This window comes from Pseudomonas sp. IT-P100 (genome assembly GCF_949767185.1).
Classification (GTDB): Bacteria; Pseudomonadota; Gammaproteobacteria; order Pseudomonadales; family Pseudomonadaceae; genus Aquipseudomonas; species Aquipseudomonas fluorescens_B.
In genome coordinates, this window is record NZ_CATKQK010000004.1 from 1 (window position 1) to 55,079 (window position 55,079).

58 protein-coding genes (1 of these 58 running past the window's edge) are annotated in these 55,079 nt (G+C 60.3%); 47 read left to right on the plus strand and 11 right to left on the minus strand.

Translation table 11 applies throughout. The features are described from left to right. Positions 1 to 9: 9 nt before the first annotated feature. The 3 genes from ACM6IQ_RS02995 to ACM6IQ_RS03005 all read right to left on the minus strand — a co-directional run bounded on the left by ACM6IQ_RS02995 (position 10) and on the right by ACM6IQ_RS03005 (position 2,141). On the minus strand, positions 10 to 651 hold the full coding sequence (locus tag ACM6IQ_RS02995; RefSeq protein ID WP_017340140.1) for a LysE family translocator: 642 nt from the start codon (positions 649 to 651) through the stop codon (positions 10 to 12). Between the two features lies 1 nt (position 652). Then, positions 653 to 1,423 carry a 2OG-Fe(II) oxygenase gene (locus ACM6IQ_RS03000; protein WP_017340139.1) on the minus strand — a complete coding sequence of 257 codons (771 nt, stop codon included), beginning with the start codon at positions 1,421 to 1,423 and terminating at the stop codon, positions 653 to 655. A gap of 91 nt (positions 1,424 to 1,514) precedes the next feature. Continuing rightward, positions 1,515 to 2,141: an alanyl-tRNA editing protein gene (locus ACM6IQ_RS03005; protein WP_414878044.1), complete on the minus strand. Its 627-nt coding sequence runs from the start codon at positions 2,139 to 2,141 to the stop codon at positions 1,515 to 1,517. Between the two features lie 91 nt (positions 2,142 to 2,232). On the opposite strand from ACM6IQ_RS03005, the gene ACM6IQ_RS03010 reads away from it, so the two are divergent. After that, positions 2,233 to 3,231, plus strand: a complete 999-nt coding sequence (locus ACM6IQ_RS03010) for a LysR family transcriptional regulator (protein ID WP_017340137.1) — start codon at positions 2,233 to 2,235, stop codon at positions 3,229 to 3,231. Positions 3,232 to 3,312: 81 nt separating this feature from the next. Here ACM6IQ_RS03010 and ACM6IQ_RS03015 read toward each other — a convergent pair whose 3' ends face one another. Then, positions 3,313 to 3,720 carry a PA2817 family protein gene (locus ACM6IQ_RS03015; protein WP_017340136.1) on the minus strand — a complete coding sequence of 136 codons (408 nt, stop codon included), beginning with the start codon at positions 3,718 to 3,720 and terminating at the stop codon, positions 3,313 to 3,315. 74 nt (positions 3,721 to 3,794) lie between these two features. Continuing rightward, positions 3,795 to 6,242, minus strand: coding sequence for an acyl-CoA dehydrogenase (locus ACM6IQ_RS03020; protein WP_414878045.1), 2,448 nt, complete (start codon positions 6,240 to 6,242; stop codon positions 3,795 to 3,797). 244 nt (positions 6,243 to 6,486) lie between these two features. Between ACM6IQ_RS03020 and ACM6IQ_RS03025 the strand changes: the two genes are divergently transcribed. The 4 genes from ACM6IQ_RS03025 (at position 6,487) to ACM6IQ_RS03040 (ending at position 9,655) form a co-directional block, all read left to right on the plus strand. Beyond that, the gene (locus ACM6IQ_RS03025) at positions 6,487 to 7,146 is read left to right on the plus strand and encodes a transglutaminase-like domain-containing protein (protein ID WP_017340134.1); all 660 of its coding nucleotides are present in this window, start codon (positions 6,487 to 6,489) and stop codon (positions 7,144 to 7,146) included. A 43-nt stretch (positions 7,147 to 7,189) separates the two neighbouring features. Beyond that, positions 7,190 to 7,813 carry a glutathione S-transferase family protein gene (locus tag ACM6IQ_RS03030; RefSeq protein ID WP_414878046.1) on the plus strand — a complete coding sequence of 208 codons (624 nt, stop codon included), beginning with the start codon at positions 7,190 to 7,192 and terminating at the stop codon, positions 7,811 to 7,813. 133 nt (positions 7,814 to 7,946) lie between these two features. After that, positions 7,947 to 8,879, plus strand: a complete 933-nt coding sequence (locus ACM6IQ_RS03035; RefSeq protein WP_017340132.1) for an ABC transporter ATP-binding protein — start codon at positions 7,947 to 7,949, stop codon at positions 8,877 to 8,879. Continuing rightward, entirely contained in the window at positions 8,876 to 9,655 is a 780-nt protein-coding gene (locus ACM6IQ_RS03040) for an ABC transporter permease (protein WP_008152390.1), read from the plus strand. Before ACM6IQ_RS03035 ends, ACM6IQ_RS03040 begins: the two co-directional genes overlap by 4 nt. A gap of 184 nt (positions 9,656 to 9,839) precedes the next feature. Here ACM6IQ_RS03040 and ACM6IQ_RS03045 read toward each other — a convergent pair whose 3' ends face one another. Next, positions 9,840 to 10,358 (minus strand): DUF2062 domain-containing protein, encoded by a 519-nt coding sequence (locus tag ACM6IQ_RS03045; RefSeq protein WP_017340131.1) that lies wholly within the window; start codon positions 10,356 to 10,358, stop codon positions 9,840 to 9,842. Between the two features lie 136 nt (positions 10,359 to 10,494). Here ACM6IQ_RS03045 and ACM6IQ_RS03050 point away from each other — a divergent pair, with 136 nt between their 5' ends. The 12 genes from ACM6IQ_RS03050 to ACM6IQ_RS03105 all read left to right on the plus strand — a co-directional run bounded on the left by ACM6IQ_RS03050 (position 10,495) and on the right by ACM6IQ_RS03105 (position 21,953). Beyond that, positions 10,495 to 12,717, plus strand: coding sequence for a DNA internalization-related competence protein ComEC/Rec2 (locus ACM6IQ_RS03050; protein ID WP_414878047.1), 2,223 nt, complete (start codon positions 10,495 to 10,497; stop codon positions 12,715 to 12,717). A 98-nt stretch (positions 12,718 to 12,815) separates the two neighbouring features. Then, positions 12,816 to 13,454, plus strand: a complete 639-nt coding sequence (locus ACM6IQ_RS03055) for a MotA/TolQ/ExbB proton channel family protein (RefSeq protein ID WP_017340129.1) — start codon at positions 12,816 to 12,818, stop codon at positions 13,452 to 13,454. After that, positions 13,451 to 13,882, plus strand: coding sequence for an ExbD/TolR family protein (locus tag ACM6IQ_RS03060; protein ID WP_414878048.1), 432 nt, complete (start codon positions 13,451 to 13,453; stop codon positions 13,880 to 13,882). The genes ACM6IQ_RS03055 and ACM6IQ_RS03060 overlap by 4 nt, the downstream gene beginning before the upstream one ends. Next, positions 13,882 to 14,892, plus strand: a complete 1,011-nt coding sequence (gene lpxK / locus ACM6IQ_RS03065) for a tetraacyldisaccharide 4'-kinase (protein WP_414878049.1) — start codon at positions 13,882 to 13,884, stop codon at positions 14,890 to 14,892. The genes ACM6IQ_RS03060 and lpxK overlap by 1 nt, the downstream gene beginning before the upstream one ends. A gap of 24 nt (positions 14,893 to 14,916) precedes the next feature. Next, the gene (locus tag ACM6IQ_RS03070) at positions 14,917 to 15,102 is read left to right on the plus strand and encodes a Trm112 family protein (RefSeq protein ID WP_007945752.1); all 186 of its coding nucleotides are present in this window, start codon (positions 14,917 to 14,919) and stop codon (positions 15,100 to 15,102) included. Beyond that, a complete protein-coding gene (gene kdsB, locus ACM6IQ_RS03075; protein ID WP_017340126.1) occupies positions 15,099 to 15,863 on the plus strand; it encodes a 3-deoxy-manno-octulosonate cytidylyltransferase in 765 nt (254 codons plus the stop codon). Before ACM6IQ_RS03070 ends, kdsB begins: the two co-directional genes overlap by 4 nt. Further along, positions 15,863 to 16,327, plus strand: a complete 465-nt coding sequence (locus ACM6IQ_RS03080; protein WP_017340125.1) for a low molecular weight protein-tyrosine-phosphatase — start codon at positions 15,863 to 15,865, stop codon at positions 16,325 to 16,327. Before kdsB ends, ACM6IQ_RS03080 begins: the two co-directional genes overlap by 1 nt. Further along, positions 16,324 to 17,343 carry a UDP-N-acetylmuramate dehydrogenase gene (murB, locus tag ACM6IQ_RS03085; RefSeq protein WP_017340124.1) on the plus strand — a complete coding sequence of 340 codons (1,020 nt, stop codon included), beginning with the start codon at positions 16,324 to 16,326 and terminating at the stop codon, positions 17,341 to 17,343. Before ACM6IQ_RS03080 ends, murB begins: the two co-directional genes overlap by 4 nt. Before the next feature lie 245 nt (positions 17,344 to 17,588). Next, positions 17,589 to 18,059: a (2Fe-2S)-binding protein gene (locus ACM6IQ_RS03090; protein ID WP_414878050.1), complete on the plus strand. Its 471-nt coding sequence runs from the start codon at positions 17,589 to 17,591 to the stop codon at positions 18,057 to 18,059. After that, the gene (locus ACM6IQ_RS03095; RefSeq protein ID WP_414878051.1) at positions 18,056 to 20,377 is read left to right on the plus strand and encodes a molybdopterin cofactor-binding domain-containing protein; all 2,322 of its coding nucleotides are present in this window, start codon (positions 18,056 to 18,058) and stop codon (positions 20,375 to 20,377) included. Before ACM6IQ_RS03090 ends, ACM6IQ_RS03095 begins: the two co-directional genes overlap by 4 nt. Further along, positions 20,377 to 21,360 (plus strand): XdhC family protein, encoded by a 984-nt coding sequence (locus ACM6IQ_RS03100; protein ID WP_017340121.1) that lies wholly within the window; start codon positions 20,377 to 20,379, stop codon positions 21,358 to 21,360. The genes ACM6IQ_RS03095 and ACM6IQ_RS03100 overlap by 1 nt, the downstream gene beginning before the upstream one ends. Then, positions 21,357 to 21,953, plus strand: a complete 597-nt coding sequence (locus ACM6IQ_RS03105) for a nucleotidyltransferase family protein (protein WP_414878052.1) — start codon at positions 21,357 to 21,359, stop codon at positions 21,951 to 21,953. Before ACM6IQ_RS03100 ends, ACM6IQ_RS03105 begins: the two co-directional genes overlap by 4 nt. Before the next feature lie 170 nt (positions 21,954 to 22,123). On the opposite strand, the gene rne is transcribed toward ACM6IQ_RS03105, so the two are convergent. Continuing rightward, a complete protein-coding gene (gene rne, locus ACM6IQ_RS03110; protein ID WP_414878053.1) occupies positions 22,124 to 25,378 on the minus strand; it encodes a ribonuclease E in 3,255 nt (1,084 codons plus the stop codon). Between the two features lie 701 nt (positions 25,379 to 26,079). On the opposite strand from rne, the gene rluC reads away from it, so the two are divergent. The 3 genes from rluC to sppA are packed head-to-tail and all read left to right on the plus strand — an operon-like array spanning position 26,080 to position 28,705. Continuing rightward, a complete protein-coding gene (gene rluC / locus ACM6IQ_RS03115) occupies positions 26,080 to 27,042 on the plus strand; it encodes a 23S rRNA pseudouridine(955/2504/2580) synthase RluC (RefSeq protein ID WP_017340118.1) in 963 nt (320 codons plus the stop codon). Next, entirely contained in the window at positions 27,029 to 27,691 is a 663-nt protein-coding gene (locus ACM6IQ_RS03120) for an HAD-IA family hydrolase (protein ID WP_017340117.1), read from the plus strand. The genes rluC and ACM6IQ_RS03120 overlap by 14 nt, the downstream gene beginning before the upstream one ends. 24 nt (positions 27,692 to 27,715) lie before the next feature. Beyond that, the gene (gene sppA, locus ACM6IQ_RS03125; protein WP_017340116.1) at positions 27,716 to 28,705 is read left to right on the plus strand and encodes a signal peptide peptidase SppA; all 990 of its coding nucleotides are present in this window, start codon (positions 27,716 to 27,718) and stop codon (positions 28,703 to 28,705) included. 95 nt (positions 28,706 to 28,800) lie between these two features. Here the strand turns inward: sppA and ACM6IQ_RS03130 are convergent, their stop codons facing one another. Further along, complete coding sequence (locus tag ACM6IQ_RS03130; RefSeq protein ID WP_017340115.1) at positions 28,801 to 29,379, minus strand: Maf family protein; 579 nt, start codon at positions 29,377 to 29,379, stop codon at positions 28,801 to 28,803. Positions 29,380 to 29,484: 105 nt separating this feature from the next. Between ACM6IQ_RS03130 and ACM6IQ_RS03135 the strand changes: the two genes are divergently transcribed. The 27 genes from ACM6IQ_RS03135 (at position 29,485) to ACM6IQ_RS03265 (ending at position 54,142) form a co-directional block, all read left to right on the plus strand. Next, complete coding sequence (locus tag ACM6IQ_RS03135) at positions 29,485 to 30,012, plus strand: YceD family protein (protein ID WP_017340114.1); 528 nt, start codon at positions 29,485 to 29,487, stop codon at positions 30,010 to 30,012. A 13-nt stretch (positions 30,013 to 30,025) separates the two neighbouring features. Beyond that, positions 30,026 to 30,208 (plus strand): 50S ribosomal protein L32, encoded by a 183-nt coding sequence (gene rpmF / locus ACM6IQ_RS03140; RefSeq protein ID WP_003179396.1) that lies wholly within the window; start codon positions 30,026 to 30,028, stop codon positions 30,206 to 30,208. 4 nt (positions 30,209 to 30,212) lie between these two features. After that, complete coding sequence (plsX, locus tag ACM6IQ_RS03145; protein WP_414878054.1) at positions 30,213 to 31,223, plus strand: phosphate acyltransferase PlsX; 1,011 nt, start codon at positions 30,213 to 30,215, stop codon at positions 31,221 to 31,223. Between the two features lie 126 nt (positions 31,224 to 31,349). Further along, complete coding sequence (gene fabD / locus ACM6IQ_RS03150) at positions 31,350 to 32,288, plus strand: ACP S-malonyltransferase (RefSeq protein ID WP_414878055.1); 939 nt, start codon at positions 31,350 to 31,352, stop codon at positions 32,286 to 32,288. 16 nt (positions 32,289 to 32,304) lie between these two features. Further along, positions 32,305 to 33,048: a 3-oxoacyl-ACP reductase FabG gene (gene fabG, locus ACM6IQ_RS03155; protein ID WP_007942004.1), complete on the plus strand. Its 744-nt coding sequence runs from the start codon at positions 32,305 to 32,307 to the stop codon at positions 33,046 to 33,048. Positions 33,049 to 33,239: 191 nt separating this feature from the next. After that, positions 33,240 to 33,476: an acyl carrier protein gene (gene acpP, locus ACM6IQ_RS03160; RefSeq protein WP_003175607.1), complete on the plus strand. Its 237-nt coding sequence runs from the start codon at positions 33,240 to 33,242 to the stop codon at positions 33,474 to 33,476. A 108-nt stretch (positions 33,477 to 33,584) separates the two neighbouring features. Then, complete coding sequence (gene fabF / locus ACM6IQ_RS03165) at positions 33,585 to 34,829, plus strand: beta-ketoacyl-ACP synthase II (RefSeq protein WP_017340111.1); 1,245 nt, start codon at positions 33,585 to 33,587, stop codon at positions 34,827 to 34,829. Next, complete coding sequence (gene pabC / locus ACM6IQ_RS03170; RefSeq protein ID WP_414878056.1) at positions 34,829 to 35,644, plus strand: aminodeoxychorismate lyase; 816 nt, start codon at positions 34,829 to 34,831, stop codon at positions 35,642 to 35,644. Before fabF ends, pabC begins: the two co-directional genes overlap by 1 nt. Positions 35,645 to 35,647: 3 nt before the next feature. After that, positions 35,648 to 36,880, plus strand: a complete 1,233-nt coding sequence (gene mltG, locus ACM6IQ_RS03175) for an endolytic transglycosylase MltG (protein ID WP_414878057.1) — start codon at positions 35,648 to 35,650, stop codon at positions 36,878 to 36,880. A gap of 19 nt (positions 36,881 to 36,899) precedes the next feature. After that, entirely contained in the window at positions 36,900 to 37,532 is a 633-nt protein-coding gene (gene tmk, locus ACM6IQ_RS03180) for a dTMP kinase (protein ID WP_017340108.1), read from the plus strand. Continuing rightward, positions 37,525 to 38,511: a DNA polymerase III subunit delta' gene (locus tag ACM6IQ_RS03185; RefSeq protein WP_414878058.1), complete on the plus strand. Its 987-nt coding sequence runs from the start codon at positions 37,525 to 37,527 to the stop codon at positions 38,509 to 38,511. The genes tmk and ACM6IQ_RS03185 overlap by 8 nt, the downstream gene beginning before the upstream one ends. Positions 38,512 to 38,553: 42 nt before the next feature. Next, complete coding sequence (locus ACM6IQ_RS03190) at positions 38,554 to 38,910, plus strand: PilZ domain-containing protein (RefSeq protein ID WP_017340106.1); 357 nt, start codon at positions 38,554 to 38,556, stop codon at positions 38,908 to 38,910. 15 nt (positions 38,911 to 38,925) lie between these two features. Beyond that, a complete protein-coding gene (locus ACM6IQ_RS03195; protein ID WP_414878059.1) occupies positions 38,926 to 39,717 on the plus strand; it encodes a TatD family hydrolase in 792 nt (263 codons plus the stop codon). A 395-nt stretch (positions 39,718 to 40,112) separates the two neighbouring features. Further along, a complete protein-coding gene (locus tag ACM6IQ_RS03200) occupies positions 40,113 to 40,751 on the plus strand; it encodes a TetR/AcrR family transcriptional regulator (RefSeq protein WP_008031613.1) in 639 nt (212 codons plus the stop codon). A gap of 138 nt (positions 40,752 to 40,889) precedes the next feature. Then, complete coding sequence (locus ACM6IQ_RS03205) at positions 40,890 to 41,858, plus strand: GTP 3',8-cyclase MoaA (RefSeq protein ID WP_017340104.1); 969 nt, start codon at positions 40,890 to 40,892, stop codon at positions 41,856 to 41,858. 183 nt (positions 41,859 to 42,041) lie between these two features. Next, positions 42,042 to 42,650, plus strand: a complete 609-nt coding sequence (locus ACM6IQ_RS03210) for a DUF4823 domain-containing protein (RefSeq protein WP_414878060.1) — start codon at positions 42,042 to 42,044, stop codon at positions 42,648 to 42,650. A gap of 15 nt (positions 42,651 to 42,665) precedes the next feature. Continuing rightward, positions 42,666 to 43,226: a DUF1285 domain-containing protein gene (locus ACM6IQ_RS03215; RefSeq protein ID WP_017340102.1), complete on the plus strand. Its 561-nt coding sequence runs from the start codon at positions 42,666 to 42,668 to the stop codon at positions 43,224 to 43,226. A 98-nt stretch (positions 43,227 to 43,324) separates the two neighbouring features. Continuing rightward, a complete protein-coding gene (locus ACM6IQ_RS03220) occupies positions 43,325 to 44,041 on the plus strand; it encodes a FadR/GntR family transcriptional regulator (RefSeq protein ID WP_017340101.1) in 717 nt (238 codons plus the stop codon). Positions 44,042 to 44,166: 125 nt separating this feature from the next. After that, positions 44,167 to 45,042, plus strand: coding sequence for an SMP-30/gluconolactonase/LRE family protein (locus ACM6IQ_RS03225; protein WP_414878061.1), 876 nt, complete (start codon positions 44,167 to 44,169; stop codon positions 45,040 to 45,042). 198 nt (positions 45,043 to 45,240) lie between these two features. Then, positions 45,241 to 46,059 (plus strand): SDR family oxidoreductase, encoded by an 819-nt coding sequence (locus ACM6IQ_RS03230; protein WP_414878062.1) that lies wholly within the window; start codon positions 45,241 to 45,243, stop codon positions 46,057 to 46,059. A gap of 115 nt (positions 46,060 to 46,174) precedes the next feature. Then, positions 46,175 to 47,179, plus strand: a complete 1,005-nt coding sequence (locus ACM6IQ_RS03235) for a substrate-binding domain-containing protein (RefSeq protein WP_017340098.1) — start codon at positions 46,175 to 46,177, stop codon at positions 47,177 to 47,179. Positions 47,180 to 47,243: 64 nt separating this feature from the next. Beyond that, the gene (araG, locus tag ACM6IQ_RS03240) at positions 47,244 to 48,788 is read left to right on the plus strand and encodes an L-arabinose ABC transporter ATP-binding protein AraG (RefSeq protein WP_017340097.1); all 1,545 of its coding nucleotides are present in this window, start codon (positions 47,244 to 47,246) and stop codon (positions 48,786 to 48,788) included. A 12-nt stretch (positions 48,789 to 48,800) separates the two neighbouring features. After that, positions 48,801 to 49,769 (plus strand): L-arabinose ABC transporter permease AraH, encoded by a 969-nt coding sequence (araH, locus tag ACM6IQ_RS03245; RefSeq protein WP_414878063.1) that lies wholly within the window; start codon positions 48,801 to 48,803, stop codon positions 49,767 to 49,769. Between the two features lie 115 nt (positions 49,770 to 49,884). Then, positions 49,885 to 50,598, plus strand: a complete 714-nt coding sequence (locus tag ACM6IQ_RS03250) for a GntR family transcriptional regulator (RefSeq protein ID WP_017340095.1) — start codon at positions 49,885 to 49,887, stop codon at positions 50,596 to 50,598. Next, positions 50,595 to 51,593, plus strand: a complete 999-nt coding sequence (locus tag ACM6IQ_RS03255; protein ID WP_414878064.1) for an ADP-ribosylglycohydrolase family protein — start codon at positions 50,595 to 50,597, stop codon at positions 51,591 to 51,593. Before ACM6IQ_RS03250 ends, ACM6IQ_RS03255 begins: the two co-directional genes overlap by 4 nt. 160 nt (positions 51,594 to 51,753) lie before the next feature. Continuing rightward, positions 51,754 to 53,220 carry a purine-cytosine permease family protein gene (locus ACM6IQ_RS03260; RefSeq protein ID WP_017340093.1) on the plus strand — a complete coding sequence of 489 codons (1,467 nt, stop codon included), beginning with the start codon at positions 51,754 to 51,756 and terminating at the stop codon, positions 53,218 to 53,220. Continuing rightward, entirely contained in the window at positions 53,213 to 54,142 is a 930-nt protein-coding gene (locus tag ACM6IQ_RS03265) for a PfkB family carbohydrate kinase (RefSeq protein WP_017340092.1), read from the plus strand. Before ACM6IQ_RS03260 ends, ACM6IQ_RS03265 begins: the two co-directional genes overlap by 8 nt. A 128-nt stretch (positions 54,143 to 54,270) precedes the next feature. Here ACM6IQ_RS03265 and ACM6IQ_RS03270 read toward each other — a convergent pair whose 3' ends face one another. From ACM6IQ_RS03270 to ACM6IQ_RS03280, 3 genes are all read right to left on the minus strand, one after another. After that, positions 54,271 to 54,651 (minus strand): Rho termination factor N-terminal domain-containing protein, encoded by a 381-nt coding sequence (locus ACM6IQ_RS03270; RefSeq protein WP_017340091.1) that lies wholly within the window; start codon positions 54,649 to 54,651, stop codon positions 54,271 to 54,273. A 101-nt stretch (positions 54,652 to 54,752) separates the two neighbouring features. Continuing rightward, positions 54,753 to 55,007, minus strand: a complete 255-nt coding sequence (locus tag ACM6IQ_RS03275) for a hypothetical protein (RefSeq protein ID WP_017340090.1) — start codon at positions 55,005 to 55,007, stop codon at positions 54,753 to 54,755. Positions 55,008 to 55,053: 46 nt separating this feature from the next. Further along, a protein-coding gene (locus tag ACM6IQ_RS03280) for a hypothetical protein (RefSeq protein WP_017340089.1) crosses the window boundary here: on the minus strand, positions 55,054 to 55,079 show its 3' portion. It continues 313 nt past the right edge of the window; only the last 26 of its 339 coding nucleotides appear in the window; its start codon lies off the right edge, out of view; the stop codon is at positions 55,054 to 55,056.

Below are 55,079 nucleotides of genomic sequence, written 5' to 3' on the forward strand. Positions count from 1 at the left end.
GCGTGTCCCTTACATCGACAGAATCAGGCGCCCGGCAAACAGAATCAGAATCACCCCCATGGTCCGTTCGAACCAGTGCCCCATGCGCATGAACAGCACGCGCACCCGGACGCTGGAAAAAAACAGCGCGACGATCACAAACCACAACGCGTTCACGAAACACATCCAGACTCCGTAGAGCGCTTGAATGTTGAGCGGTGTCGTGGCACTGATGAGGGTGGTGAAGATCGCCAGGAAAAACAGCGTGGCCTTGGGATTGGTGGCATTCGTCAGGAAGCCGGTGGTGAACGCCTTCAGCAGCGTTTGCTCGACCATCGGTTCGTCTGCTTCCTTTTCACCCTCCAGCACCGATTTGGGTTGGCTGCGCAACAGGCTGACGCCGAGATACAGGATGTAGGCGCCACCCACGATCTTGGCCACCGTCAACAGCCAGGGCGTGGTGTGCATCAATGCGCCGACGCCGAGCAGGGTGTAAAGCACATGCACGGAAATGCCCGCGCCGATGCCCAGCGCCGTACAGATCCCCACCCCTCGACCGAAACGTACACTTTGGCGGATGGTGACCGCAAAGTCCGGCCCAGGTGCGACCACAGCCAGAAAATGGATAGTCGCCAGCGCCAGAAACTCGCCCAGGTAATTCGAATACTGCATCTCAACTCCAGAACGTAAGGGGTGAAGCATTGCCGCGATAGCCGACAAAGAATGAAAGACTCAAGCGCGGATCGGCCACACCCGGCGTTACCGAGTGCATGCAGCGCGAATTGAACATGATGAAGTCACCCGGCTCGGGGCAGACCTCCAGAGCTGGAGTGCCGAGTAACGCCGGATCGATGCCGTAGCTGTCGCCGCGCATTTCGTCGAACTGGTCCGGGGAAATGTCGTGGTTCCACATCTGCAGCGCGCCGCCCTCGGTGGGCATGTTCAGATAAACATTGCAGGCGAACTGCGCCTCGAGGCTTTTGGCCTGGAAACTGTCCGGGGCGTCCTTGGCGAAAATGTCGTGGTGGGCCAGAAAACACACGCCGGGTTTCACCACCCGGGACAGTCCGACATACATCTTGCGACCGTAGAGGTTTTCCAGATGCGCACCTGCCGGCCAGGACTCATCGAGCATGCAACGCAAGGTGTCGACCGGCGACGAATAGGGTGCGCATCGGTTGCGTAACTCCGCGATGTTGCGTGTGGCGCGCTCGAAATAATCCTCGATCAGCAGTGGCTGGTTTTCCGCTTCATAAAACGCCATGCCGATTCGACCGATGCTCGGCGCGTTGATATAGCCTTCAAAGCCGGGCGCGAGAATCTTGTCGCCGATCTGTATCGCCAGCGGCGGGGCCAGGAAGCCTTTGACCCGGATGGCGAGGACTTCTTCGTTGGCCAGTTTTTTTATGCACGTCTCATCGAGACGCTCGACGTCAAGCATCATGGTTCAGGTCCATCTATCGGATAGTCAACGGAACCCGCGAATGCAGGCTCCCCGGCGCCGGGCGAGGCCGTGTCCGGCATCGCCCTGTTGCTCAATCCACGCTGTAGTGGACTGACAGCGTTCCTTTCTTCTGCGAAACAGAAGCAATCGTGACCGTGCCCAAATCCTTCAGGCTACGTACATGGGTGCCGCCACAGCCGTAGGCGGGCAATTCACCGAAACCGATTTCCCGGGCGCCTTCGCGCAGCGATGTCAGGCGCGGCAGGTCGTGGGCGATCCACTGTTCAATACCGAACCCGACGGTTTGGGCATCGACTTCCTGTGCGGAGTCCGTCGGTTTGAACTGCACACGTCCTTCGCCCGGCCAGTGATGAGCCTTGATCGGCATCCAGCCCATGGCTTGTACGAAATGGCCGATCAAATGGCCGGCGGAATGCATTCGCGTATTGAACTGACGACGTGGCTCATCAACGCGAATCTGGATCATGCCGAGAGGTGCGGGACGGTCGACGAAGTGAATGATCCGGTCCGGATCCTGCAACACGCGCAACACCTGGCTGTCGCCGATCCAGCCGGTGTCAAACGGCTGCCCGCCGCCTTGAGGGTGAAACAGTGTTGCGCGCAGCTCCACGGCGAACTCGTTCTCGTGAGGCGTACATTCCAGTACTTCCACGTTGGCCTTGAGGTCATCACTATGGAAAAAGAGGCGAAGCGTCATATTCCATGCCCTCATTAAAGATTCTGTTTTTTATTATATGAAGCGTGGAATTGCGTGATAATCCGTTCAAACATCAAAGGACTGTTGCACTGTGAGCACAAATCTTCCACTGCCGTTGCTGGGTGAAATGGCGATTTTCGTCAAGGTTGTCGAGACCGGAAGCTTCTCCGAAGCAGCGCGTCAGTTGGGCTCTTCTCCGTCGGCGGTCAGTCGCAGCATTTCGCGTCTGGAAAAGGCGCTCGCCACGCGTTTGTTGCAACGCACCACGCGCAAGCTGCGGCTCAGCGACGGTGGCGAGGAAGTCTTCAAGCGCTGCCAGGAGATGGTCAGCGCGGCCAAATCGGTAATGGAAATCAGTGGTCAGTTCACCCATGAAGCGGAAGGACTGGTGCGCGTCAGCGTGCCCAAAGCCGTAGGGCGTTTCGTGATTCACCCGCATATGCCGGAGTTTCTGCGGCGTTATCCCAAAGTGGATGTGGAACTGTTGCTCGAAGACCGTCAGGTGGATTTGATCGATGACAACGTCGATCTGGCAATCCGTATTACCGACCGTCCGCCGGCTGGCCTGGTGGGGCGGCAATTGCTGACCATCGACCATCTGCTCTGCGCAACGCCGCAGTACCTGGCCGAGCACGGCACGCCGACTCATCCCCACGACTTGCTCAACCACAGCTGCATTTACTTGGGTGAAACGCCGAGTGATGCACGCTGGAAATTCAAGAAAGGCACAAAGGCTGTCACCGTCGGTGTGCGCGGGCGTTATGCCGCCAATCACACCGGCGTGCGATTGGGCGCGGTGTTGCAGCACATCGGGATTGGCAGTTTGCCGTACTTCACGGCGCGTTATGCGCTGGAGCAGGGCTTGATTGTGCAGGTGCTGCCGGACTGGACGTTTCTGGCGTCATACCACGGCGGTGCGTGGCTGCTGCATTCGCCGACACGTTATTTGCCGCCGAAGCTACGGGTGTTGATCGATTATCTGGTGGAGTGTCTGGAGAAGGAGCCGACGCTGAGCAAACCGGGCAAGCCTGGTGCGCTGGGTAAGGTTGCAGCGGAGTATGAGTTGCCGGAGAGTGATGGGTTGCTTTAAAGCAAGATCTTTTGATTTTTGTGATCTAAAAAAAGGCCCGCATGTTCAACCATGCGGGCCTTTTGCATTTCTGATCAGCAATCAGTGCTTGCTGTCATTGTTCGACATTGCCAGCAATTGCTTTTCCTGATTCCAGTCGAACGGTTCATCGTTCTGTTCCGCTTCGAAGCGACGCTCTTCCAGCGCCTGATACAAGTCGATTTCATCATCGGGCATGTAATGCAGGCAGTCACCGGCGAAGTACCACAGCAGGTCGCGCGGGACGAGGTGGGCGATTTGCGGGTAGCGGGTAATCACCTGACACAGGATGTCCTGGCCCAGGTATTGGCTTTCGATCGGGTCGACCGGCAGCAAAGCACGCAGTTCGTCGAAGCGCTCCAGGAACAAGGCATGGCTTTCTTCGGGAACCTGTTCGGCCTCACCCACGGCGACCAGGATGCTGCGCAAGTGGTCAAGCAAGACGAGATGATCGGCAACGACGTTGGACACGAGATAAGTCCTCAAGAGCAAAACGGGCGCGGGAGTATAAAGCGCCCGCGCACCTTTTTACATGACTGGCTGGATCAGCGGACTTTTCCTGCCGCCAGCGTCAGCTCCTCTTTGTCGAAATCATCGACATCGATCACCTTGCGCCGCGCCACTTCCGCCTCACGCAGTTTTTGCGCCTCCACGGGTTGCAACACGCCAGCCTCCAGCGCGGCATCGATGACGTTTTCCCCGGCAACCGGTTTGACCTGACCGCTTTTGAGCGCCACATGCAGTTTTTTCTGCACGGCCTGCGCCGCGTCCAGCAAGTCGCAGGCGTGTTGCAGGGCACCCACGGCGTCATCCGCCGATTGCGGACGGAAACAACCACCGAGCAATTCTTCGAGGGTCGGATCGCCCTTGGCCCGGCCAATCACTGCGGCCACTTCGGCGCCGAGTTTGTCCGACGGCCCTTTATGGCGGCGACCGAACGGAAACACGATCACCCGCAACAGGCAGCCCAGCACCTTGTTCGGGAAATTGGTCAGCAACTCATCCAGTGCCCGTTCCGACTGACCAAGGCTTTCTTCCATGGCCCAGGTGAACAGGGGCGCCATGTGCCCGGGTGAATCAAGGTCGTGATAGCGCTTGAGTGCGGCGGAAGCGAGGTACAGGTTGCTGAGCACATCTCCCAGACGCGCCGACAGGCGTTCGCGACGTTTGAGTTCACCGCCGAGCAACATCATGCTCAAGTCGGCGAGCATGGCAAACGCAGCGGCCTGCCGGTTGAGCGCACGGAAGTAACCCTGGCTGAGCTTGTCTCCCGGAGCATGTTCGAAGTGACCGAAACCCAGGTTCAGCACCAGCGTGCTGGCCGCATTGCTCACGGCAAAACCGATGTGCTGGAGCAGCAGGCCATCGAACTCGATGAGGGCTTGATCCTTGTCTTCACGCCCGGCAAGGGCCATTTCTTTCAGGACGAAGGGATGGCAACGAATCGCGCCCTGGCCGAAGATCATCAGGTTGCGCGAGAGGATGTTCGCGCCTTCCACGGTGATGAAGATCGGCGCGCCATTCCAGCTGCGGCCAAGGTAATTGTTCGGCCCCATGATGATCGCCTTGCCGCCATGAACGTCCATGGCGTGGCTGATGCATTCGCGGCCGCGCTCGGTGAGGTGGTATTTGAGAATCGCCGACAACACCGACGGTTTCTCGCCCAGGTCCACCGCGTTGGCGGTGAGCATCCGCGCCGCGTCCATCATCCAGGCATTGCCGCCGATGCGCGCCATGGCTTCCTGAATACCCTCGAACGCCGACAATGGCACATTGAACTGCTCACGAATCTGCGCGTACTGACCGGTCACCAGGCTGGTGAACTTCGCCGCGCCGGTGCCGACGGCGGGCAACGAAATCGAGCGCCCGACCGACAGGCAGTTCATCAGCATCATCCAGCCTTTGCCAAGCATCTCCTGGCCACCGATGAGGAAATCCAGCGGAATGAACACGTCCTTGCCGGAATTCGGGCCGTTCATGAAGGCTGCGCCCAGTGGCAAGTGACGACGGCCGATTTCAACACCGGCGGTGTCGGTCGGGACCAGCGCCAGGCTGATGCCCAGGTCTTCTTCATCGCCCAGCAGGTGATCCGGGTCGTACGCCTTGAATGCCAGGCCGAGGAGGGTGGCCACGGGGCCGAGGGTGATGTAACGCTTTTCCCAGTTCAGGCGCAGACCGAGGGTTTCCTTGCCTTCCCATTCGCCTTTGCAGATCACTCCGGTGTCGGGCACCGAACCGGCATCGGAGCCGGCCAGTGGCCCGGTCAATGCGAAGCATGGTATGTCATCGCCGCGTGCCAGACGTGGCAGGTAATGGTTGCGTTGTTCGTCGGTACCGTAATGCAGCAACAGCTCGGCCGGGCCGAGGGAGTTGGGGACCATCACGGTGGACGCAAGGTCACCGCTGCGGGTGGCCAGTTTCATGGCCACCTGGGAGTGTGCGTAGGCAGAAAAACCCTTGCCGCCGTATTCCTTGGGAATGATCAGGGCGAAGAAACCGTTTTCCTTGATGTGGGCCCAGGCTTCGGCAGGCAGGTCCATGTCTTGCCCGATCTGCCAGTCGCTGACCATCGCGCAGAGTTCATCGGTCGGGCCATCGATGAAGGCCTGTTCCTCTTCAGTCAATTGAGCTTTTGGATAGGACAGCAGTTTGTCCCAGTCCGGCCGGCCGCTGAACAGCTCGCCGTCCCACCAGACCGTGCCGGCGTCGATGGCATCGCGCTCGGTTTCCGACATCGGCGGCAGGGTTTTCTCGAACCAGTTGAACAGCGGCGCGCTGAAGTATTTACGGCGCAGGTCGGGCAGCAACAAGGGCACCGCGACAGCCGCTATCAACACCCACAGCACCAGCAGTAACCAGCCTGGCGCGCGGCTGAAGGCGCCCATCGCCACCACATAAACGGCGACGATGCACAGGGCGGGCAGCGGGGCGATACGGCGGTGGGCTAAATACGCAATCCCGACAACCAGAACCAGTATCCACAACAGCAGCATATTTAATCCTCCGTGAAACAAGGGCAAAAACAACCTTCAGAGCTTAGACGGCATCCGCAAAACAGGGTGGTCAGAGCGATGTGATTGAAATCGTGGGAAACTTCGATGAGCTTTGCAGGACCGGTTGGTACCGGCCCGGATCGTTCGTTGGGCGGGCGGCTAAGCGTCCATGTTTGGCCGAAACGTCGTTATCTCTGTGCTGAACCTGTCGTTAGACTCGTGGCTTCCCCAGGAGATTGTTCTCATGCACGAGTATCTGCGTCCCGGCCGCTTCATCGATAGTGACCACCTGTCGGTGGTGGAGTTCGCCGAAAAACATCGTGGCAGTCACCGCGACCCCCTCGAGCAGGCGATCAATCTTTATTACGCGGTGCGCGAGGCCGTACGTTACAACCCCTATACGTTCAGCCGCGATCCAGACACCTTGCGTGGCAGTTATGCGCTGGAGGCCGGTGAAAGTTATTGCGTGCCCAAAGCCACGCTGCTGGCCGGTGCGGCCCGGCACTGCGGGATTCCCGCGCGGATCGGTCTGGCAGATGTGCGCAATCATTTGTCGACCCCGCGTTTGCTGGAATTGCTCAAGAGCGACGTGTTCGCCATGCATGGTTATACAGAGTTGTACCTGAACGATCGCTGGGTCAAAGCTACGCCGGCGTTCAACCAGAAGCTCTGCGAACTGTTCAACGTGGCGCCGCTGGAATTCGACGGGATCAACGACAGTGTTTTCCACCCCTTCAATCGCGACGGCGAGCAATTGATGGAATACCTGATCGATCACGGCCAGTTCACCGACGTGCCGGAAACGTTCTTTTTCGAGCACCTGGAAAAGTGCTACCCGCATCTGTTCAGCGAACAGCTGCCGCCGCTGCTGGGTGACATGCAGAGCGATTTGAGTCGCGCCTGATCCGGCGTATGCTGCCTGCGCATTCATCCATAAAGAGGCGGTCATGCTGAAAATCTGGGGTCGGAAAAATTCGTCGAATGTCAGAAAACCTTTGTGGGCCGCCGAGGAACTGGGCCTGGCCTATGAGGCCATCGATGCGGGCGGCGCCTTTGGGGTCGTCGACACGCCGGAGTACCGCGCGATGAACCCCAATGGCCGTGTGCCGGTCATCGAGGACGACGGTTTCGTGCTGTGGGAATCCAACGCCATCGTTCGTTACCTGATGGCTCTGCACGCCAGCGGCACTGCCTGGTACCCGGAAAATCTTCAAGCCCGCGCTACAGCTGACAAATGGATGGACTGGACCACTTCAAGTTTTGCCGGCCCGTTTCGTACTGTGTTCTGGGGTGTCTTGCGCACGCCGGAAGACCAGCAGGACTGGCCGTCAATCAACGCCGCTATCAAAGAGTGCGAAGGTTTGCTGGCGATGGCCGATCAGGCACTGGCGGCCAAACCGTACTTGTCAGGCGATGAAATCGGCATGGGCGACATTCCTCTCGGCAGCTTCATTTATGCCTGGTTCGAGATGCCGATCGAGCGTGCGTCACAGCCTCATCTGGAGGCCTGGTATGCGCGACTGAAGCAGCGTCCGGCGTACAGGAAAGCCGTCATGACCGCGTTGACTTAATACTCACTATCGACACGCTTGACTGTACTTGTGTGGCGGTGACAAGCACCATTGCGCTCATGCGCCGCGGTTGCATTGTTCGCCGCCCGCCCTTATTGATCCCTTTCTTCCCTTCTTGGTGCATAAATCCGATATGAGTTCCGCTCTGTCCATCCGGCAGCTAACCAAAACCTACGGCAACGGTTTCCAGGCCCTGAGTGGTATCGATCTGGACGTCGCCGAAGGTGACTTTTTCGCTTTGCTCGGCCCGAACGGCGCCGGCAAATCCACGACCATCGGCATTCTTTCGACCCTGGTGAACAAGACCAGCGGCACGGTGAACGTCTTCGGTCACGACCTGGACAAAGAGCCGGCGGCGCTCAAGCGTTGCATTGGCGTGGTGCCCCAGGAGTTCAACTTCAACCAGTTCGAAAAAACGTTCGACATCGTCGTGACCCAGGCGGGTTACTACGGCATCCCGCCGAAAATCGCCAAGGAACGCGCCGAACAGTACCTGACCCAGCTCGGGCTGTGGGACAAGCGCGATGTGCCATCGCGTTCGCTGTCCGGTGGCATGAAGCGTCGACTGATGATCGCCCGCGCGCTGGTTCACGAACCGCGCCTGCTGATCCTCGACGAACCGACGGCGGGGGTGGATATCGAACTGCGTCGTTCGATGTGGACGTTCCTGACAGAGCTGAACCAGAAGGGCATCACCATCATCCTCACCACGCACTATCTGGAAGAGGCTGAGCAGTTGTGCCGCAATATCGGCATCATCGATCACGGCACCATCGTCGAGAACACCAGCATGAAACAGCTGCTCGGCCAGTTGCATGTGGAAACCTTCCTGCTCGACACGAAAAACACATTGAGCGTTGCGCCGCAGTTGCTGGGTTACCCGACCCGGTTGCTCGACGCTCATACCCTTGAGGTCCAGGTCGACAAGTCCATGGGCATCACCGCGCTGTTCACTCAACTGGCGCAGCAGAACATCGAAGTGTTGAGCCTGCGTAACAAAACCAATCGCCTCGAGGAGTTGTTCGTGTCCCTGGTGGAGAAAAATCTGTCGAAGGTGGCGGTATGAGTTCGGAGCTGCAACCCAACCTCGTCGCGCTCAATACCATCGTTTACCGTGAGGTCAAACGCTTCACCCGGATCTGGCCGCAGACGCTGCTGCCGCCGGCGATCACGATGGTTTTGTACTTCGTGATCTTCGGTAACCTGATTGGCCGGCAGATCGGTGACATGGGTGGTTTCACCTACATGGAATACATCGTGCCGGGGCTGATCATGATGTCGGTGATCACCAACTCCTATGGCAACGTGGTGTCGAGTTTCTTCGGCAGCAAGTTCCAGCGTTCCATCGAAGAGTTGATGGTGTCGCCGGTGTCGCCGCATACGATCCTGATCGGCTATACCCTGGGTGGCGTGCTGCGCGGGTTGATGGTCGGGCTGATCGTGACGCTGTTGTCGCTGTTCTTCACTCAGTTGCAGGTGCATCACCTGGGCGTGACCATTCTGGTGGTGGTGCTGACGGCAACGATCTTCTCTCTCCTGGGGTTCATCAATGCGGTGTTTGCGCGCAATTTTGATGATATTTCGATCATCCCGACGTTTGTGCTGACGCCGCTGACGTACTTGGGCGGGGTGTTTTACTCGATCTCGTTGTTGCCACCGTTCTGGCAGACGGTGTCGTTGGCGAATCCGGTGCTGCATATGGTCAATGCGTTCCGCTACGGGATTCTTGGGGTTTCGGATATCCGGATCAGTGTGGCGATCACGTTCATGCTGGTGGCGACGGTGGTGCTGTATATCGGGTGTGCGCGGTTGTTGGTGAGTGGGCGGGGGATGCGTACTTAAGCGTACGTATCCGTTGCTGCGGTAACGGCTGATTACGGTTTCGCCCTTACGGCGAGTCACTTGGAGAAGCGCCAAGTAACCCGCCGTAAAGGCGGAACCAATAGCAGCCATTACCGAAGAAACGGATATGTACCCCAAGCCAGTCCACCAACAAAGGCCTCCCAACGCGGAGGCCTTTTAACATTCATTGCATCCGCTTTTTCTTCCGCCGAGCCCACTGCCGACCCACCCACCACCGCCAATACATCATCACCAGGCAATAGGCGAGGGCGCCCAATACCAGCCCCACCACCACCGAACCCAGCAAAAACGGCTGCCAGAGCGTAGAGAGTTCGCCGCTGATCCATTCCCAGGTCAACTCATCCGGCAAATGACGAGCCGGCACATCCATCAGCCACGCCCCAGTCTGATAGGTACAAAAGAACACCGCTGGCATGGTAATCGGGTTAGTCAGCCACACCAGACTGACAGCAATCGGCATGTTGCCCCGCACGACGATGGCGAGGACGGCCGCCACCAGCATCTGCAATGGAATGGGCAGGAACGCCGCGAACAAACCCACCGCCATGGCCCGCGCGACCGAGTGACGGTTGAGGTGCCAGAGGTTCGGGTCATGCAGCAGAGTGCCGAGAAAGCGTAAGGATTTGTGTTCCCTGATGCTGGTCGGGTCTGGCATGTAACGTTTGAATAAGCGCCGGGGCATAGGGCTTCTCGGTCGGTTAAGGCGGCAAGTATGTCTGGATTCTATGAGCCGCCCATTCAGACTTTGTGACAATTAATAACGATGCGCGTGCCATGAGCCGGCTATGCCTAGGGTGTGGACTCTCAAGGACGGGCTTATGCGCACAGGGATGATGGCGCTGGCGTTGGGTCTGCTGGCCCTGCGTTTTTTGCCGGTGTTACCGCCGGTCTGGTTATGGCTGGTGTTGCCTGTAGTGGGATTGATGGTGCTTCCGTTCCGGACGTATCCAGTGGCGTTTTTCCTGTTCGGCTTCAGTTGGGCGGGCGCGAATGCGCAGTGGGCGCTGGATGATCGACTGTCGGCGAATCTCGATGGCGAAACCCGTTGGGTCGAAGGCCGGGTGACGGGGTTGCCGCAGAATAATGAGGGTGTTGTGCGTTTCGAGTTGGTGGATGCCCGGTCGCGACAGGCAAAAGTGCCTTCACTGATGCGCCTGGCCTGGTACGACGGACCACCGGTCAACAGTGGCGAACGCTGGCGGCTGGCGGTGAAATTGAAGCGTCCTGCCGGGCTGCTCAATCCCCATGCCTTCGATTACGACGCCTGGCTGCTGGCGCAACGCATCGGTGCAACCGGGACCGTCAAGGATGGCCAGCGTCTTGCCGAAGCCCGGTGGGCCTGGCGTGACGGCATCCGCCAACGCTTGCAAGCCGTGGACGCTCAGGGGCGAACCGGTGCACTGACGGCGCTGGTGCTGGGGGATGGCGCCGGGCTTGGTCGCGAGGATTGGCAGGTGTTGCAAGACACCGGCACCGTGCATCTGCTGGTGATTTCCGGGCAGCACGTCGGTCTGCTGGCAGGCGTGGTGTATCTGCTGATCGCCGGGCTGGCTCGCTACGGTATGTGGCCGAATCGCTTGCCGTGGCTGCCATGGGCGTGCGGACTGGCATTCGTCGCTGCCCTTGGTTACGGACTGCTGGCAGGATTCGAAGTACCGGTGCGGCGAGCCTGCGTAATGATCGGGCTGGTGCTGTTGTGGCGCCTGCGATTTCGCCACCTCGGTGCCTGGTGGCCGTTGTTGCTGGCGCTCAACGCGGTGTTGTTGCTGGATCCGCTGGTGAGTCTGCAACCGGGTTTCTGGTTGTCCTTCGCGGCGGTGGCGGTGTTGATCTTCACCTTCGGCGGGCGCCTAGGCCCTTGGCGGTGGTGGCAAACCTGGACCCGTGCCCAATGGCTGATCGCAATCGGCCTGGGCCCGCTGCTGCTGGTGCTGGGACTGCCGATCAGTCTCAGCGGGCCGGTCGCCAATCTGTTTGCAGTGCCCTGGATCAGTTTGCTGGTCTTGCCGCCGGCGTTGCTGGGGACCCTGTTGTTACCGCTGCCTTATGTGGGCGAGGGGTTGCTGTGGCTGGCGGGCGGGTTGATCGACTGGCTGTTCAAGGGCCTTGGGCTGATGGCTGGCCAATTGCCCGCGTGGGTGCCCGTGGCAATTCCATTGGGGACATGGGCATTGGGCACCCTTGGCGCGTTTCTGTTGTTGATGCCGCGTGGCGTACCGCTGCGCCCGCTGGGTTGGCCGCTGTTGCTGTTGCTGGTTTTTCCACCCCGGCCACTGTTGCCAGAGGGGATCGCCGAAGTCTGGCAACTGGATGTCGGTCAGGGGTTGGCTATCCTGGTGCGGACTCGCCATCACACGCTGTTGTATGACACCGGCCCGCGCTTCGGCGACTTCGACCTCGGCGAGCGAGTGGTGCTGCCCACCTTGCACAAACTGGGCGTGGACGGACTCGACCTGATGTTGCTCAGCCACGCCGATGCCGATCACGCCGGCGGTGCGCGAGCGGTTGCCCTGGGCTTGCCGGTGACGCGAGTGCTCAGCGGCGACCCCGTGGCCTTGCCCGTCGAATTGCACGCCGAGGCCTGCGAGAGTGGCCGGCAATGGACGTGGGACGACGTGAGGTTTCAGCTCTGGCAATGGCCTTCTGCCTCGGACAGCAATCAAAAATCCTGTGTCCTGCAGATCGAAGCCAATGGCGAACGCATGCTGCTGACGGGGGATATCGACAGCGCCGCCGAACGGGCCCTGCTTGACAGTCCGCTGGCCGTGCCCACCGACTGGTTGCAGGCGCCGCACCATGGCAGCCGCAGTTCGTCGTCGATGGCGCTGCTTGCCGCGTTGCAGCCCAAAGCGGTGCTGATCTCGCGCGGCAACGGCAATTCCTTCGGTCATCCGCATCCTACGGTCATGGCCCGTTATAAAAAACGCGGCATGGCGATCCATGACAGCGCCGAGCAAGGCGCCATTCGTCTGCACCTCGGACGCTTCACGCCAGCATGGACAATGCGTCAGGAACGGCGTTTCTGGCGCTCCCTGCCATAACCGCACGTTATTAAAGCCCGACCGGATGCGACATCACGGTCTTCGGTGCGCCACCCCCCTATGTTAGAGTGGCGCACTTTTTCGAGGGGACTGTCACTGTGTGGGAATTGGTCAAATCCGGCGGCTGGATGATGCTGCCGATCATTCTGAGTTCCATCGCGGCCATGGCGATCGTCGCCGAGCGTCTGTGGACCCTGCGTGCCAGCCGTGTGACCCCGGAGCATCTGCTCGGGCAGGTCTGGGTGTGGATCAAGGACAAGCAACTCAATAAAGAAAAACTCAAGGAACTGCGTGCCAACTCGCCGCTGGGCGAGATTCTGGCGGCGGGCCTGGCCAACTCCAAACATGGTCGCGAGATCATGAAAGAGTGCATCGAAGAAGCCGCTGCGCGGGTGATTCACGAGCTCGAGCGCTACATCAACGCCCTCGGCACCATCGCCGCGATGGCGCCGTTGCTGGGGCTGTTGGGCACGGTGTTGGGCATGATCGATATTTTCAGCGCGTTCATGGGCACGGGCATGGGCACCAACGCTGCGGTGCTGGCCGGTGGTATTTCCAAGGCCTTGATCACCACGGCCGCAGGCCTGATGGTCGGTATCCCGGCGGTATTCTTCCACCGTTTCCTGCAACGCCGCATCGATGAGCTGGTGGTGGGCATGGAGCAGGAAGCGATCAAGTTGGTCGAGGTGGTGCAGGGTGATCGTGACGTGGACCTGGCTGAGGGCAAAAGAGCGTGAAATTCCGCCGCAAACCGCGGGAAACGGTCGACATCAACCTCGCGTCGCTCATCGACGTGGTGTTTATCCTGCTGCTGTTTTTCGTCGTGACCACCACTTTCACCCGTGAAACCCAGTTGCGCGTCGATCTGCCGGAAGCGGTCAGCGGTTCGCCTGCCGAAGACCAGCAGGTCAAACACCTGGATGTCGCCATCAGTGCCGAAGGCGTGTTCTCGGTGAACAATCAGTTGTTGCCGAAAAATGATCTGGCGACCCTGATGGACGCTTTGCAGAAAGAATCCAACGGTGACACCAACCTGCCACTGTCGATCAGTGCGGACGGCAAGACCCAGCATCAATCGGTCATCATCGCCATGGACGCCGCCGGCAAACTCGGTTTCAGTCACCTGCGCATGACCACAGTCGAGGCGGCGCCGCCCGCGCCCTGATGGCCATGTCCGATCGCTTGCTCGCCGCGTGGTACGCCGGTCATCCGGCCCTGAAGCTGTTGCAGCCATTGGAGTGGCTGTATCGCCGCGTGGTCATGAACAAGCGCAAACGCTTTCTGGCGGGTGAGGGCGAAATTTATCAGCCGCCGGTGCCGTTGATCGTGGTCGGCAACATCACCGTGGGCGGTACAGGCAAGACCCCACTGATTCTGTGGATGATCCAGCATTGCCAGCGCAGCGGTTTGCGGGTCGGCGTGGTCAGTCGTGGTTATGGCGCCAAACCGCCACACCTGCCGTGGCGTGTCGAGGCCGAACAAAGCGCCGATGTGGCAGGCGATGAACCGCTGTTGATCGTCCAGCGCACCGGCGTTCCGTTGATGATCGACCCGGATCGCAGCAGCGCGGTCAAAGCGCTGCTGGCGAGCGAGCCGCTGGACCTGATTCTGTCTGATGACGGCATGCAGCATTACCGGCTGGCGCGGGACCTTGAACTGGTGTTGATCGACGCCGCCCGTGGCCTGGGCAACCAACGTTGCCTGCCCGCCGGACCGTTGCGTGAGCCGGTCGAGCGCCTGCAAAGCGTTGACGCCTTGCTGTACAACGGCGCCTCCGATGATCGCCCGGACGGTTTTGCCTTTCAGTTGCAGCCCACCGAACTGGTCAATCTGCGCAGCGGCGAACGGTGCGCCCTCGATCACTTTCCCGCAGGCCAGGCGCTGCACGCCGTGGCCGGGATCGGCAATCCGCAGCGTTTCTTCACGACCCTCGAAACGCTACACTGGCAGCCAGTCCCGCATGCATTTGCCGACCACGCCGAGTACAGCGTGCAGGCCTTGAATTTCACACCGTCATTGCCGTTGGTGATGACCGAAAAGGACGCGGTGAAGTGCCGTGCCTTCGCCGCCGCCGATTGGTGGTACCTGGCGGTCGATGCTGCGCCATCGCCGGCCTTCGTGGCCTGGTTCGATACGCAGCTGATGCGCCTGTTGCCGGCTCGTCTTTTGCCTTAAACCGTTTTTTTCCAGGGAATGCTCATGGACACCAAATTGCTCGACATCCTCGCTTGCCCGGTCTGCAAAGGCCCGCTCAAGCTCAGCGCCGACAAAACCGAGCTGATCAGCAAGGGCGCCGGCCTGGCCTACCCGATTCGCGATGGCATCCCGGTGATGCTCGAAACCGAAGCCCGCACCCTGACCACTGACGAGCGTCTGGATAAATGACCACAGCCTTCACCGTTGTCATTCCATCGCGTTATGCCTCCACCCGCTTGCCGGGTAAACCGCTGTTGCTGATCGCCGGCAAGCCGATGATCCAGCACGTCTGGGAACAGGCGAGCAAAAGCAGCGCCGAGCGCGTGGTGGTTGCCACCGACGATGCGCGCATTGTCGAGGCGTGCAACGCGTTTGGCGCCGAAGTGGTGCTGACCCGCGAAGATCACAACTCCGGCACTGATCGCCTGGCCGAAGTCGCCGCAAAACTCGGCTTGGCGCCTGACGCCATCGTGGTCAACGTTCAGGGCGACGAACCGTTGATCCCGCCGAGCGTGATCGATCAGGTTGCCGCCAACCTGGCCGCCCACAGCGAAGCGCGCATGGCCACATTGGCCGAGCCGATCGAAGACGTTGAAACCCTGTTCAACCCCAACGTGGTCAAGGTCGTCAGCGACCTCGATGGCCTTGCGTTGACATTCAGTCGCGCGACGTTGCCGTGGGCCCGGGACGCGTTCGCGAAAAGTCGCGATGCGCTGCCGGAAGGCGTGCCGTATCGCCGCCACATCGGCATTTATGCCTACCGCGCCGGTTTCCTGCATGACTTCGTCAGCTGGGGTCCGTGCTGGCTGGAAAATACCGAATCCCTGGAACAGTTGCGTGCTCTGTGGCACGGCGTGCGAATTCACGTCGCCGACGCATTGATCGCGCCGCCCACCGGCGTCGACACCGTCGAAGACCTCGAGCGCGTTCGTCGCCTGCTGGAGGCCTGATGCGGGTTTTGTTCGTCTGTCTGGGCAACATCTGCCGTTCACCGACGGCCGAAGGTGTGCTGCGACATAAATTGCGTGAAGCGGGGCTGGCCGATCAGGTCGAAGTGGCCTCCGCCGGCACCGGCGACTGGCACGTCGGCAGGGCGCCAGACCAGCGCAGCCAGGCGGCGGCCAAACTGCGCGGTTACGACCTGTCCATGCAGCGCGCCCAGCAAGTGACCCGCGCCGATTTCGCCACGTACGATCTGATCCTGGCGATGGACCACAGTAACCTGCACAACCTCAAGTCGATGCAACCGGCCAAGGGCAAGGCCGAGCTGGATCTGTTCCTGCGTCGCTACCAGTCGGATGTCGATGAAGTGCCGGATCCCTACCATGACGGCGACCAGGGGTTCGAGTACGTGCTGGATCTGATCGAGCGCGCGACCGACTTGCTGGTGATCGAATTGAAGGGCCGGTTATGAGTCTGCAGGTTAAACCCCGGGTTTCGCTCAAACCGTTCAATACCTTTGGTGTGGATGTTCAGGCGCGCTTGTTTGCCGAAGCCCGCAGCGATGCCGACGTGCGCGAGGCGCTGGCCTATGCGGCGGAGCATGACGTGCCGCTGCTGGTGATTGGCGGTGGCAGCAATCTGCTGCTGACTGCCGATATCCAGTCGCTGGTGCTGCGCATGGCGACACGCGGGATTCGTATCCTGAGCGACGACGGCAGCAAGGTCGTGATCGAAGCCGAGGCCGGCGAGCCTTGGCATCCATTCGTGCAACACACGCTGGCACAGGGTCTGTCGGGGCTGGAAAACCTCAGCCTGATCCCCGGCACCGTCGGCGCTGCGCCGATGCAGAACATCGGTGCCTACGGCGTGGAGATCAAGGACGTGTTCGCCGGTCTGACGGCTCTGGATCGCCAGACCGGCGAGTTGCGGGACTTCACGCTGGCCGAGTGCAACTTCGCTTATCGCGACAGCTTGTTCAAACAGGAGCCGGGACGCTGGTTGATCCTGCGGGTCCGGTTCGCCCTCGACCGCGCCGCGCCTTTGCATCTGGAATACGGCCCGGTGCGTCAGCGCTTGACCGAGCAAGGCATCGATCACCCGACCGCCACCGACGTCAGCCGCGCAATTTGCAGCATCCGCAATGAAAAACTCCCGGATCCGGCGGTGCTTGGTAATGCCGGCAGCTTCTTCAAGAACCCCTTGGTCTCGGCTGCGCTGGTCGCTCAGCTCAAAGGCGAATACCCGGATCTGGTGGCCTACGCGCAACCCGACGGGCAAATGAAGCTGGCCGCAGGGTGGCTGATCGAACGGGCAGGGTGGAAAGGTTTTCGCGAGGCCGACGCTGGCGTGCATAAATTGCAGGCGCTGGTGCTGGTCAACTACGGGGCTGCGACCGGCCTGCAGTTGTTGAACCTGGCACAACGCATTCAAAAAGACATTTCCGAACGCTTCCACGTGGATCTGGAAATGGAGCCTAATCGGTATTGAGGCTAAGCTTTCAAGAGTCATTTAAAGCCCTGCACATCTTCGATTGTGCAGGGCTTTTTTGTTAATGCTGGGTTAACTTAGCCACCTAACGATGCAAGTATTTGCTTCACCAAAGGCCCGATGCAGACGTTCCTGTTCGCATAAGAGAGCCTCATTAGCCTGAGTCGATCTGCGTGATGCCAACCGCTCATTTCCCAGCGGCAGATTGCTCGACCCCATCACCCTATAAATATGCGGGCGTGCCCATGATTACCCTGAAGCTCAATGGTCAAGACCACTCACTCGATGTCACCGAGGACATGCCGCTGCTCTGGGCTATCCGCGACGTGGCCGGTTATAACGGCACCAAGTTCGGCTGCGGCATGGGCCTGTGCGGCGCCTGCACCATTCATATCGAAGGCGCCCCGGCGCGCAGCTGCATCACGCCGATCGGTTCGGTGATCGGCCAAAACGTCACCACCATCGACAACCTGCACGCGGACCCGGTCGGGCAAATCGTCCAGAAAGCCTGGCTCGATACTGCCGTCGCCCAGTGCGGTTACTGCCAGGGCGGGCAGATCATGTCCGCCACTGCACTGCTCAAGACCAACCCGAACCCAAGCGACGAACAGATCGAAGAGGCGATGGTCGGCAATATTTGCCGCTGCGGCACTTACAACCGTATCAAGACCGCCATCCGCCAGGCCTCCACCCACCTGAAGGAGGCCAAGGCATGAGCCAGTTACCGAATGATTTCGCCCTGAGCAACCTCAGTCGCCGTGGCTTTCTCAAAGGCGTCGGCGCCACCAGTGCGCTGGTCATCGCCGCGAGTTGGGGCTGGCAGGACGCCTTTGCTGCCGAGAAAGAAAAGAAATTCGGCGCCGACGGCATGCCCAACGGCTGGATCGATGATCCGAAGGTTTACGTCAGCATCGCCACTGATGGCACGGTGACGGTGGTCTGCAACCGCTCGGAGATGGGCCAGGGCGTGCGCACCAGTCTGACCATGGTGGTGGCCGATGAGCTGGACGCCGACTGGGCGTTGGTGAAAGTACAGCAGGCGCCGGGCGACGAAGTGCGTTTCGGCAACCAGGACACCGACGGTTCACGCAGCATGCGCCACTGGTACGAACCGATGCGCCGTTGCGGTGCCGCCGCGCGAACCATGCTCGAACAAGCCGCCGCCGAGCAGTGGAAAGTCCCGGTTGGCGAATGCCATGCGCAACTGCACAAAGTCATCCACAAACCGACCGGGCGTGAGCTGGGTTACGGCGCGCTGGCCGCGGCTGCCGGTGCGTTGGCGGTACCGGCGCGCGACAGTTTGCGGCTCAAGGAGCCTTCGCAGTTCCGCTACATCGGCAAGGAAGGCACCAAAGCCATCGACGGTGCAGACATCGTGAATGGTCGCGCAATCTATGGCGCCGACGTGCATTTCGACGGCATGCTTTACGCCACCATCGCGCGTCCGTCGGTCTATGGCGGCAAGGTCAAATCCGTGGATGACAGCGCCGCGCTGAAAGTCCCGGGGGTGATCAAGGTCATCCAGATCGAAGGCCGTCCGCTGCCCTCGGAGTTCCAGCCGTTGGGTGGCGTGGCCGTGGTGGCCAGCAACACCTGGGCGGCAATCAAGGGCCGCGACGCGCTTAAAATCGAATGGGACGACGGCCCCAACGCCAGTTACGACTCGATCGCCTACCGTAAGGAAATTGAAGCCGCGTCGCTCAAACCCGGCAAAGTCGTGCGCAATACCGGCAACATCGATGAGGCCATGGGCAGCGCCAACAGCACCCTCGAAGCTTCCTACTATCTGCCGCACCTGACGCAAGCGCCGATGGAACCGATGGTCGCCATCGCACGCTTCAAAGATGGCGTGTGCGAAGCCTGGGCACCGAGCCAGGCGCCGCAGGTCACCCGTGAACGAATCGGCGAGCGCCTGGGCATTCCGTTCGATAACGTCACCTTTAACGTTACCTTGCTGGGCGGTGGTTTCGGTCGCAAGTCCAAGCCGGACTTCATCATCGAAGCGGCGATCCTTGCCAAGGAATTCCCCGGCAAGGCGGTGCGGGTGCAGTGGACGCGTGAAGACGACATCCACTGCTCCTATTTCCACACTGTGTCGGCCGAGTACCTGAAAGCCAGTCTGAACAAGGACGGCCTGCCGTCCGGCTGGCTGCATCGTACTGTGGCGCCGAGCATCACCGCGCTGTTCGCACCGGGCATGAACCACGAGGCCGCTTTCGAGCTGGGCATGGGTTTTACCAACATGGCTTACGCGATTCCCAACGTGCGCCTGGAGAATCCGGAAGCGGCGATTCATACGCGGGTTGGCTGGTATCGCTCGGTGTCGAACATCCCTCATGGCTTTGCGATTCAGAGCTTTGTCGATGAACTGGCGCACAAGGCTGGCCAAGATCCGCTGAAGTACCAGATCAGCTTGCTCGGCCCGGACCGTCAGATCGATCCGCGCACCTTGAGTGAAGAGTGGAACTACGGCGAGTCGCCCGAGCGCTATCCGATCGATACCGGGCGCATGCGCACGGTGCTGGAAACCGCTGCCAAAGCCGCGGGCTGGGGACGGCAGTTGCCGAAGGGTCGAGGCCTGGGGCTGGCGGTGCATTACAGCTTCGTCACCTATGTGGCGGCGGTGATCGAGGTCGAAGTCAAAGACGACGGCACATTGATCGTGCACAAGGCCGATATTGCCGTGGATTGCGGCCCGCAGATCAACCCGGAGCGGATTCGCTCGCAGTTCGAAGGTGCCTGCGTGATGGGCCTGGGCAACGCGGTACTGGGCGAAATCAGCTTCAAGGACGGCAAGGTCCAGCAGGACAACTTCCACATGTACGAAGTGGCGCGCATGTCCCTGGCGCCGAAGGAAGTCGCCGTGCATCTGGTGACGCCACCGGGCAATGTGCCGCTGGGCGGTGTCGGCGAACCGGGCGTGCCGCCGATCGCGCCCGCGCTGTGCAATGCCATCTTTGCCGCCACCGGCAAACGTATCCGCAACCTGCCGGTTCGCTATCAGTTGCAGGGTTGGCAGAAGGCTGAGGCCTGATGGACAGCGTCGATCTGAACGTCCTGCGCAGCGTGCTGGAATGGCGCCGCGCCGGTCAGCGGGTGGTGTTGTACAGCGTGGTCCAGACCTGGGGCACCGCGCCCCGGGCACCTGGCGCCATGCTGGCCTTGCGCGAAGATGGCGTGGTGATCGGTTCGGTGTCCGGCGGTTGTGTCGAGGATGATCTGATTGCCCGGTTGCACGATGGGCGGATTCCGGCTGACGGGCCGCCGGTGCAACTGATCACGTACGGCGTTACCCGCGAGGAGGCCGCACGCTTTGGTTTGCCGTGTGGCGGCACCTTGCGCCTCACCGAGGAACGCGTCGGTGACCCCGCCTGGGTCGCCCAATTGCTGGCGCGTTGCGAGGCCCATGAAATCGTTGCGCGCTCGCTGGATATTGCGACCGGCGAGGTGGTGTTACAGCCGGCGAACAAGAGCGATGTGCTGAGTTTCGACAGTCACACGTTGCGTGCGATCTATGGTCCGCGCTGGCGCTTGTTGCTGATCGGTGCGGGGCAACTGTCCCGCTATGTCGCCGAGATGGCGCGGCTGCTGGATTTCGAAGTGCTGATCTGCGACCCACGCACCGAATTCGTCTACGGCTGGGAAGAACAGCACGGTCGCTTTGTCCCTGGCATGCCCGACGAAGCGGTGTTGAACATCCAGACCGATGAACGCACCGCCATCGTTGCGCTGACCCACGATCCGCGCCTGGATGACATGGCGTTGCTCACGGCCCTCGACTCCCGGGCCTTTTATGTCGGCGCGCTGGGCTCGCGGGTCAACAGCCTGAAGCGCCGGGATAACCTGGCTCAGCTAGGCTTGTCACAAGAGGCCATCGAGCGTTTGCACGGGCCGATCGGTCTCCACATAGGCAGTCATTCCCCGGCGGAAATCGCCTTGTCGTTGCTGGCCGAAATCGTGGCGATCAAGAACGGCGTCGAACTGAAACAAAAGAAGCCGCTGCGGGAGGAGGTATGAGTGAGGCAATCGGCGCCATCGTGTTGGCGGCGGGGCAGGGCGACCGGTTTCGGCAGGTGGCGGGCGCCGACAAGGATAAGCTGTTGGCGGACTGTACGGGACGCGATGGCGCCGTTCGTTCGGTGATCGAGCAGGTGCTGGTGAGTTTGCCAGCCAGCCTTGAGAAGCGCGTTCTGGTCACTACCGCAGACCGCCCGCAAGTGATTCGCTTGGCCAAGGCTTATGGTGTCGAGGTTGTGCTGATCGAATCGACCGGCATGGGCGACAGCATTGCGGCCGGTGTGACAGCGTGCTCGCAGCTCGATGGCTGGTTGATTGTATTGGGGGATATGCCGTTTATTTTGCCTTCCAGTATCGCGCAGGTGGTGGCGGGGATTGCGGATGACTCTGTCAGTGTGCCGGTGCATCAAGGTGAGTATGGGCATCCGGTGGGCTTCGGTCGCAACTTCGGGCCGGGGCTGATGGCGTTGTCCGGTGATCATGGAGCCCGGCCGCTGTTTGCGCAGGGGCGAGTATGGGAAGTGACAGTCGATGATCCCGGTGTGTTGTGGGATGTGGATGTGCCTGAATCACTGATCTTCAAACCTGCATAAATCCCCTGTGGGAGCGAGCCTGCTCGCGATGGCGGTGGGTCAGCTTGCATCAATGTTGAATGTTAAATCGCAATCGCGAGCAGGCTCGCTCCCACAGGGGGCGGTGGATTCGAAGACATAAAAAAGCCCCGCCTGGATCACCAGGCGGGGCTTTTTAGTGGCCGATGGAATCAGACGAGGGGTTTAGGCTCGTGTTCTTTTTCCAGGGCTTGCTCGTGTTGCTCTACCGCTTCCTGAACGGAGCGCGGTGCTTCGGCGATCACGGACTCAACGGGCTCGGCAGTGACTTCAGCAGCCGGGGCAGGAGCAGCCTCGGCGACTTCAGCCACAACAGGTGCCACTTCGACAGCGACCGGAGCAGCAGCGGCAGCCTGTTCGGCTTCCTTCTGCAGGCGCTCTTCTTCACGCTTGCGACGACGCACTTCACGCGGGTCGTTTGGCGCGCGGCCACTTGGCGTCAGGGCGCTGACAGGAGCAGCTTCAGCGGCGGGAGCAGCCACTTCAGCGACAACCGGCGCTTCAACCACTGGAGCGGGTTCGGCAGCAGCCACTACTGGCTCGGAAACCGTGGCTTCAGTCGTTTCGCTCTCAGCGACTGGCGCTGGAGCTGGCGTTTCGGCAACAGCTGGCTCGGCAACCCAGTTGAACGCAGTTTGCTCTTCGCGAACTTCACGAACCGTTTCGGTCACGGTTTCAGCAACGGTTTCAGCAACCGGTTCTGCAACCGGTTCTGCAACCGGTTCTGCAACCACGGCAGGCGCTTCAGCAACGAAGGCCGGTTCCGCGGCAGCTTCAACCTGAGGCTGTGCTTCTTGAGCGGGTGCCACTTCGATTTCCGGAGCGGAAGTTGCTTCTACAGGTGTCGTTGCTTCAACGACTGGCGCTTCTGGAGCAGTTTCCAGTGTGGCAGCAGTGGCGCGTTCGGCTTGCTCGTTGGCTTGTGCTTCGGCCGGAGCGCTGATCACGCTGCTGGCAACGGCTGCGGTTACAGCCAGGCCGGCGGCCAGATCGGCAGCGCTTGGCGCTTCGCGGCTTTCGCCCGCTTCGCTACCTTCAGCGGATTCCGATTCTTCCGAACCTTCGATCACATTGCCGTTGGCATCGCGTTGACGCTCGCGACGGTTGCTGCGACGACGCTGGCCACGGGAGCGGCGGCGTGGACGATCGCCTTCGGCGCCTTCCTGACCGTCTTCCTGCAGTTGCTCTTCGTTGCCGGTCAGTTCTTCTTCGGCAACAGCGGCAGCGGCTTGCTCTGCACGTGGTTGACGCTCTTCACGCGGTGGACGTGGGGCGCGTTCTTCGCGTGGCTGACGGGCTGGACGCTCTTCAGCGGTAGCCGCAGCGGCCGGAGCCGTGGCATCCAGAGGTTCACGCAGTTCACGAACCCGCTCTTCACGCTCGCCACGTGGCTTGCGATCTTCGCGAGGTGCGCGCGGTGCACGTTCTTCACGAGGGGCGCGCGGTGCGCGTTCTTCACGTGGAGCGCGTTCTTCGCGAGCGACTGCCGGGGTTTCTTCGCGGGCTTCACGCGGCTCACGTGGTGCGCGTTCTTCACGCGGTGCACGTTCCTCGCGAGGCTTGCGCTCTTCATCGCGGCGACCGTTACGGTTGCGGCTCTGCTGGCGACCGTTGCGACGCTCTTCGTTGCGGGCCGGACGCTCGGTGGTCGCCGGTTTTTCAACCACAACCGGAGCGGCAGGCTCTTCTTTGGTAGCGAACAGGCTGACCAGCGACTTCACCAGGCCCTTGAACAGGCTTGGTTCTGGCGCGACGGCCGGCGCAGCCACCGGAGCGGCGACGACTTCGGTCGGAACCGGAGCGTTGGCGCGGGCCGGAGCAGTCTTGACCGCGGCTTCCTGGCGAACCAGCGTGCGGGTCGCAGCGGCTGGCTGGACTTCTTCGACTTCGGCTGCGGCAGCAGCGATTTCGTAGCTGGACTGGCCGACCGCGGCTTCCGGGCTGTCATCACGCAGGCGCTGAACTTCGAAGTGCGGCGTCTCGAGGTGATCGTTCGGCAGAATGACGATGCGGGCGCGGGTGCGCAGTTCGATCTTGGTGATCGAGTTGCGTTTTTCGTTGAGCAGGAAGGCTGCAACCGGAATCGGCACTTGGGCGCGGACTTCGGCGGTGCGGTCTTTCAGTGCTTCTTCTTCGATCAGGCGCAGGATCGCCAGCGACAGCGATTCAACATCACGGATGATGCCGGTGCCATTGCAACGCGGGCAGACGATGCCGCTGCTTTCGCCGAGCGATGGACGCAGGCGCTGACGGGACATTTCCAGCAGGCCGAAGCGCGAGATGCGACCGACTTGCACGCGAGCACGGTCGGCTTCCAGGCATTCGCGGACTTTCTCTTCCACGGCGCGCTGGTTCTTGGCAGGGGTCATGTCGATGAAGTCGATGACGATCAGGCCGCCGATGTCACGCAAGCGCAACTGACGGGCGATTTCTTCGGCGGCTTCAAGGTTGGTCTGCAGGGCGGTTTCTTCGATGTCGCTGCCTTTGGTGGCGCGCGCCGAGTTGATGTCGATGGACACCAGGGCTTCGGTCGGATCGATAACGATGGAACCGCCGGAAGGCAGTTCAACGACGCGCTGGAAAGCGGTCTCGATCTGGCTTTCGATCTGGAAACGGTTGAACAGCGGAACGCTGTCTTCGTACAGCTTGATCTTGCTGGCGTACTGCGGCATCACCTGGCGGATGAAGGTCAGGGCTTCGTCCTGGGCTTCAACGCTGTCGATCAGTACTTCGCCGATGTCCTGGCGCAGGTAATCGCGGATGGCGCGGATGATCACGTTGCTTTCCTGGTAGATCAGGAATGGCGCGGAACGATCCAGCGAGGCTTCTTTGATGGCGGTCCAGAGTTGCAGCAGGTAATCGAGGTCCCACTGCATTTCTTCGCTGCTGCGGCCCAGGCCGGCAGTACGCACGATCAGGCCCATGTCGGCCGGGGCAACCAGACCGTTCAGGGCTTCACGCAGTTCGTTGCGCTCTTCGCCTTCGATGCGACGGGAGATACCGCCGGCACGCGGGTTGTTCGGCATCAGCACCAGGTAACGACCGGCCAGGCTGATGAAGGTGGTCAGGGCGGCGCCCTTGTTGCCACGTTCTTCTTTTTCGACCTGAACGATGACTTCCTGGCCTTCGCTCAGGACGTCCTTGATGTTGACGCGGCCTTCAGGGGCTTTCTTGAAGTATTCGCGGGAGATTTCTTTGAGGGGCAGGAAGCCGTGGCGCTCGGAGCCGAAATCGACAAAGGCAGCCTCAAGGCTTGGTTCGATGCGAGTAATCCGGCCTTTATAGATGTTGGCCTTCTTCTGCTCGCGTGCACCGGATTCGATGTCCAGGTCGTAGAGGCGTTGGCCATCTACCAGTGCAACACGCAACTCTTCGGGTTGAGTTGCGTTAATCAGCATTCTTTTCATGTAGTACCGTCGGTTTCCGGGCTGCCGGAAACGGCGTTCGGCACACACGACTTCTCACGGTCGGTGTCAGGTGCGTCGGGAGTGGTTGGCCATTCCCGTGTCCAGCGAAGTCCGGCCAATGTGGGCCTTCATCGCGACGTACGCGTCCTGCTTGCTGTGGCTACTTAAGCACTCAGTCAGGAGGAGGAATCAACCAGTGGCTGTGGACGAGATGAAGCGTCTTGATAAAGCCTATTGCTACACAGTCCAGCGGTTGTGCATCTCCACCCTACACGTATCCCTGATAATTCGGGTGCTGCCGCGCGCAGAATCCGCAGCGGGTTGGCATTTACCGTGAGCTCCGAAAGGGGAGGTCACGCATCATGGCTAATTTAGGCGGTGTTTCCGAAGCGTTCGCTCGGGGTCATTCGCAGCTGACTGCACTTTGTGAACTGGCCGTGAATATTGGCTCGCGTAGCGAGTGAAAACTCTGCTTTGCGGCGTGATTCAGGCCTTATGTCACCTGCGCTCGTTACACCTGCAAACTCCACCGTTACGTAGCGAAAGCCCCGTAGGACGGCCTCGCGTCCTGGTGAATTGCATTGGTCAGGGCCGGTTTTTGACCGTTGGTCCGCTGTCCAGGCCGCTTTTGGCGGCGTTCGCGACTATAGCAGTAATGATTAAGTGCTTCAATTCCATAAAAAATTGATATCATCCGCGGCATGACGACTACTGCCCCTTCGACCCCAGCCGTACAACTGCTGGAGGTCTCGCCGGAATATGCCGGCCAACGTATTGATAACTTCCTTCTCGCTCGGCTCAAAGGCGTGCCCAAGACCTTGATTTACCGCATTTTGCGCAAGGGCGAAGTGCGAGTGAACAAAGGTCGGATCAAGCCCGAATACAAGCTGCAGGCGGGCGATATCGTGCGCGTGCCGCCGGTTCGCGTGCCGGAGCGCGACGAACCGGTGCCCCTGGCCCAGGGTCTGCTGCAACGCCTCGAAGCCTCGATTGTCTTTGAGGACAAGGGGCTGATCGTGATCAACAAGCCTTGCGGCATTGCGGTTCACGGCGGAAGCGGCCTGACTTACGGTGTGATCGAAGCCTTTCGTCAGTTGCGTCCCGATTGCAAGGAGCTCGAGCTGGTTCACCGTCTCGACCGTGACACCTCCGGCCTGCTGATGATCGCCAAGAAGCGCAGCATGCTGCGTCACTTGCACACGGCATTGCGCGGCGATGGCGTCGATAAGCGCTACATGGCGCTGGTCCGTGGTAACTGGGCGGCCTCGATCAAGCAGGTTCGTGCATCACTCGGCAAGAGCAATCTGCGCTCCGGCGAGCGCATGGTCGAGGTCGACGAGGAGGAGGGCAAGGAGTCTGTGACCGTGTTCAAGGTCCTGCGTCGATTCGGCGACTTTGCCACCCTGATCGAAGCCAAGCCGATCACCGGCCGGACTCACCAGATCCGTGTTCACACCTTGCACGCCGGGCACTGCATTGCCGGCGACACCAAGTACGGCGACGACGATTTCAGCAAGGAAATCCGCGACCTGGGCGGTAAGCGCCTGTTTCTGCACGCCTACATGCTGACCGTGCCTCTGCCGGACGGTGGCGAGCTGAAGTTGCAGGCGCCTGTCGACGAGATGTGGGCCAAAACCGTGGAGCGCCTGAGTGCACCCCTCTGATTACAAGCTGCTGATTTTCGATTGGGACGGCACGCTCGCCGACTCCATTGGTCGGATTGTCGAGGCGATGCACGTCGCGTCCGAGCGTTCCGGCTTCCAGTTGCGCGATGATTTTGCTGTCAAAGGCATCATCGGCCTGGGCCTTCCGGAGGCTATTCGTACGTTGTATCCGGAAATCGGTGACAACGAACTGGTGGCTTTCCGTCAGCACTATGCCGATCACTACATCGCTTCGGAAGCCGTGCCTTCGCCGTTGTTTGAAGGGGTCGTCGAGTCGATGGAGGCGTTTCGCGCGGAGGGTTATCACTTGGCGGTTGCGACCGGCAAGGCGCGTCGCGGGCTGGATCGCGTGCTGCAGGCGCACGGTTGGGAAGATTATTTCGACATCACTCGTGCGGCCGACGAAACCGCCAGCAAGCCCCATCCGCTGATGCTTGAGCAGATCCTCGCCCATTGCGAGGTTCGCCCGGAGCAAGCGTTGATGGTCGGCGATTCGTCCTTCGACCTGCAGATGGCGCGCAATGCCGGCATGGATTCGGTGGCGGTCAGCTACGGCGCGCAATCAATCGATGCGCTGAAACTGTTTGAACCGGCACTGGCCATCGATCGTTTTTCAGAATTGCATGCCTGGCTGAGTCAGCGGGCCTAATAGATTTTTGCTGGGGTAGATGTCATGACCGACGAATGGAAAGCGCCCGCCAAGGCGAGCGCAGAGAGCGGTGACGAGAAGAGCTGGAAGCTGCTGGAGAAGACCCTGCTGGCCAGCGTGCAGGAGCAGCGCCGGTCGCGGCGTTGGGGGATTTTCTTCAAGCTGCTGACCTTTGTGTATCTGTTTGGCGCGCTGATTCTGTTCACGCCGCTGATGGACATGGAAAAAGCTGCCACGCGCAGCGCCAATTACACTGCGCTGATCGACGTGACGGGCATTATCGCCGACAAGGAGCCCGCCAGCGCTGACAACATCGTCGGCAGCCTGCGTGCCGCCTTCGAGGATGAAAAGGTCAAGGGTGTCATTCTGCGCATCAACAGTCCGGGCGGCAGTCCGGTGCAGTCGGGTTACGTTTATGACGAGATCCGCCGGTTGCGTGGCTTGCACCCGGACACCAAGGTTTACGCGGTGATCTCGGATCTGGGCGCTTCCGGTGCTTATTACATCGCCAGTGCGGCGGATCAGATCTACGCCGACAAGGCGAGTCTGGTGGGCTCCATTGGTGTGACGGCGGCGGGTTACGGGTTTGTCGGCACCATGGAGAAGCTGGGTGTCGAGCGTCGGACCTACACGTCGGGCGAGCACAAGTCGTTCCTCGATCCGTTCCAGCCGCAAAAGCCCGAAGAGACCCGGTTCTGGCAGGGCGTGCTGGATACGACGCACCAGCAGTTCATCAGCAGCGTCAAGAAGGGTCGAGGCGATCGCCTCAAGGACAAGGAGCATCCGGAGCTGTTCTCCGGGTTGGTCTGGTCTGGTGAGCAGGCGTTGCCTCTGGGATTGATCGATGGTCTGGGCAATGCCAGTTCGGTGGCGCGTGACGTGATTGGCGAGAAGGAGCTCGTTGACTTCACCGTTCAGGAGTCGCCGTTCGATCGCTTCTCGAAGAAACTTGGCGCCAGTGTGGCTGAGCAGTTGGCGATGTGGATGGGTTTTCACGGTCCGTCGCTGCGCTGACTGCCCGCTCGCGTAAAAGATCGCAGCCTTCGGCAGCTCCTGCATGGATTAACGTCCACCTGCAGGAGCTGCCGAAGGCTGCGATCTTTTGCTTTTCAGGGAATTTGCACGCCTTCGGCCAATAGCATATCGATCAGGCGAATCAGCGGCAGCCCGATCAGGCTGGTGGCGTCAGGACCTTCGGTGCTTTGAAACAGGCTCACCCCTAAACCTTCGGCCTTGAAGCTGCCAGCGCAATCGTAGGGCTGTTCGGCGTGCAGGTAGCGTTCGATGCGCGCGGTGTCGAGTGTGCGCATGTGTACGGTGAATGGCACGCAGTCGACCTGGCAGTGTCCGGTCTGGCTATTGAGCAGGGCGAGGCCAGTCAGGAAGGTCACGCTGGCGCCGCTCGAAGCCTGCAACTGTTCACGGGCCTTTTCGAAGGTGTGGGGCTTGCCGATGATTCTGTCGCCGAGCACCGCAACCTGATCGGAACCGATGATCAGATGAGCGCAATGGTCGCCGGCCAGGGCCTGGGCTTTTTCTTTGGCGAGGCGTTTTACCAGCTCGATGGCGGGCTCTCCCGGACGATGGCTTTCATCGATATCCGGCGAGCTGCAAGTGAATGGCAGCTGCAAGCGGGCCAGCAATTCCCGGCGATACACCGAGCTTGAAGCGAGTAATAAAGGCAGCATGCGCATCTCCAGAAGACAGGCGCGAATTCTAGCGAGGCTTCCAGGTGACGGACAGGGCTGAATTTCCTTTGACATGGCCGGGTGCATCCCTATAATGCTGCGCCTATGTTGAATGACCCGATTCCACCTCACGTTGACCCGCGCAAATTGGCTGACCGTGGCACCACCCTTCAAGGTGAACTGCTGCTGGCCGATTTGGAGAGACTCTGCGACCCGCTTTCCGATACTGTCGGTACGGTGCAGGCTAAATTCGTTTTTGAACGAGATGAACGTAAGTCTGTGGTAATCCACAGTTTTATCGACACCGAAGTCAAAATGGTTTGCCAGCGTTGTCTTGAGCTGGTCACCCTGCCGATCCACAGCGAATGCAGTTATGCTGTGGTGAAGGAGGGTGCGAATACCCAGTCGTTGCCGAAAGGTTATGACGTGCTGGAACTGGGCGAAGATCCATTGGATCTGCAGTCACTGATCGAGGAGGAGCTTCTGCTCGCCTTGCCCATTGTGCCTGCTCATCATCCGGAAGAATGCCAGCAGCCGGGGGGTCTCGAAGAGGCCGAACCGAGCGAGGACGAGGTAACGCGGTCCAACCCGTTCAGTGTATTGGCGCAGTTAAAGCGTGACCCAAACGTTTAGGAGTTAATCAATTATGGCTGTTCAGCAGAACAAAAAATCCCGCTCTGCCCGTGACATGCGTCGTTCGCACGACGCTCTCGAGGCTAGCACCCTGTCTGTAGAAAAAACCACCGGTGAAGTTCACCTGCGTCACCACGTATCGCCAGAAGGCGTATACCGTGGCCGTAAAGTGATCGACAAGGGCGCTGACGAGTAATCACTTGTCCGCTCAAGTCATCGCGATTGACGCAATGGGCGGGGACTTCGGTCCCCGCAGCATTGTTCAGGCCAGCCTCGCTTGTCTGAATGCTACGCCCTCGCTGCACCTGACCCTTGTCGGTCAACCCTCCCTTCTTGAAGAATTGATCGCTGGCCAATCGGCTGTGGATCGCTCGCGCCTGTCGATTGTCCCGGCGTCCGAAGTCATCACCATGGATGAAAAGCCTGCCCAGGCCTTGCGCGGCAAGCCCGATTCGTCAATGCGCGTGGCGCTCGAGTTGTTGCGTGACGGCAAGGTCCAGGCCTGCGTCAGCGCCGGCAATACCGGCGCGCTGATGGCTTTGTCGCGGTTTGTGCTAAAGACCCTGCCGGGCATTGATCGGCCGGCCATGGTCGCGGCGATTCCGACGCAGAAGGGTTATTGCCAGTTGCTCGATCTGGGGGCCAACGTCGATTGCAGTGCCGAGCATCTGTTGCAGTTTGCGGTCATGGGGTCGGTCGCTGCAGAAACCCTCGGTATCGTTCGCCCGCGTGTTGCGTTGCTGAACATCGGCACCGAAGACATCAAGGGTAATCAGCAGGTCAAGCTGGCGGCAACTTTGTTGCAAAGTGCTCGCGGCATCAACTACATCGGTTTTGTCGAAGGTGACGGCTTGTACCGGGGCGAAGCGGATGTGGTGGTGTGCGACGGCTTCGTCGGCAATATCCTGCTCAAGTCCAGCGAAGGGTTGGCGACCATGATCTCGGCTCGGATCGAAGCCCTGTTCAAAAAAAACCTGGCCTCAAAAGTAATCGGTGCAATGGCGCTGCCACTGATGAAACGACTGCAAGCGGACCTGGCGCCCGCGCGGCATAACGGTGCAAGTTTTCTGGGTTTGCAGGGGATTGTGGTGAAAAGTCACGGTTCTGCAGGGGTTCAGGGTTTCCAGAGCGCCATCTCGCGAGCCTTGATCGAGATTCAGGAAAACCTGCCGGAACGGATTCACGGTCGTCTGGAGGATTTGTTGCTTTAGGCATTTTCGTCGGACAATGCTTAAATGTGACCGCTCAGTTCAATTGGCCATCCAAACTGTCAGTTTCTTGCGTCCTCCAAGCGGGACGTCAATTCTCCGACGACAAGATCATTAGGGGCTTGTTACATGTCTGCTTCCCTCGCATTCGTCTTTCCAGGACAGGGTTCGCAGTCCCTCGGCATGCTGGCCGAGTTGGGCGCGCAACATCCTGTAGTCCTTGAAACATTCAAAGAAGCATCCGACGCTCTCGGTTACGACCTGTGGGCACTGACCCAGCAGGGGCCGGAAGAGCAACTCAATCAAACCGATAAAACCCAGCCGGCCATTCTGACCGCCTCGATCGCCCTGTGGCGTCTGTGGCTGGCTGAAGGCGGCGCGCGTCCGGCTTATGTTGCCGGTCACAGCCTGGGCGAATACAGCGCTCTGGTGGCGGCGGGCAGTCTGAGCCTGGGCGACGCCGTCAAACTGGTAGAGCGTCGTGGTCAGTTGATGCAGGAAGCCGTTCCAGCGGGGCAGGGCGGCATGGCTGCCATCCTCGGTCTGGACGATGCCGACGTACTGGCGGCCTGTGCCGAAGCGGCGCAAGGCGAAGTGGTCAGCGCGGTCAATTTCAACTCGCCGGGCCAGGTGGTTATCGCGGGTGCCAAGGCTGCGGTCGAGCGCGCCATCGAAGGCTGCAAGGCACGTGGTGCCAAGCGCGCCATGCCATTGCCGGTCAGCGTGCCGTCCCACTGCGAGCTGATGCGTCCGGCTGCCGAGCGCTTCGCCGAGTCGATCGCTGCGATCAATTGGCAGGCGCCGCAGATTCCAGTGGTGCAAAACGTCAGCGCCGACGTACCGGCGGATCTGGAAACCCTCAAGCGCGATCTGCTTGAACAGCTCTACAAGCCTGTGCGCTGGGTCGAATCGGTCCAGGCGCTGGCTGCCAAGGGCGCGACCCAGTTGGTCGAATGCGGTCCTGGCAAAGTGCTGGCAGGCTTGAACAAACGCTGCGCCGAAGGCGTGTCGACATCCAACCTCAATACCCCAGACGCCTTTGCTGCCGCCCGCGCAGCGCTGGCCTGAATCAGGAGAAGCTTGCATGAGTCTGCAAGGTAAAGTTGCACTGGTCACCGGTGCGAGCCGCGGTATCGGCCAGGCCATCGCCCTGGAACTGGGTCGTCAGGGTGCCATCGTTGTGGGCACCGCGACATCTGCTTCGGGTGCCGAACGCATCGCCGCTACCCTGAAGGAAAACGGTATTCAAGGCACTGGCCTGGAACTCAATGTCACCAGCGACGAATCCGTCGCGGCGGTGCTGGCGAGCATCCAGGAGCAGTTCGGTGCGCCGGCGATCCTGGTCAACAATGCCGGTATCACCCGCGATAACCTGATGATGCGCATGAAAGATGACGAATGGCATGACGTCGTCGATACCAACTTGAACAGTCTGTTCCGCCTGTCCAAGGGCGTTTTGCGCGGCATGACGAAAGCCCGTTGGGGACGAATTATCAGTATTGGCTCCGTAGTGGGTGCCATGGGCAACGCAGGCCAAGTAAACTACGCTGCCGCCAAGGCCGGTCTGGAAGGTTTCAGCCGCGCACTGGCGCGTGAAGTCGGTTCGCGTTCGATTACGGTAAACTCGGTGGCCCCTGGGTTCATCGACACCGATATGACTCGCGAACTGCCCGAGGCACAGCGTGAAGCCTTGCAGACGCAAATTCCGCTGGGCCGTCTGGGGCAAGCTCAAGAGATCGCGTCTGTGGTCGCTTTTCTTGCGTCCGACGGTGCGGCTTACGTTACTGGGGCTACAATCCCGGTGAACGGCGGGATGTACATGAGTTAAATGTGACGGATTGCTTCAAAAAAATGTCATACGAGCTGTCTAAAATCCGTTATAAAGCTGCAATCTATTTATAGGCAGAGGGCCGCAGGGTTTGAGGAGTGAAGCTTTCAGTTGAAAAACTGAAAAGTCTTTCTATACACTTACCCACTGGCCAGCTGCCTGAATTTGTCCATTAGGAGTGAAAACAAGGTATGAGCACCATCGAAGAGCGCGTCAAGAAAATCGTTGCCGAGCAACTGGGCGTTAAAGAAGAAGAAGTGGTCAACACTGCTTCCTTCGTTGAAGACCTGGGTGCCGACTCCCTTGACACCGTTGAGCTGGTGATGGCTCTGGAAGAGGAATTCGAGACCGAAATCCCTGACGAAGAAGCTGAGAAGATCACTACTGTACAAGCTGCAATCGACTACGTTACTAGCCACCAGGCGTAATAGTTTGTAATCGTTGCTTGCTGTCATGGAAAAACCGCACTGCCATCATGGCGTGCGGTTTTTTCTTTAGGCCTGATGCAAAGTCGTCATTTGAAAAAGGAGAGTGCTGTGTCGCGTAGACGCGTCGTAGTCACCGGTATGGGTATGTTGTCGCCACTGGGCACGGATGTGCCGAGCAGTTGGCAGGGCATTCTGGCTGGCCGCAGTGGCATTGGTCTGATCGAACACACCGACCTTTCTGCCTATTCCACCCGTTTTGGCGGCTCGGTAAAGGGCTTCAATGTCGAGGAATACCTGTCGGTCAAGGAAGCTCGCAAGCTCGACCTGTTCATTCAGTACGGTCTGGCCGCCGGTTTCCAGGCTGTGCGTAATGCAGGGCTTGAAGTCACCGACGCCAACCGTGAACGCATCGGCGTGGCCATGGGTTCGGGTATTGGCGGTCTGACCAATATCGAAGAAACCAGCCGCACCCTGCATGATTCCGGTCCACGACGGATCTCTCCGTTTTTCGTGCCTGGCTCGATCATCAATATGATTTCCGGTTTCCTGTCGATCCACCTGGGTGCACAGGGACCTAACTACGCTATCGCCACCGCGTGTACCACCGGTACGCACTGCATTGGCATGGCGGCACGCAACATCATGTACGACGAAGCCGACGTGATGATCGCCGGCGGCGCCGAGATGGCCGCTTGCGGCCTGGGCATGGGTGGCTTTGGCGCCTCCCGTGCGCTGTCGACCCGCAACGACGAGCCGACCCGCGCCAGCCGTCCGTGGGACAAGGGTCGTGATGGCTTCGTCCTGTCCGACGGTGCCGGTGCGCTGGTGCTGGAAGAGCTGGAACACGCCAAGGCTCGCGGCGCGACCATCTATGCCGAACTGATCGGCTTCGGCACCAGTGGCGATGCTTACCACATGACTTCGCCGCCGGCGGACGGTGCGGGTGCTGCACGTTGCATCACCAATGCCCTGCGCGACGCGAAGGTCAATGTCGATCAGGTTCAGTACATCAACGCCCACGGCACATCGACTTCTGCCGGCGACCTCGCCGAAGCCTGTGCGATCAGGTCGGTGTTCGGCGATCACGCCTACAAGCTGGCCGTCAGTTCGACCAAGTCCATGACCGGTCACCTGCTGGGTGCGGCAGGCGCGGTCGAAGCCATCTTCAGTGTGCTGGCGATCAACAGCCAGGTGGCGCCGCCGACCATCAACCTCGATGAGCCGGACGAAGGCTGCGACCTCGATTTCGTGCCGCACACTGCGCGCAACATGGATATCGACGTGGTGTTGTCCAACTCCTTCGGTTTTGGCGGTACCAACGGCTCGCTGGTGTTCCGCCGGTTCGCTGACTGATGGACAGCTGGGTCGACGGTCAGCCGGCTGACGCTCTGTCGCTGAAGGATCGCGGCCTGGCCTACGGTGATGGTCTGTTCGAGACCATCGCCGTGCGCGGCGGGCAGCCGCTGTTGCTGGACCGGCATCTGGCGCGTCTGGCCGATGGCTGTTTGCGTCTGGCGATCACGGCCGACCATGCGCTGATCCGCAGTGAACTGCTGGCCTACGCCGCAGCTTTGGGTGAAGGCGTGCTTAAACTCATCCTTACTCGCGGCGACAGCTTGCGCGGTTACGCCCCTGATCCTGCCGCCCAGGCCCGACGCATTCTGCAAGGCAATCGTCCTGCTGCTTATCCTGCGGTTCATGGAGAGCACGGCGTTCGCCTCTTCCCCTGTACCACGCGACTGTCCAGACAACCCTTGCTCGCCGGGCTCAAACACCTGAACCGTCTTGAGCAAGTCATCGCCCGTTCCGAATGGCAAGACACCGAGCATGCCGAAGGCTTGATGCTTGATCAGGCCGGGCGCGTGATCGAAGGCGTGTTCAGTAATCTGTTCCTGATCCGTGATGGCGTGTTGATCACCGCTGATCTCAAACGCTGCGGCGTTGCTGGCGTGATGCGTGCCGAATTATTGTTTCAAGCCGAGTCGCTGGGGATCCCCACGCAAATCACCGACATCAGCCTCGATCAGCTGCAATGGGCTGACGAAGTCTTTGTCTGCAATAGCGTGTATGGCGTTTGGCCGGTGCGCGCCTACGCAGCACTGAGCTGGTCGATTGGGCCGCTCACCCGTAAACTCCAAACCATTGCCCGTGTGCTACTGGATGCTTGATACGTGAGACGTAAATTCTTGCTGTTGCTGGAAACCGGCCTGGTTCTGGCAGGGCTGTGTCTGGGCGCTGCGGCCTGGAAAATCCATTCGGCGCTGGAACAGCCGCTGAACATTACCCAGGAAGAACTGCTGGACGTGCCCAAAGGTACGACACCCACTCGCACTTTCTATCGACTCGAAGCCGATGGCGTCATCAAGGACGCTTTCTGGTTGCGCGTGTATTGGCGCTTCAATCTGGCCGGGCAGCCGTTGCACAAAGGTGAGTACCGCATGCAGCCCGGCATGACCGTTGAAGGCCTGATCGACCTGTGGAAGCGTGGCGAGATGGTTCAGTACAGCCTGACGCTGGTGGAAGGCTGGAATTTCCATCAGGTCCGTTTGGCCCTGGCCAAGGATGAAAAGCTCGAGCAGACGTTGAACGGCTTGAGCGATAGCGAAGTGATGGACAAGCTCGGTCACCCCGGGATCTTTCCGGAAGGGCGATTCTTTCCGGACACCTACCGGTTCGTGCGGGGCATGACGGACGCCGAGCTGCTGAAAAAAGCTTACGATCGCCTTGATGAGGTCCTCGCCAAGGAGTGGGGGCAGCGCGCAGCCGACGTGCCGTATACCGAACCTTATCAAGCGCTGATCATGGCTTCGCTGGTGGAAAAGGAAACCGGCGTACCGCAAGAGCGCGGGCAGATCGCCGGCGTGTTTGTGCGGCGCATGGAAATGGGCATGCTGTTGCAGACTGATCCGACCGTGATCTACGGCCTGGGCGATCGTTACAACGGCAAGTTGACCCGCGCGCACCTCAAGGAACCGACCCCTTACAATACCTACGTGATCGCCGGCCTGCCGCCGACGCCGATTGCGATGGTCGGCCGCGAGGCGATCCACGCAGCGTTGAATCCGGTGGCTGGCAACAGCCTGTATTTTGTCGCACGCGGCGATGGCAGCCATGTGTTCTCGGATGATCTGGACGCCCATAACAACGCGGTGCGCGAGTTCCAGCTCAAGCGCCGCGCCGATTATCGCTCCAGCCCGGCACCGGTCACCGCACCCGAGGCGACGGATGAGCAGGCGCCGATCCCGGCGGCTTCGCCCGACACAGCCCCAGAGGCTTTGCCGCCAGTGACGTCGCAAGAACCGGTTCAAGAGCCCTCCCGCGAACCGGCTGAAGAACCTGTCAAACAGCCCGCTGCTGCGCCTGCGCCCGAACCAGACGCAACCGCGCCGCAAAGCCCGCAATGATTCTGACTAAGGACTGCCTGTGACTGGCTTGTTTATTACCCTGGAAGGTCCCGAAGGCGCCGGCAAGAGCACCAACCGTGAATACCTGGCCGAGCGCCTGCGCGCCGCCGGTATCGAAGTGGTGTTGACCCGCGAGCCGGGCGGCACGCCTCTGGCCGAGAAAATTCGCGAGGTGCTGTTGGCGCCGGTCGATGAAACCATGGACCCGGACACTGAGTTGCTGCTGGTGTTTGCCGCGCGCGCCCAACACCTGGCCGGCGTGATCCGCCCGGCGCTGGCCCGTGGGGCGGTGGTGTTGTGTGATCGTTTTACCGATTCGACCTACGCCTATCAGGGCGGCGGTCGCGGCTTGTCGCTGGAGCGCATCGCGACACTCGAAACGTTCGTCCAGGGCGATCTGCGCCCGGACCTGACCCTGATTTTCGATCTTCCGGTGGAAGTGGGTCTGGCACGCGCCAGTGCTCGCGGTCGCCTGGATCGCTTCGAGCTGGAAGGCCGGGCGTTTTTCGATGCGGTGCGCAGCGCATTCCTCAAGCGTGCTGAAGCCGATCCGGCGCGTTATGTGTTGGTCGATGCCGCTCAACCGCTGGCGCAGGTTCAGCAGTCGCTGGATGCCTTGCTCCCACGCTTGCTGGAGCTGACCCGTGGCTGAAGCCTATCCGTGGCAGGACAGCCTCTGGCAGCAGCTGGCGGGTCGCAAGCAACATGCACACGCCTATCTGCTGCATGGTCCGGCCGGGATCGGTAAGCGCGCGTTGGCCGAACGGCTGATGGCCAGCTTGCTCTGCCAGCGTCCGACAGCCGAGGACGCCTGCGGTGAATGCAAATCCTGCCTGTTGCTGAAGGCCGGTAGCCATCCCGACAACTACATCCTGGAACCGGAAGAAGCCGACAAGGCGATCAAGGTCGATCAGGTGCGGGATCTGGTCAGCTTCGTGGTGCAGACCTCGCAGATGGGCGGCCGTAAAGTGGTGCTGATCGAGCCGGTCGAGTCGATGAACATCAACGCGGCCAACGCCTTGCTCAAAAGCCTTGAAGAGCCGTCCGGCGACACGGTGTTGTTGCTGGTCAGCCATCAGACCAGCCGTCTGTTGCCGACCATCAAGAGCCGCTGCGTGCAGCAAGCCTGCCCGCTGCCGAGTGAGGCCGTGAGCCTGGCGTGGCTGGCGAAGGCGCTGCCGGACTGTTCCGAAGAAGAGCGCATCGAGTTGCTGACCCTCGCTGCCGGTTCGCCGCTGGCTGCCGTCAGCTTGCAGGCCCAGGGCGTGCGCGAGCAGCGAGCGTTGGTGGTCGATGGTGTGAAGAAGTTGCTCAAGCAACAGCAATCGCCGACGCAACTGGCCGAAGGCTGGAACGCAATTCCGCTGTTGCTGCTGTTCGACTGGTTCTGCGATTGGTCGAGCCTGATCCTGCGTTATCAGCTGACCCAGGATGAAGAAGGTCTGGGATTGGCCGATATGCGCAAGGTGATTCAGTACCTGGCGCAGAAAACCGCTCAGGACAAAGTGCTGAACATTCAGGACTGGATCCTCGCCCAGCGCCAGAAAGTCATGAGCAAGGCCAACCTCAATCGGGTGCTGTTGCTCGAAGCGCTGCTGGTGCAATGGGCGTCATTGCCTACCCAGAAGTGATCGACTGGGCTTATCCTCTGAGCATCTGCAGTGGAGGTCAGTATGAATGAAGCCGTCAACCAGGGACCGCGCAACGGTATTTTGTCCCTGACCATCAAGGACAAGTCCGTGCTATACGCGGCCTATATGTCATTCATCAAGAACGGTGGTCTGTTTATCCCGACCAACAAAAGCTACAAGTTGGGCGATGAGGTATTCATGCTGCTGAGCCTGATGGATGAGCCGGAGAAGATTCCGGTGGCCGGCAAGGTCGCCTGGATCACGCCCAAAGGCGCTCAAGGCAACCGCGCCGCCGGCGTCGGCGTGCAGTTCAACGACGGCGACGATACCGCCCGCAGTCGAATCGAAACCCATCTGGCCGGAGCCCTGAAGTCCGACCGTCCCACCCATACGATGTAAGTTGCAGCCCTTTTTATGCTCGTAGATTCCCATTGCCACCTTGATCGCCTCGACCTCGCCGCCCACGACGGCTCTCTGGATGCCGCACTCGATGCGGCCCGGCAGCGCGGGGTAGGGCACTTTCTGTGTATCGGCGTCAGCGTCGACAACGCAGCCGACGTAAAGGCCCTGGCCGAACGTTACGACGATGTCGACTGTTCCGTCGGCGTGCATCCGCTGGACGTGCAGCCGGGCGCTGCCCCGGCGCTGGACTGGCTGTTGCAGGAGCTCAACCACCCGCGTGTGGTGGCGATCGGTGAAACCGGCCTGGACTATCACTACGAGCCTGAGGCGGCAGAGCTGCAGCAGGAATCGTTCCGCCTGCACCTGCAAGCTGCGCAGCAAACCGGCAAGCCAGTGATCATTCACACCCGTGGCGCCCGGGCCGATACCTTGACCCTGTTGCGTGAAGCCGCGCTGCCCCAGGCCGGCGTCCTGCATTGCTTCACCGAAGATTGGGACATGGCCAAAGCGGCGCTGGACATGGGTTATTACATCTCCTTGTCCGGCATTGTCACCTTCCGCAATGCCGATGCGCTGCGTGACGTGGCCAGCAAGGTGCCCGCGGACCGCTTGCTGGTGGAAACCGATTCGCCGTACCTGGCGCCGATCCCCTATCGCGGCAAGCCGAACCTGCCGCAGTATGTGCGGGAAGTGGCAGAGTTTCTGGCGATGTTGCGGGGGGAGTCCTACGAACGATTTGCCGAGCAGACCACCGAGAACTTTAAACGGCTGTTTCCGTTGGCGCACGTCAGGGCATCGGCATAACGCCGGAAAAAATCGCAGCCTTCGGCAGCTCCTGCGGGGGCGGTGCCCCCTGAATTGCAGGCAAAAAAAACCCGGGTTCTGGGGGGTGAATCCGGGTTAAGACCATTAGGAGTAAAACAATGGTACGCGGTCCGTTGGTACCAATATCGACGCGGCACTTGGGGGAGATGCCCCGCCGACAGTTGAAGTATTGATCAGTATTGCGCCGAGTCCAGTTTACCGGTCGAGGTTTTTAAACAATTTTGGAATACGTGCGCTTCGGAAGCGTTCTCATTAAATGGCGGCGCTTCCAGAATTCATCAAGAAACACAGATATGGATGGATGATCCGTGCATTTTGCCGCAAGTTAGGCATAATACGCGGCTTCGAATTTTGACCCCGACAGACCTTTTCTTATGCATAAAGAACCTCGTAAGGTCCGTGAATTTCGTCGCCGTGAGCAAGAAATTCTCGATACCGCGCTCAAGCTGTTCCTCGACCAAGGTGAAGACAGTGTCACCGTCGAGATGATTGCTGATGCCGTCGGTATCGGCAAAGGCACAATCTACAAGCACTTCAAATCGAAAGCGGAGATCTATCTGCGCCTGATGCTCGATTACGAGCGCGATTTGAACGAGCTGTTGCATTCGGCAGACGTCGACAAGGACAAGGAAGCCCTGTCCCGGGCCTACTTCGAATTCCGCATGCGCGATCCGCAACGCTACCGCTTGTTCGATCGCCTCGAAGAAAAGGTGGTCAAGGGCAACCAGGTGCCGGAGATGATCGAGGAGCTGCACAAGATCCGCGCCTCGAATTTTGAACGCCTGACCCTGCTGATCAAGGGTCGGATCAGCGAAGGCAAGCTCGAAGACGTGCCGCCTTACTTCCATTACTGCGCGTCCTGGGCGCTGGTGCACGGCGCCGTGGCGCTGTACCACTCGCCGTTCTGGAGCAACGTGCTGGAAGATCAGGAAGGTTTCTTCCAGTTCCTGATGGACATCGGCGTGCGCATGGGCAACAAGCGCAAGCGCGACACCGACACGCCAAGCAGCTAAGCCATTCAGTTGCTTTATTGCGCCATTATTTCGCAACATGGCGCAGTACCTCAGGAATATACTCAGGCATGGGACTTGCTAAAACTTGATTTGTAAGTCAAGTTTTACGCCGTCCGATTTCCTTGTGCCGGAGTGACCATGATCGTTGACCGTCAAGGCAGGCGTTTCCGCAATCTGCGAATCAGCCTGACCTCAGCCTGCAATTACGCGTGTACCTACTGCGTGCCCAACGGCAAGCGGCTGGTCGCTGCGCAGGATGAACTGTCGGCCGAAGCCATGGCACGCGGCGTTGCCTACCTCATCGAAGCGGCGGGGATCGAGCGACTGCGCATCACCGGCGGTGAGCCGCTGGTCAGCCCCAAACTCGAAGCCTTCATGACCGCCGTCGGGCAGATGGGCCTGCAAGACATCAGCCTGACCACCAATGGTCAACTGCTGGCGAAAAAACTGCCCCTGCTGGTCGACGCCGGTATCCGGCGCATCAACGTTTCCCTCGATACCCTGGATGCCGGTGCATTCCGCAGCATTGCCCGCGGCGGTGATCTGGCGACTGTGCTCGACGGCATGGATCAGGCCAGTGCCGCCGGCATGAAGATCAAGGTCAACATGGTGCCGTTGCGCGGACAAAACCTCGATCAGGTGATGCCGCTGCTCGATTACTGCCTGGAGCGAGGTTACGAGCTGCGCTTCATCGAGCTGATGCGCATGGGGCACCTGGCCAGTGACAACAACGCTTTTCTGCAACAGTTCGTCAGCCTTCAGCAGTTGCTGAGCCTGATCGGTGATCGTTATGAGTACCTGCAGGCCGATGCACCCGTCGACGCGACGGCGGTGCGCTATGAAATTCCAGGTCAGGGCTATTTCGGCGTGATCGCCAACGAAAGCGTGCCGTTCTGTCGTACTTGCTCGCGACTGCGTTTGTCGTCGACGGGCTGGTTGCATGGCTGTCTGTCGTCGAGCAATCGTCACTATGTCGGTGATCTGCTGGACAAGCCGCGCCATCAGGCGTTGCCGGCGTTGCAGCGTCTCTTGGTGAAAGCCTTGGGTGACAAGCAGGAAGTGGCGTTCTCGGGTGGGGCGACCATCATGAAAATTATCGGCGGCTGATCGGGCTGTGGCGAGGGGATTTATCCCGTTGGACTGTGCAGCAGTCCCATTTTTTTGGGCCGCTTCGTTGCCCAACGGGGATAAATCCCCTCGCCACAAATGTTCGCACTCCTGAAGACTGGCGCGGAAGCTGCATCCCATGGCCATTCGCCGGTTTTCCGTCACCGGCCTCTGGAGGGTAGGATGCGTAGCCTGGTTTTGCTGCTGGCCGTTTTGGCGCTTGGTGGCTGCATGAATGTCAGCGATCTGGCTGAAGGGACTCGCTACCACATGAGTGACGCGGGTCTGCTTGACCACAGCGATAGTCGCCGCGTGAACAATCTGCGCATTCAACCGGACTCGTTCGTCTATATCGCCCAGGGCGCCTTTGCTCCGCCGGGCAGCGCGGTTTACCCGCGTCCTAACGTGATTGCCGAAGTCGCCTTCGACGGCTTTATCGAATATTTCCCGATGGTCCGCCGTGCGCGTGCGCCGGAAGGCCTCGATCATGCGATGGGCGAAGCCCGTGCAGTCGGCGCGCATTATCTGCTCTATACCCGTTTCGCCAAGTCGGATGACCGCATCGGCAACTCGGACGAATGGCTCGATCAGGAAGCCGTGGATCGCCTCGGTATCGACACCGGCGTGATTCAGATCATGTTGATCGAGACCAGCACCCAGTATTTGATTGATACTGCACGTATCAAGAGTCGTGGCGGTTTACTGACGTTCCACGACAAAAAGCCAGAAGACCTGATGGGCCCGCCGCTGGAACAATATGCGCGCAGCCTGCTGGGGCTCAGCGACCAGTAATCCAAGGAGAACGCCATGAGTGGCCCGCAAAAAGCCAACGACCTTCTGGGGCAGATCCCCAAGACCAAAGGCTTGCCACCGGTCCACTTGTGGAACCCCGACTTCTGCGGCGACATCGACATGCGCATCGCCCGCGACGGCACCTGGTATTACCTGGGCACGCCGATCGGACGCAAGCCAATGGTCAAACTGTTCTCCACCATCATTCGCCGCGACGGCGATGATTATTTCCTCATCACCCCTGTCGAGAAGGTCGGCATCAAGGTCGACGATGCACCGTTCGTGGCGATCGCCGTGGAGGTGGAAGGCGAGGGCGAAGCACAAGTCCTGCGCTTTACCACCAACGTCGATGAAACCGCCGAGGCCGGTGCGGAACATGCGATCCGTGTAGTGATTGATCCGGTGACACAAGAGCCTGCGCCGTATGTGCATGTGCGCACCAACCTTGAAGCGCTGATCCATCGCAATGTGTTTTACCAATTGGTGGAACTGGCGGTGACCCGCGAGATCGATGGGCAGCGCTGGCTTGGCGTGTGGAGCGGCGGCATCTTCTTCCCCATCGGCCTGGAGCCGTAACACACACACAAGATTTTGCTTTTCCCTGAAAATCAAATTGACACCCAATCGTATGATGATTAGCGTGGGCACCCATTGCGAACGGCTTTGAGGTGCCCATGTCCAGCAGTTTTCACGCATCGACGGTCGATTGGCTGGGTTGCTGGATTGCGACGGGCCAGGTAAAACCCGGCGAAACCCTCAAGGTCGAAGCCGATCTGGGCGAGCAACTCGGCGTCAGTCGCACGGTCATCCGCGAAGCCATCAAAACCCTGGTCGCCAAAGGCATGCTCGAAGTCGGGCCCAAGGTTGGCACGCGAGTATTGCCGGTGCGGCGTTGGAACCTCTTCGATCCGCAAGTCGTCGGCTGGCTTTCCCGCAGCGGCTTGCCGGAAAATTTCGTCGACGACCTGCTCGACCTGCGCCGCACCATCGAGCCGATGGCCGTGCGCTGGGCCTGCGAGCGAGCGACCGTCGAACAGGTGCAAGCAGTGCTTCAGGCCTACAACGCGCTGGAGCGAGCGGTAGACAGCGGCATCGATTACAACCGCGCCGACCAGTTCTTCCACGAGTGCATTCTCGCGGCCAGCCACAATCAATTCATCGAACAAATGGTCCCGGCCCTCGGCGCGTTGCTGGCGGTGTCTTTCGAAGTCTCCGCGGCTGACCCGGACGAGTTGCGCCGCACATTACCGATTCACAAAGACATGGCCGATGCCATCGCCGCTCGCGATGCCGCGCGCGGTGTGTGGGCCTGCATGACGCTCATCGACAACGCCGACCTGGCCATCAAACGTTTCTACCCAAAAGTCATGGCCGATAAAAAGGCCGGCTAAAAAACACAGACCCCTTGTGGGAGCCAGCTCGCGATTAGTCCGGCACATTCAATATTGATCTCGCCTGACCCACCGCAATCGCGAGCAGGCTCGCTCCCACATAAAAGCAATAAGAAGGAGGTTTCATGGAGTGGACCGCAGTTACCCAGCACCGTGCACACCTGGGCGAGGGCCCCTTCTGGGATGCGCCGACGCAGGCGCTGTACTGGGTGGATATTGCCGGTAAACAAGCGTTGCGCCTGGTCGGCGCCAACGTGAAAATCTGGCAGATGCCCGAGCACGTGTCAGCCTTCATTCCCTGCGAAAGCGGCGATGCGCTGGTGACGTTGAGTAGTGGTGTGTACCGGCTCGATCTCGATTCACCGGGACTTGAGCCACGATTGAGCTTGTTCTGCGTCGCCGACCCGCAACCCGGCAATCGCGCCAACGAAGCCCGTTGCGATGCGCAGGGCCGGCTATGGCTCGGCACCATGCAGAACAACATCGGCGAAAACGGCGAAGACCTGCCCATCGTGCGACGGTCCGGCGGCTTGTTTCGAATTGACCGCGATGCCCGGGTCACGCCGCTGCTTCGCGGATTGGGCATTCCCAACACGTTGTTATGGAGTGACGACGCCACCACGCTTTATTTCGCCGACAGCCTGGATGGCACGCTCTATCAGCATTTCATTCGCACCGACGGCGGCCTCGAGCCCGCGCAAGTCTGGTTCGGCCCCCATGAACGCGGCGGCCCCGACGGCTCTGCGATGGATGCCGAGGGTTACCTTTGGAATGCTCGCTGGGACGGCAGTTGCCTGCTCAGGTTGACGCCAGATGGTCAGGTCGATCGCGTGATCGAGCTGCCGGTCAGCCGCCCCACCAGTTGTGTGTTTGGCGGTCCGGACTTGAAAACCCTCTACATCACCAGCGCTGCGAGCCCGCTCAACCATCCGCTGGACGGGGCGGTGTTGTCCCTTCAGGTCGATGTGCCCGGAAAAACCTGTACAAGATTTGCTGGTTAAATCCCAGAATATGGGATGTAAAATTATATATTGAGATTATTTGGCGGTCGGGTTTATAGTCGGCTCCATCAGTTACACGCACTCACACTTAAAAAAACAAAACAGGTGAAGTGATGCAGCTATTTTCCACAAAGCTTTTTGGCCGGACATCGACAGATGCCCGGTTTTTGTCGTGCCCGCGAAAAGGAGTTCTGATTCATGGGTGAACCTCTTTCCCTGCCAGCGGTGCCCGAGCCACCGAAGGGTGAGCGCCTGAAAAACAAGGTCGTGTTGCTGACCGGCGCGGCGCAGGGCATTGGCGAGGCGATTGTTGCGACCTTCGCCTCCCAGCAGGCCAGGCTGATCATCAGTGATATCCAGGGTGAGAAAGTCGATCACGTCGCGGCGCATTGGCGAGACAAGGGGTTTGATGTTCAGGCGATAAAGGCTGACGTGTCCAATCAGCAAGACTTGCACGCCATGGCCAGACTGGCAGTCGACCTGCACGGCCGCATCGACGTGCTGGTCAACTGCGCCGGGGTCAACGTGTTCCGCGATCCGCTGGAAATGACCGAAGAAGACTGGCGTCGTTGTTTCGCCATTGACCTGGACGGCGCCTGGTTCGGCTGTAAAGCGGTGCTGCCGCAAATGATCGAGCAGGGCATCGGCAGCATCATCAACATTGCCTCTACCCATTCCACGCACATCATTCCGGGCTGCTTCCCGTACCCGGTGGCCAAGCACGGCCTGCTGGGCCTGACCCGCGCGCTGGGCATCGAATATGCGCCGAAGGGCATTCGCGTCAACGCCATCGCACCGGGCTACATCGAAACCCAACTGAACGTCGATTACTGGAACGGTTTTGCCGACCCGCACGCCGAGCGCCAACGCGCTCTCGATCTGCATCCACCGCGGCGCATCGGCCAGCCGATTGAAGTGGCGATGACTGCGGTTTTCCTGGCCAGCGACGAAGCGCCCTTTATCAACGCATCGTGCATCACCATCGATGGAGGTCGCTCGGTGATGTATCACGACTAGGCAAAACGCATTTCAGGCGCGGAATTCCGCTTGAAATCCAATCATCATATGATATGACTATTTGCTGCACCGGCTTTCAAATTAACGCTCAAAAAAAATAACAAGGAGTCAGCTTATGAATCGTCGTCGTGGGATCCGTTCCCTGTGCTGTGCCGCTTTGGCGGTCACCGCGGTCAGCCTGAGCAGTACGTTGCTGGCGGCCGAGGAAGTGAAGATCGGTTTTCTGGTCAAGCAGGCGGAAGAGCCCTGGTTCCAGACCGAATGGGCCTTCGCCGAAAAGGCCGGCAAAGAGAAAGGCTTCACAGTCATCAAGATCGCCGTACCGGACGGCGAGAAGACCCTTTCCGCCATCGACAGCCTGGCCGCCAACGGCGCCAAGGGTTTTGTGATCTGCCCGCCGGACGTGTCCCTCGGTCCGGCGATCATGGCCAAAGCCAAGCTCAACGGTTTGAAAGTGATTGCCGTGGATGACCGTTTTGTCGATGCCAGCGGCAAGTTCATGGAAGACGTCCCGTACCTGGGCATGGCAGCGTTCGAAGTCGGCCAGAAGCAGGGCGCGGCGATGGCCACTGAAGCGAAAAAACGCGGCTGGGACTGGAAAGACACCTACGCGGTCATCAACACCTACAACGAACTCGACACCGGCAAGAAGCGCACCGACGGTTCGGTCAAGGCGCTGGAAGACGCCGGCATGCCGAAAGACCACATCCTGTTTTCGGCGCTGAAAACCCTAGACGTGCCGGGCAGCATGGACGCCACCAACTCGGCGCTGGTGAAACTGCCGAGCGCGGCGAAAAACCTGATCATCGGTGGCATGAACGACAACACCGTACTGGGCGGCGTGCGCGCTACCGAGAGTGCCGGTTTTGCCGCCGCCAACGTGATTGGCATCGGCATCAACGGCACCGACGCCATCGGCGAACTGAAAAAGCCCAACAGCGGCTTCTTCGGTTCGATGCTGCCGAGCCCACACATCGAGGGCTACAACACCGCGAGCATGATGTACGAGTGGGTCACCACCGGCAAAGAACCGCCGAAATACACCGCCATGGACGACGTGACCCTGATCACGCGCGACAACTTCAAGCAGGAACTGGAAAAGATCGGCCTCTGGAACTGAGGCGCGGTTGATTTCATCGGCAGCCCTGGCGACGGGGTTGCCTGATCTGTTGATGAGGTGGGTTATGCACGCGCAAGTACAGACACAACACGACAGCGTCGGCGGCAGCCTGCGCTTCAACGGGATCGGCAAGACCTTTCCCGGGGTGAAGGCGCTGGACGGCATCAGCTTCGTTGCCCATCCGGGACAGGTTCATGCCTTGATGGGCGAGAACGGTGCCGGCAAGTCGACGTTGCTGAAGATCCTCGGCGGCGCCTATACGCCGAGCAGCGGTGACCTGCAGATCGGCGAGCGAACGATGGTCTTCAAGTCCACCGCCGACAGCATCGGCAACAAGGTGGCGGTGATCCATCAAGAGTTGCACCTGGTCCCGGAAATGACCGTGGCGGAAAACCTGTTCCTCGGTCATCTGCCCGCCAGTTTCGGCCTGATCAATCGCGGCGCACTGCGTCAGCAAGCGTTGGCCTGCCTCAAAGGGCTGGCCGATGAAATCGACCCGCAAGAGAAAGTCGGGCGTCTGTCCCTGGGGCAACGGCAACTGGTGGAAATCGCCAAGGCGTTGTCCCGTGGCGCGCATGTGATCGCATTCGACGAGCCGACCAGCAGCCTTTCGGCGCGGGAGATCGATCGCTTGATGGCGATCATCGGGCGCCTGCGCGACGAAGGCAAAGTGGTGCTCTACGTCTCCCATCGCATGGAAGAAGTGTTCCGCATCTGTAACGCGGTGACGGTGTTCAAGGACGGCCGCTACGTACGCACCTTCGAGGACATGAGCGAGCTGACCCACGATCAGTTGGTCACGTGCATGGTCGGTCGCGACATTCAGGACATCTACGATTATCGCCCGCGCAAGCGAGGCGCCGTGGCGCTGAGGGTCGACGGTCTGCTCGGGCCGGGCTTGCGTGAGCCGGTGAGTTTCGACGCGCACAAAGGCGAGATTCTGGGGTTGTTCGGCCTGGTCGGTGCCGGTCGTACCGAACTGTTCCGCATACTCAGCGGCCTTGAGCGCAACACCGCCGGGCGCCTGGAATTGCGCGGGCATGAACTGAAACTGCGCTCCCCCCGGGATGCGATTGCGGCGGGGATTCTGCTGTGCCCCGAAGACCGCAAGAAGGAGGGCATCATGCCGCTCTCCAGCGTCGCCGAGAACATCAACATCAGCGCACGCGGCGCCCACTCCACCTTCGGTTGCCTGTTGCGCGGACTGTGGGAGAAAGGCAACGCCGACAAGCAGATCAAGGCGCTGAAAGTAAAAACACCGAGCGCTGAACAGAAAATCATGTACCTGTCCGGCGGCAATCAGCAGAAGGCGATTCTCGGCCGCTGGCTGTCGATGCCGATGAAAATCCTGCTGCTCGACGAACCGACTCGGGGCATCGACATCGGTGCGAAAGCCGAGATCTACCAGATCATCCATAACCTCGCTGAAAGCGGTATCGCGGTGATCGTGGTGTCCAGCGACCTGATGGAAGTGATGGGTATTTCCGACCGCATCCTGGTGCTCTGCGAAGGGGCGATGCGCGGCGAACTGTCCCGTGACGAGGCCAACGAATCCAACCTGCTGCAACTGGCTTTGCCGCGCCAACGCGCTGACGGCGTGGCGAACTGAGAGGTGACTATGATGACAACCCAAAACAACGCTCTGCCCACCCAGCGCAAACCTCTGGACCTGCGGCGCTTTCTCGATGACTGGGTCATGCTGCTGGCGGCTGTCGGGATCTTTGTGCTCTGCACTTTGCTGATCGACAACTTCCTTTCACCACTGAACATGCGCGGGCTGGGCCTGGCGATTTCGACCACCGGGATCGCAGCGTGCACCATGTTGTATTGCCTGGCGTCCGGGCATTTCGACTTGTCGGTGGGCTCGGTGATTGCCTGCGCCGGCGTGGTGGCGGCAGTGGTGATGCGCGACACCGACAGCGTTTTTCTCGGCGTGGTGGCGGCGCTGTTCATGGGGCTGATCGTCGGGCTGATCAACGGGATCGTGATCGCCAAGTTGCGGGTCAATGCGTTGATCACCACGCTGGCGACCATGCAGATCGTTCGCGGTCTGGCCTACATTTTTGCCAATGGCAAAGCAGTGGGCGTGTCGCAAGAGCCGTTCTTCGTCTTCGGTAACGGCCAGTTGTTTGGGGTGCCGGTGCCGATTCTGATCACCATCGTCTGCTTCCTGTTTTTCGGCTGGCTGCTGAACTACACCACCTACGGGCGCAACACCATGGCCATCGGCGGCAACCAGGAAGCGGCGTTGCTGGCCGGGGTCAACGTTGACCGGACCAAGATCATCATCTTCGCCGTGCATGGCGTGATCGGGGCATTGGCCGGGGTGATCCTGGCTTCGCGTATGACCTCGGGACAGCCGATGATCGGCCAGGGTTTCGAGCTGACGGTGATCTCGGCTTGCGTACTCGGCGGGGTGTCGCTGAGTGGCGGGATCGGCATGATCCGGCATGTGATCGCGGGGGTGTTGATTCTGGCAATCATCGAGAATGCGATGAACCTGAAGAACATCGATACGTTTTATCAGTATGTAATTCGCGGTTCGATCCTGTTGTTGGCCGTGGTCATCGACCGCCTCAAACAACGCTGACACCCGTCTCTCGTGGCGAGGGAGCTTGCTCCCTCGCCACGGTTATGCATTCCTTCCGTCACTTCCCCTAAATATTTCTTGCCTGCTACAACCCGTTTCGGTTATCAGTTTGTACATGATTAGACAGGTACGATTTGACAAGAAACAACGGGTGGTCGACGAACTCATCCGGCGCATTGAAAGCGGCCTCTTGGAGGACGGTTTTTTACTGCCGGGCGAGCATCAGTTGGCTCAAGAATTCAAAGTCAGCCGAGGTACGCTGCGTGAAGCCCTGGCCGAGTTGAAACGGCGCCACTACATCGCGACGCAAAGCGGTGTCGGTTCCATCGTCACCTTCGACGGCGTGGTGCTTGATCAGCGCAGCGGCTGGGCGCAGGCCCTGGCCGACAACGGGGCGCTGATCAATACCGAAGTGCTGCGGCTCGAGGCGGTAACCCGTCCTGACCTGCTTCCGCGTTTCGGCACCGACCAGTTCATCACCCTCGACCGCCGACGTCGTTCCACCGACGGCAAGCTGGTTTCCCTCGAACGCTCATTGATGCCCGCCACCGGAGGCCTGGAAAGCCTGCCGCGTGTCGGCCTGATCGACAATTCCCTGACCATCACCCTGGCCGCGTACGGCTACATCGGCGAGCGCGGCGATCAATGGATCGGCGCCGAGCCCTTGAACGCCGAAGACGCCGAACTGCTCGGCCGCCCGGTCGGTACGGTTTTCCTCAAAGCCTTGCGCACCACATACGACCGGCAAAACCGCTTCATGGAGCAAGTCGAAAGCCTGCTAGATCCGGTGCACTTTCGCCTGCACCTGCAATTTGGAAACCCGCAATGACCGCGTTCAATCGTGCCCTGGGCGCGTTTTACGGACTGGCCCTGGGCGATGCGCTGGGCATGCCGACCCAATCCCTGAGCCGCGCTGAAATCAAGACGCGCTTTGGCGACATCACCGATCTGCAAGACGCTGGTCCCGATCAACCCATCGCGGCCAACATGCCCAAAGGCTCGATCACCGACGATACCGAACAGGCCATTCTGGTCGGTCAATTGTTGATCGACGGCAAAGGCAAGATCGAACCGTCGGTGCTGGCCCAGCGGTTGATCGAATGGGAAGCCGCGATGCAGGCCAAGGACTCACAGGATTTGCTCGGTCCATCGACCAAACGGGCGATCGAGATGATTCTCGCCGGCCAGTCGCCGGAAGAAGCGGGGCGCTATGGCACCACCAACGGCGCGGCGATGCGCATCACGCCGGTCGGGATTTCGGCGGATGTCAGCGATCCCGAGCGTTTCATCAGCGCCGTGGTGCAGGCCTGCCAGGTCACTCACAACACCACGCTGGGCATTTCCAGCGCGGCGGCGGTGGCGGCGGTGGTGTCCGCCGGCATCAACGGCATGGACCTGGGCGAAGCGCTGAACCTCGGCCAGCAGATCGCTCTGCAAGCGGAAAGTCACGGCCACTGGGTCGCGGGCGGACGCATCGCCTCGCGCATCAGTTGGGCGCGGACGATCAGCGTCGACAGTGACAAGGCGCTGCTGGCGGACTTGATGTACGACGTGATCGGCACTTCGGTGGCGTCACAGGAGTCGGTGGTGGTTTCGTTTGCCCTGGCCCAACAAGTGGCCATCGGTGAGATGAATGCCTTCGAAGCTGTGTGCATGGCGGCCAGTCTTGGCGGCGACACAGACACCATCGCGGCGATTCTGGGGGCCATGCTGGGGGCCTGTCTGGGGCTTGAGAGCTGGCCTGTCGGGATGATCGACAAGGTCAAAGCCGTTAACTCGTTGGAGCTGGAACCGTTGGTAAAAGGACTGTTGGCTCTTCGCTGACCGGACTGGCGCCATCGCTGGCTTGCCGGCGATGGCTGCGCCGCTTGTTTGAATTTTTCACCCGCAATGGATCGCACTGACTTGGCCAGGACAGCCGGGCTGTTGTTTTCGTCTTCCGTCATTGCCCATAACCACAACAAAGGCAACAGGAGCATTTCACATGAGTTCATCGAACGCCGGGCAAAGTGCCGGGCAACTGGAAACCCGTGGCATCGAACCGGTGCCGGAAGCGGAGTGCAACGGTCATCCGCTGCAACTGTTCTGGGTCTGGTTCGCTGCCAACATTTCCATCCTCGGCCTGCCGCTGGGCGCCACGCTGGTAGCGTTTCGCGGGTTGGCTATCTGGCAGGCGATCATCGTCGCGATCCTCGGCGCTGCCGGTTCTTTCGCGGTGGTCGGGATCATTTCCATCGCCGGTCGCCGTGGTCGCGCACCGAGCCTGACGCTGTCGCGGGCGATCTTTGGTGTGCGCGGCAATATCGGCCCGACCCTGGTTTCGTTGATGTCGCGGCTGGGTTGGGAAACCGTCAATACCACCACCGCCGCTTTCGTGTTGTTGTCGTTGTGCTCGATCCTGTTCGGCTCTCCAGTGGAGGCCAAAAGTGCGCCGATGTTGACCCTGGTGTTCATCGCGATTTTCGTGCTGCTGACGTTGTCGGTGTCTGGCCTTGGGCACGCGACGTTGCTGGTGATTCAGAAGTGGGCGACCTACGTGTTCGGCGCGCTGAACATTCTGGTCGGCGGTTTCCTTTGCGCCACCATCGACTGGAGTGCCGTGTTCAACGCCACGCCTGCACCGCTTAGCGCAATGATCATCGGCGTCGGCACCATGGCCGCCGGCACCGGGATCGGTTGGGCCAACGCCGGTGCCGACATGTCGCGCTATCAGCATCGCAGCGTCAAAGCCGTGCGCCTGGTGGCCTCGGCCGCATTCGGTGCGGGGATTCCGCTGGTGTTGCTGATCACCCTCGGCGGCTTGCTGTCGGTGGGTAACAATGACCTGGCGTCGGCCACTGACCCGATCATTGCGATCCGCGACATGCTGCCGACCTGGATGGCCGTGCCTTACCTGATCACCGCCTTCGGCGGCTTGCTGCTGTCGAACAACCTGTCGGTGTACTCCGCCGGTTTGACCACGTTGACCCTGGGCCTCAAGGTCAAGCGCGTCTACGCCGTGGTGGTCGACATCGTTGCGATCTTCGCCGGTTCGATTTACTTCATGCTGATCGCCGACAGTTTCTACGGCCCGTTCATTACCTTCATTTCCTTGCTGGCCGTGCCGATCACGGCGTGGGTCGGGATCTTCGTCGTCGACCTGATCCACCGTCATTACTACAGCCCCAAGGATCTGCTGGACGTCAGCCCGAGCAGCGCCTACTGGTACCGCGGCGGCGTCGAGTGGCGCGCCTTCGGTGCGTGGGCGGTGGCGATCGTGCTGGGTTTCAGCTTCACCACCATCGGCACCACCGAACAAACCGTCTGGTTCCGCGGGTTCCTCTCCGATTCGTGGCTGGGCCACAACGGCCTCGGCTGGATCGTGACGTTCCTGGTCGCTGGCGGGATTTACTTCGTACTCGGTGGCGCCAGGGATCGCCGCGCCGCATTGCTCGAGAATGCTCATGCCTAAGCTGTTGCACACCGGCCAGGTCATCATCGACCTGGTCATGGCCGTGGATAAACTGCCGCAGCCCGGCGGCGATGTACTGGCGCAGTCCGCCAGTTTCGAAGCGGGCGGCGGCTTCAATGTGATGGCTGCGGCGCAGCGTAATGGTTTGCCGGTGGTTTACCTCGGCCGGCATGGCACCGGCCGTTTCGGTGATCTGGCGCGGGAGGCGATGAAGGCTGAAGGCATCCACATAGGCATTGCTCACAGCGCGGAGCGCGATACCGGATTGTGCGTGGCGATCACCGACGCCTCGGCCGAGCGCAGTTTCGTTTCCTACATTGGCGCCGAAGGCGAAGTGACTGCCGAGGACCTGGCGAGTGTGCCCGCCGAGGCGGGCGATTATGTCTACGTCAGCGGCTACAGCCTGCTGCATGTCGGCAAGGCTCAGGCGCTGGTGGATTGGGTGCTGGCGTTGCCGGCCGGGATTAACGTGGTGTTCGATCCGGGCCCGTTGGTGGAGTCACCGGATGCGCCGTTGATGCAGGCCTTGTTGCCGCGCATCGATATTTGGACCAGCAACAGTGTCGAAGCGCTGCGGTTTACCGGGGCGTCGGACATCGGGGAGGCGCTGGATCGGTTGACCGATTATCTGCCCGCCGAGGTGCTGATGGTGGTTCGCGATGGGCCCCAAGGTTGCTGGATCAGTCAGCATGGCGAGCGTCAGCCTGTGCCGGGTTTCGAGGTCGAGGCGGTGGACAGCAATGGCGCGGGCGATGCGCACGCCGGGGTATTTGTGGCTGGGTTGGCGCAAGGGCTGTCGGCGGGCGAGGCGGCGCGGCGGGCGAATGCGGCGGCGGCACTCGCAGTGACTCGCTGGGGGCCGGCGACTTCGCCGGGGGCGGATGAGGTGGATGCACTGATCAGCAAAACATTCTGCGGCTGATCTGGCGCTATCGCTGGCAGGCCAGCTCCCACAGGATGCGGGGTGTAAACAAAAACTGTGAACACCTTAATCACTGTGGGAGCTGGCCTGCCAGCGATAGGTCCCGCACATTGAATAAATTTTGACCCTTACCCAGCCTTGCGCAACGCCTCGATCAATTCCTGCTTGCGCATACTCGAACGCCCCGGAATCTTCTTCGCCGTGGCTTCCTTCCTCAAACTGTCCACCGTCTGCGTCTGCCGCGACGCCTTGCTGTTACGCGGGTGACCTTCACGACTGGCTACCGCACGCCGCGAAGATCCCTTGCGGTCTTCGGCCTTCGCACTCGCCGGTTTCTTGCGCCCGGAACCACCGCTGCGCTCACCACCACCCGACTGCTTGTTCACCGTCGCCCAGGCGCGGGCCTCCGCTTCCTCTTTCGAGACACCTTTGTGCTCGTAGCTCTCTTCGATGTGCTCGGCCTTGCGCTTTTGTTCGGCGGTGTATTTGTCTTTGCTTCCACGAGGCATGGGATTTCTCCTGCTGCTCTTAGGCGCTGGCGAAGCCTGCGAGCTTTTGGTCTTCTTGAATCAACGTCAAAAGATCGCAGGCTGCGGCAGCTCCTACACGGTTAGACGTCCAGCTTGCGCGCAGCCTCAACCCCGGCCGCGCTGAGTTTGATCGGCAAATTCAACGAGTGCTCGCCGGTCTCGTCGCAGATCACATGCCCATGTTGAATCAACCCGCGATCCTGCAGCGTGGCAAGGGCACTGGCCACGACTTTCTCCCCCCGGTAATTGTCCAGAACCTCCTTGCCCAACCCGTTCGGGTGGGCGTGCAGCAGACGGGTCAGGACTTCTTTCTCAAGGTTTTTATCGACGTTCATGGTTACCTCTTCATGGATGTGGACAGGTACAGCTCGCGTGGGCGATTTATTGGCTGGCGCCGCCTTCGGAAC

What these genes read in the sequence shown, in the direction of transcription:
- ACM6IQ_RS03090 (WP_414878050.1), top strand. Translation starts at nt 17,589, where the DNA reads ATGATTACCCTGAAGCTCAATGGTCAAGACCACTCACTCGATGTCACC.
- araH (WP_414878063.1), top strand. Translation starts at nt 48,801, where the DNA reads ATGACAACCCAAAACAACGCTCTGCCCACCCAGCGCAAACCTCTGGAC.
- ACM6IQ_RS03225 (WP_414878061.1), top strand. Translation starts at nt 44,167, where the DNA reads ATGGAGTGGACCGCAGTTACCCAGCACCGTGCACACCTGGGCGAGGGC.
- araG (WP_017340097.1), top strand. Translation starts at nt 47,244, where the DNA reads ATGCACGCGCAAGTACAGACACAACACGACAGCGTCGGCGGCAGCCTG.
- ACM6IQ_RS03000 (WP_017340139.1), bottom strand. Translation starts at nt 1,423, where the DNA reads ATGATGCTTGACGTCGAGCGTCTCGATGAGACGTGCATAAAAAAACTG.
- fabG (WP_007942004.1), top strand. Translation starts at nt 32,305, where the DNA reads ATGAGTCTGCAAGGTAAAGTTGCACTGGTCACCGGTGCGAGCCGCGGT.
- ACM6IQ_RS03220 (WP_017340101.1), top strand. Translation starts at nt 43,325, where the DNA reads ATGTCCAGCAGTTTTCACGCATCGACGGTCGATTGGCTGGGTTGCTGG.
- ACM6IQ_RS03215 (WP_017340102.1), top strand. Translation starts at nt 42,666, where the DNA reads ATGAGTGGCCCGCAAAAAGCCAACGACCTTCTGGGGCAGATCCCCAAG.
- ACM6IQ_RS03235 (WP_017340098.1), top strand. Translation starts at nt 46,175, where the DNA reads ATGAATCGTCGTCGTGGGATCCGTTCCCTGTGCTGTGCCGCTTTGGCG.
- ACM6IQ_RS03040 (WP_008152390.1), top strand. Translation starts at nt 8,876, where the DNA reads ATGAGTTCGGAGCTGCAACCCAACCTCGTCGCGCTCAATACCATCGTT.
- ACM6IQ_RS03070 (WP_007945752.1), top strand. Translation starts at nt 14,917, where the DNA reads ATGGACACCAAATTGCTCGACATCCTCGCTTGCCCGGTCTGCAAAGGC.
- ACM6IQ_RS03030 (WP_414878046.1), top strand. Translation starts at nt 7,190, where the DNA reads ATGCTGAAAATCTGGGGTCGGAAAAATTCGTCGAATGTCAGAAAACCT.
- ACM6IQ_RS03080 (WP_017340125.1), top strand. Translation starts at nt 15,863, where the DNA reads ATGCGGGTTTTGTTCGTCTGTCTGGGCAACATCTGCCGTTCACCGACG.
- ACM6IQ_RS03195 (WP_414878059.1), top strand. Translation starts at nt 38,926, where the DNA reads ATGCTCGTAGATTCCCATTGCCACCTTGATCGCCTCGACCTCGCCGCC.
- ACM6IQ_RS03135 (WP_017340114.1), top strand. Translation starts at nt 29,485, where the DNA reads ATGTTGAATGACCCGATTCCACCTCACGTTGACCCGCGCAAATTGGCT.
- ACM6IQ_RS03020 (WP_414878045.1), bottom strand. Translation starts at nt 6,242, where the DNA reads ATGCTGCTGTTGTGGATACTGGTTCTGGTTGTCGGGATTGCGTATTTA.
- ACM6IQ_RS03270 (WP_017340091.1), bottom strand. Translation starts at nt 54,651, where the DNA reads ATGCCTCGTGGAAGCAAAGACAAATACACCGCCGAACAAAAGCGCAAG.
- ACM6IQ_RS03130 (WP_017340115.1), bottom strand. Translation starts at nt 29,379, where the DNA reads ATGCTGCCTTTATTACTCGCTTCAAGCTCGGTGTATCGCCGGGAATTG.
- acpP (WP_003175607.1), top strand. Translation starts at nt 33,240, where the DNA reads ATGAGCACCATCGAAGAGCGCGTCAAGAAAATCGTTGCCGAGCAACTG.
- lpxK (WP_414878049.1), top strand. Translation starts at nt 13,882, where the DNA reads ATGGCCATGTCCGATCGCTTGCTCGCCGCGTGGTACGCCGGTCATCCG.
- ACM6IQ_RS03250 (WP_017340095.1), top strand. Translation starts at nt 49,885, where the DNA reads ATGATTAGACAGGTACGATTTGACAAGAAACAACGGGTGGTCGACGAA.
- ACM6IQ_RS03255 (WP_414878064.1), top strand. Translation starts at nt 50,595, where the DNA reads ATGACCGCGTTCAATCGTGCCCTGGGCGCGTTTTACGGACTGGCCCTG.
- ACM6IQ_RS03100 (WP_017340121.1), top strand. Translation starts at nt 20,377, where the DNA reads ATGGACAGCGTCGATCTGAACGTCCTGCGCAGCGTGCTGGAATGGCGC.
- rluC (WP_017340118.1), top strand. Translation starts at nt 26,080, where the DNA reads ATGACGACTACTGCCCCTTCGACCCCAGCCGTACAACTGCTGGAGGTC.
- ACM6IQ_RS03190 (WP_017340106.1), top strand. Translation starts at nt 38,554, where the DNA reads ATGAATGAAGCCGTCAACCAGGGACCGCGCAACGGTATTTTGTCCCTG.
- sppA (WP_017340116.1), top strand. Translation starts at nt 27,716, where the DNA reads ATGACCGACGAATGGAAAGCGCCCGCCAAGGCGAGCGCAGAGAGCGGT.
- ACM6IQ_RS03005 (WP_414878044.1), bottom strand. Translation starts at nt 2,141, where the DNA reads ATGACGCTTCGCCTCTTTTTCCATAGTGATGACCTCAAGGCCAACGTG.
- pabC (WP_414878056.1), top strand. Translation starts at nt 34,829, where the DNA reads ATGGACAGCTGGGTCGACGGTCAGCCGGCTGACGCTCTGTCGCTGAAG.
- ACM6IQ_RS03275 (WP_017340090.1), bottom strand. Translation starts at nt 55,007, where the DNA reads ATGAACGTCGATAAAAACCTTGAGAAAGAAGTCCTGACCCGTCTGCTG.
- ACM6IQ_RS03025 (WP_017340134.1), top strand. Translation starts at nt 6,487, where the DNA reads ATGCACGAGTATCTGCGTCCCGGCCGCTTCATCGATAGTGACCACCTG.
- ACM6IQ_RS03050 (WP_414878047.1), top strand. Translation starts at nt 10,495, where the DNA reads ATGCGCACAGGGATGATGGCGCTGGCGTTGGGTCTGCTGGCCCTGCGT.
- ACM6IQ_RS03200 (WP_008031613.1), top strand. Translation starts at nt 40,113, where the DNA reads ATGCATAAAGAACCTCGTAAGGTCCGTGAATTTCGTCGCCGTGAGCAA.
- ACM6IQ_RS03095 (WP_414878051.1), top strand. Translation starts at nt 18,056, where the DNA reads ATGAGCCAGTTACCGAATGATTTCGCCCTGAGCAACCTCAGTCGCCGT.
- ACM6IQ_RS02995 (WP_017340140.1), bottom strand. Translation starts at nt 651, where the DNA reads ATGCAGTATTCGAATTACCTGGGCGAGTTTCTGGCGCTGGCGACTATC.
- ACM6IQ_RS03035 (WP_017340132.1), top strand. Translation starts at nt 7,947, where the DNA reads ATGAGTTCCGCTCTGTCCATCCGGCAGCTAACCAAAACCTACGGCAAC.
- murB (WP_017340124.1), top strand. Translation starts at nt 16,324, where the DNA reads ATGAGTCTGCAGGTTAAACCCCGGGTTTCGCTCAAACCGTTCAATACC.
- rpmF (WP_003179396.1), top strand. Translation starts at nt 30,026, where the DNA reads ATGGCTGTTCAGCAGAACAAAAAATCCCGCTCTGCCCGTGACATGCGT.
- ACM6IQ_RS03265 (WP_017340092.1), top strand. Translation starts at nt 53,213, where the DNA reads ATGCCTAAGCTGTTGCACACCGGCCAGGTCATCATCGACCTGGTCATG.
- rne (WP_414878053.1), bottom strand. Translation starts at nt 25,378, where the DNA reads ATGAAAAGAATGCTGATTAACGCAACTCAACCCGAAGAGTTGCGTGTT.
- ACM6IQ_RS03230 (WP_414878062.1), top strand. Translation starts at nt 45,241, where the DNA reads ATGGGTGAACCTCTTTCCCTGCCAGCGGTGCCCGAGCCACCGAAGGGT.
- fabD (WP_414878055.1), top strand. Translation starts at nt 31,350, where the DNA reads ATGTCTGCTTCCCTCGCATTCGTCTTTCCAGGACAGGGTTCGCAGTCC.
- ACM6IQ_RS03045 (WP_017340131.1), bottom strand. Translation starts at nt 10,358, where the DNA reads ATGCCCCGGCGCTTATTCAAACGTTACATGCCAGACCCGACCAGCATC.
- kdsB (WP_017340126.1), top strand. Translation starts at nt 15,099, where the DNA reads ATGACCACAGCCTTCACCGTTGTCATTCCATCGCGTTATGCCTCCACC.
- ACM6IQ_RS03105 (WP_414878052.1), top strand. Translation starts at nt 21,357, where the DNA reads ATGAGTGAGGCAATCGGCGCCATCGTGTTGGCGGCGGGGCAGGGCGAC.
- ACM6IQ_RS03260 (WP_017340093.1), top strand. Translation starts at nt 51,754, where the DNA reads ATGAGTTCATCGAACGCCGGGCAAAGTGCCGGGCAACTGGAAACCCGT.
- ACM6IQ_RS03210 (WP_414878060.1), top strand. Translation starts at nt 42,042, where the DNA reads ATGCGTAGCCTGGTTTTGCTGCTGGCCGTTTTGGCGCTTGGTGGCTGC.
- ACM6IQ_RS03205 (WP_017340104.1), top strand. Translation starts at nt 40,890, where the DNA reads ATGATCGTTGACCGTCAAGGCAGGCGTTTCCGCAATCTGCGAATCAGC.